This window comes from Thermoflexus sp. (assembly GCF_042408365.1).
In the GTDB taxonomy this organism is placed as follows: domain Bacteria; phylum Chloroflexota; class Anaerolineae; order Thermoflexales; family Thermoflexaceae; genus Thermoflexus.
Map to the genome: position 1 here is coordinate 1 of NZ_JBHOQJ010000316.1, position 50104 is coordinate 50104.

Here is a 50104-nt window from a genome sequence, read left to right on the forward strand (position 1 = left end):
CAGATCGAGGATATCCATTTGATCCTTCAACACACCATCACCACGGTGCTGCGGCGGACGTGGGAGAACACGTGGACCGCGGTGCCGATCCTACATGAGGAGCCTTTGCCGGATGCGCGCCGTGTTCCTGGATCGTGATGGGGTGATCTGTGAAAACCGGCCGGATCACGTGAAGTCGTGGGCCGAGTTCCGTTTCCTGCCGGGGGCGCTCTTTGCATTGCGCCGCCTGGCGGAGACCCCCTTCCCCATTGTTGTGGTCACAAACCAGGCCATCATCCATCGGGGGATCGTCCCCGCGGAGATGGTGGACGAGATCCATGTGCGAATGACCCAGAGCATCCAGCGATTGGGAGGGCGGCTGGATGCAATTTATTACTGCCCACACCGCCCGGAGGAGGGTTGCTTCTGCCGCAAGCCGAAGCCGGGGCTGCTGTTCCAGGCTGCCAAAGATCTGGGGATCTCGCTGGAGGATTCCTACCTGATCGGGGATGCCCTGACGGATGTGGAGGCGGCCCTGGCGGTTGGATGCCAGCCCCTCTTGGTTCGAACCGGGCGAGGCGCCCTCCAGAGCGATCTGGTTCCTCAACGCTATCCCGAAGTTCCGATCTTCCGGGATCTCCCGGAAGCAGTGTCCTGGATCCTGCGCCGCGAGGCCCGGATCCTCCTGACCCGACCGTTGAAGGTGACCGATGTCCCGCTGGCCGCGCCGCTGGGTTGAGGTCCTCGATCTGTACATCCACACCCAATCCACTGGGTGGGGCGCTTACCTGTTGGAGCAGCTCTTGATGGCCCTCCTCCGCGACCTCCCCGGGCTCATCGGGATCGGGTTGCGGGGGGTGGCTTATCGGTTGCTCCTGAACGCCCAAGGCTTCCCCTACCTTGCCCGAGGCGTCCGCCTGGCCCAGCCCCGACGGATCGCCCTGGGCCGAGGGGTCTACTTGGATGAAGGAGTTTACCTCCACGCCTGTCCGAACGGCATCACGATCGGCGATGGCACGGTGATCATGCACGGCTCAGTGCTCCACGTTTACAACTTCCGGGAGCTCCCCCACGCCGGCATCATCATCGGACGGCGGTGCTTCATCGGGGAATACAACGCGATCCGAGGTCAGGGCGGCGTGACAATTGGGGACTTCGTCTACACAGGCCCGTTGGTTCAGATCCTGGCGGTCAACCATGTCTTCCAGGATCCCCATCGCCCCATCGCCGAGCAAGGGATCACGGCGCGTGGGATCGTCATTGAAGACGATGTCTGGTTGGGTGGAGGAGCCGTCGTCCTTGATGGGGTGCGCATCGGGCGGGGAGCGGTGGTGGGCGCAGGGGCAGTGGTGACAGAGGACCTTCCGCCTTACGCCATCGCCGTCGGCGTTCCAGCTCGGGTGGTTGGAAGCCGGCTCGATCGCTCCCGATCGGCGGAGGGTCCGATTTTCCACGGCGGTCTTCCAACGGCGCAGGCCACGGTTCTCGCTCAGGAGGAATTCCGATGAGCACACTGTCCATTGTGATCCCCGCTTATAACGAAGAGAACGCGATCCGGTCGGTATTGGATCGACTGCGAGCGATCGGACCCGCCTTGCGCGAGGCGGGGCTGATGGGGTGGGAAATGCTTGTGGTGGATGACGGATCCCGGGATCGCACGGCGGAGATCGCCGCGGCTTACCCGGAGGTCCGTCTGATCCGCCATCCGGTCAATCGGGGCTATGGGGCGGCGCTCAAGACGGGCTTCGCCCACGCCCGGGGGGAGTGGTTGGCTTTCCTGGACGCCGACGCCACCTACCCCCCTGAGTCGCTCCCGGAGCTCTATCGGATCGCCTGCACGAGGGGCGCGGATCTGGTGGTGGGCTCCCGCATGGGCGGGACGGATTCCGAGATGCCCCTGGTGCGCCGGATCGGCAACTGGGGGTTTGCGTTCCTGCTCCGCGTGCTGGGAGGCACCACGGTCAGCGACAGCGCCAGCGGCATGCGGCTGCTGCGCCGGGAAGCCCTGGAGCGCCTGTATCCCCTGCCAGACGGCTTGAACTTCACCCCGGCGATGAGCGCACGGGCGATCTATGAGAACCTGCGCGTGGTCGAGGTCCCGATCCCCTACCGCGAGCGCCTGGGGCAATCCAAGCTGCACCCGCTGCGCGACGGCGTGCGCTTCCTTCATGCCATCGTTTGGACGGTGATGACTTACAACCCGGTGCGGGTATTTGGGATGGCCGGCTTCGGGCTAGGACTGCTAGGCCTGGCCCTGGGAGGCAGCGCGATCCTATGGCCGGGGCCAGGCGGTTGGCCCTTCCCGCGCCTCTTCGCCGCAGTGGTGCTGGCGGCCCTCGGCCTGCATTTGTTTGCCATAGGAACGCTCTTTAATCACATCGTCTCGCTGTTCTATAAACGCCCGATCCGCCAAGGCCTGTTCGGCCGTCCTCTGTTCCGTCGTCCCCTGGAACAGCGTTTCCTTCCAATGGGGGCCCTCAGCATCGCGATCGGCCTGGCCCTTTATGGATGGGCGGCCCTGGCCGGGCTGACCTCGCCGTCCTTCCCGGCCCCATGGTTCGTCCCGGCGGTCAGCGCCCTGGCTGTGGTGATGGGGGTGGACCTCCTGACCGCTGGGATCCTGGTCCGCGCGCTAACCGAGCTGAGCCAGCGGGAGCTCCGCATCCGCCGGGATCTGGAGGCAGGGCAGGCCGCCGCTCCAGTGGTGGAGCCGATCCCACAGCCGGCCTCCGTTTCCCGCTCCGCGTAGTGGTTCCGGGCGTGGATGAAGAGGAACAGACCCCTCTCACAATCTTGCGGTTCCCCGATGAACCGCTGATAAGGGTTTCCACTGTCCATGAGATGTAGGGTTCTACGAACCTTTTTTCTGAGCGGATTATTCTTTGCCCTACAGATTCTTTCGGCACAGCCCTCAGCAGGAGTGGACGCTGCTGGTGAGTTCTCCCTGCGCTTCTACGGCAACGGTGGCAAGGATATCGACCGCGTCAAGATCTTGGTGGAAGGTCGCTCCATAAACGTCGGTGGGGATTTCACGCTGGAGTGGTGGATGAAGGCGACATCAGCGGAGAACTCCAGTTCTGCTTGCTTGTCGAGCGAAGGAGATCCCTGGATTTACGGCAACATCATTTTCGATCGCGATGTCTTCGGCCCAGGCGACTACGGGGATTACGGGGTATCCCTGGCCGGCGGACGGATCGCCTTTGGGATCAACCAGCTCGGGAACGGATTCACCCTCTGCGGGGCGCGCCCGGTCGCCGATGGCCGGTGGCACCACATCGCCGTCACCCGTCGCCAGAGCGACGGACGCATGCAGATCTTTGTGGATGGCCAGTTGGATGCCAGTGGGTTCGGTCCGCTAGAAGATATTCGCTATCGGGATGGCCGTCCCATTCCACCTTCGTATCCGAATGACCCCTATCTGGTCATCGGGGCGGAGAAACATGACTTGAACCGCGCCCTTTATCCCTCCTATAGCGGATGGATCGATGAGGTGCGGCTCTCCCGTATCATACGCTACAACGGACCGTTCCCCCCGCCCACCGCTCCCTTCGCACCGGACGCCGACACGGTCGCCCTTTATCATTTCGATGAAGGGCCGGAGGGTCCCTGCACAGGTGGGGTGAGCGATTCGATGGGGACCAACGATGGCGAGTGTCGATACGGATCCGTCGACCGGTCAGCTGGGCCGGTTTACAGCCGCGATACGCCCATCGGGACCATCACGCCACCCACCATCCTCTCCGGACCCACGGTCTCCCCGATGGCCACGATGGCTGTGGTGAGCTGGACCACCGATGTGGACGCTACCAGCGAGGTCCGTTGGGGAACCTCCTGCGGCATGTGGTCTTTGTCCCGCCAGAGCGCCACCCCGACCCGCTCCCACGCGGTGGCGCTCGATGGCCTGAGCCCCAACACCTCCTATTGCCTTCAGGTCCGGTCGACCAACGGGGCAGGAAGCACCTCCTGGACCCCAGCGGGAGGTCTGAGCTTCGTCACGCTTTCCACCGAGTTTCGGATCGATCTCCCCCTGATTCTACGTTGAGCGTCGATTGGAGAGGCCGGACGGCCGGAAAACCCTGCTGGGAAAAGGGATGGGACGGAAGCGAGGAAAGTCGGCAAACGAAATCGAGGATAGGCATGGATCAATGGATCGTCTTGCGCTCCTGGCCTCTGAAAGGCCACTGCCAGCATCGACATGGGGGGCTTGTGTTGGGAATCCTGATCGCCCTGGCGCAGCTTACCCCTACACGGGCATGGACCGCCCATGCGCAGGGGAGCTGGGAGAGCTGGACGGTGGACTGGCAGGGGGAAGCCCATGAGGTGCGGGTTTACCGACCGGCGGGTTTTCCCTCTCATCGGCCTTACCCGGTGGCCTATTTGTTATCCGGATGGGCCATGGGGCTGGGGATGTGGGAGCGGCCCGAGCTCGAGCAGGCGGCAGATGCTGCCCATGTCCTGTTGGTGGCCTTGCAAGGGGAGGACGAGGGAGTTCCATCGTACTACTCCATCTATTCCGATCTCCCGTGGCCCGGGGGTTCCACCTGGCAGGTTTCGTTTTACGACTGGTTCTTCCAGGGAGTCCTGCCGTGGGTGGAAGGCCGTTATCCGGTGCGACGGGATCCCGGCGGGCGGGCGCTGGTGGGGTTCTCCATGGGGGGGAAAGGCGCCTTCTCCCTGGCGGCCCATCGGCCGGATCTGTTCGCCGCGGCGGCTTCCATCGCTGGGGTGTTGGATCTGAACGTCCATGACTCACAGGCCATCCGGGCGGTTTACGGGCCCCGCGGGGCGGATCCGCTCCGGTCCGCGGCGGACAACCCGATCGAACTGGCCCCCAACCTGAAAGGATTGTCTCTCATGCTCTTCCACGGCACTGCCGATCCGGAGGTCAGCCCTGTCCATAGCCGCCGAATGCACCAAACCCTTCAGGCCCTTGGATATCCCCACCAATGGGAGGAGATCCCTGGACTGGGCCATGAGCTTTCCCCGGCGCAGATTGCCCGGATCTTTGAGGAGCTGGAGCGGGCTTTTCGATCCCCCCGCCGTCCACCGGATCGTTGGTCTTACCGGTTCGCGATGGTTCGGGCCCCGACCGTCTACGGGATGACGGTCATGAAAGCTGATCTGAGGACCTGGACCGAGCTCCGGGAGGTAGCCCCAGAGGGCTTTGAGATCCGCAGCGGGGATCCGATCACTTTGATCACACCCCGCTGGTATCCCAGCGGGGCTCGCTTGCTCGTTCGGATTCAGGATAAGGCCAGTGGAGCGGCAGCGAGGGAGGGCGCGGTCATCGCCCGGGGAGGGCGCGTGCGGCTGGATGTGCCTGCCGGCCACTGGCGGGTGGCCATTGAGCAGCGCACCTTAGCCCCTTCGGAAGGCCTCCAGGCCCCTTCCGATGCGCCCCTTCCCACTATGCCGGATCCTGTCCGGCCGTTGCGCCGCAAGCCCCTCTGTCCGGACACGGATCTCATTTGCTATCGCTTTTGAGGGGGGCCTATGGGCAGAATCACGATCCCACCCCGTGGGATCCTTCTGGGCTCCTTCATCGCGCTCACCGCAGGTTTGCTCTGGAGCGGGCTTGCTCTGCGTATCAGCCAGGCGCAGTCTCCCACCGCGGTGCGCGTTGGGGTGATCTGGGATCCCCTTGCCCCCAACCCATTTGGGCCATATCTTCCGGAGATCCTGAAAACCGAAGGCTGGATGGCTTATGAGGTCTGGCGTCTCTCGGAGGTCTCTCCAGACATCCTCCAACGCTATCCGGTGATCCTCCTCGCCGAAGCTCCGCTGACTCTGGAGCAAGCAACGCTCTTCCGATCGTATGTGGAGAACGGGGGCGACCTCATCGCCATGCGGCCTGCCCCCAACCTGCGGGCGGTCTTTGGGCTGGGCATCGCCGGGACGCTTTCGGAGGGCTACATCCGGCTGGACCCCTCCCACCCGGCAGGCGCCGGGTTGGCCTCGGAAAGTATGCAGTTCCATGGCCAGGGGGATCTTTACGTTCCGGAAGGGCTGGAGATCATCGCCCGATTCTATGGTGATCGAAGCGTGGATACGGGTTATGCGGCGGTGGGACGCCGGCAGGTGGGAAACGGGCGCCTGATCATCTGGGGGTATGATCTCGCCCGCAGCATCGCCCTGACCCGTCAAGGGAACCCAGCATGGGTGGGACAAGACCGCGAGCCGGACGGGATCCTTCGGACCACGGACATCTTCAGCGGCTGGATCGATCTTGAGCGCATCGCTATCCCCCAGGTCGATGAGCAGATGCGGCTGCTCTCCCGTCTCATTCGGGACGGCATGGCAAAGGCCGCTCCGATGCCCCAGGTTTGGTATTTCCCCAACAGTGCGCTCAGCATGCTGATCCTCACCGCCGATGCCCACGGCAACATGCAAAGCCAGTATGATGCGGAGATCCAAAGCATCGAGTCTTTTGGGAACCGGGTCACTCTCTTCCTCACCCTGAACTTCGACAGCTGTCCGTCCGCTCCAACTCTCGAGGCGGTAACCCGTTGGCGAACCGCTGGCCACACGGTGGGTGTTCATCCGTACGTAGGTTACGATGCGGAAACAGGGAACGACTATGGCGATTTCCGGACGGCCACCAACGCCACCCGGCAACGATTCCTTCGCTGTTACGGACCTCCTGTCTCAGGGGCCATTCGAACCCACCAAATCCGGGCAGGGCCCGGCTGGGTGGGCGGGGCCCAGATCCATGCGGACCTCGGCTTCCCCCTCGATTTGGATTACTACATGCGGGGTGCTGTCCTCAGCCGGCCGGATGGGACGCAGGCGCATGGCTATCTCACTGGGAGCGGCCTCCCCATGCGCTTCATCGATGAGAACGGTGTGATTATCCCGGCCTTCCAGCAGCTCACAAACATCGTGGATGAGCAATACATGGCCCAACCGTTCTATCCGGACTGGCAGCGCGATTTCGCCGAGATCCGCGCGATGCTGGACGCGGCGATCGGAGGCTATTACACAGCCTTCGTGGCCAACTTCCATGTGGATTACTACTCGTGGGGGGAGATCTACCCATGGGCGGAGGCCATCATGGCGGCGGCCCAGGAGCGGGGGATCCCGACATGGAACGCCGACCAGTGGCTGGATTATGTCTTGAACCGTGAGGCGGCGCGGATCCAAGATGCTCAATGGAATCCGACGGATGGGGATCTGTCGTTCACATTCATCGCCTCCCCCACCCTAGCCTTCTCCCATACGCTGGTCCTCCCACAGCGATTCGACGGAAGGGATCTCGAATCCGTATGGGTGGATGGGGCTTTGGCATCTACGAGCCCTCAGATTCTGAAGGGGATCCCGGTTGCTTTTCTGAACGTGCAGCCTGCAACCCATCAAGTGAGGGCGCGCTATCTTGTGCGCAGCACACCGACCGCTTCGCCCACATCCACCCAGACGCCCTCTCCAACCCCCACCGCCACACCCACAGCGACCCCCACGCCAACAAAAACCCCCACGCCTACCTTGACCCCATCCCCTACGCCCACCCAGACGCAGACGCCTTCCCCGACTCCATCCTCCACGCCGACGGCGACCCCCACGTCCACCTTGACCCCATCCCCCACGTCCACCCAGACGCCCTCTCCAACCCCCACCGCCACACCCACGGCGACCCCCACGCCGACCTTGACCCCCTCCCCGACCCCGTTTGCGCACATCTGGGCCACCACCCAGATGAACCTGGCGACCCCCATCGCCGGTAGGCCCCTCACATTGACGATCGCCGTGACCAACACCGGGCCTTCCGGAATCCCATCCTTGGTTGTGACCGCCAGCCTCCCCTCCGAAGTAAGCGGCACTGGATGCGTGCCCTTCCCATGCGAAATCCTGGACACCTACGGACGATGGGAGATCACAAATCTCCTACCTGGACAGGCGATCACCCTTACGGCTGCCCTCCAAACGGATCCGGACGCCATAGAACCCCTGAGCTTTGAAGTCCAGATCGCTTCGCCCCAGATCGCTCTGAAAGGAGATACACGTCTCGAGACCGTGGTCCCGATCGCCACGGCGGCGGATCTCATCTGGGAGGGAGTTCTGGAGCCCAACCCAGTAGTGGCGGGAGAGCCGTTCACCCTTCATCTCAGGCTGGAGAATCAGGGGCCCAGCACCGCCCGCGCAATCCAGATCACGGTCACTACCCCGGTGACCCTCCGGGTGCTCACCTGCATACCGGCATGCCCGCCGTTGACCTATCCCGCTCTTCCTCCTGGAGAGCCGTTGCCCCTTGAGCTGGGAATGCGCGCCGATCCGGACTTCGCCGGATTTTTGGAGCTCTTGGCGCAAGCCACATCGATAACCCCTGAAATGGACCCGGTAACAAATTCCTATCGATTTACCCTCCAGGTCCTAACACGGTTCCGTTATCGTATATTTATGTCGATGGTCCTACGAAATGATCGTCCATAGAACGTTGTTAGGCATAAGAAGCCTACATCTCTTGGTGCTGGTGCAGATTCCGTGTAGAACGTCTTGATTTACAGGAGGGGAAAGTGGCTACCCAAACGCCGGTTGAGGTGATGAACCCGGAGGAGCTGCGCCGCAACCTGGGCACACGGCGGATCCCGCCCCTGCCGGTGCCGAGGTTCCCGGACGCCAGCGCGGTGGTGCAGCGGCGGCGCCCGCCTCGTTCGCCGGAGGCGGTGGATGTGCTGCTCGTGAATCCACCCTCGCCGGACGGTGCGGTCTGGATCCGCAGCCAGCACCGGGTCGGACGCCGCTCCCGGGAAAACATGATCTGGCCCCAGGTGAGCCTCGCCCAGATGGCTGCGATGCTCCACCCGGATTACAGCGTGGAGGTTGTGGATGCCATCGCCATGCGGATGGATTGGAAGGAGTTTGAGGACCTGCTGCGCCGGAAGCAGCCGAAATACTACATCACCCAGGTCACGGCCCCGACCCTGACCAACGATATGTATGGGGCGTTCCTGGCCCGAAGCCTCGGGGCCCGGACGATTGCATTTGGCACCCACGTGACCCCGATGCCGATCCCAACGATGGAGGCTTACCCAGCCCTGGACTTCATCTTACGTGGGGAGCCGGAGCTCACCTTGCGCGAGCTCATCGACACCTTCGAGGGCCGCGTTTCCGAGGGCCGCCTCCGCCGCCTGTTTGAGGACAGCGACCCGGAGTGGTTTCCGTTGAATGAGGGAGAGGCTCGAGAGTGGCCGCTGGAGGAGAAGCTCAGCCGCATCAAGGGGCTGGTCTGGCGCCACAACGAACAGATCCGAATGAATATGGATCGCCCCTTCATCCGCAACCTGGACGATATGCCCATGCCCCTGCATCACCTCCTGCCGCTTGATCACTACCGGGCGCCGATGATCCGGGGCCCTTACACTTTTATCGTCACCAGCCGGGGCTGCACCGCTGGATGCACCTACTGCATCAAGCACGTGAGCTATCAGTATTCCATCCGCCTGCGCTCCCCGGAGAACATTGTTGAAGAGATCCGCCACCTGGTGGACCTGGGGATCCGGAACATCCATATGTATGCGGATCTCTTCACCATCAGCCGGGATCAGGTGGTGGGGCTGTGCGATCGGCTGATTGAAGCGGGAATCAAAATCCGTTGGACCTGCAACAGCCGGGTGGATTATGTGGACCGGGAGATGCTGCACAAGATGGCGCAGGCCGGATGTTGGTTGATCTCCTGGGGGATTGAGTCGGCCAACGAGCAGATCCTTAAAGGTGCGCGCAAGGGCTATCGGCTGGAGCAGGCTCCCCAGGCGCTGCGCTGGGCGAAGGAGGCCGGGATCAAAAACTGGGGCTACTTCATCATCGGGTTGCCTGGGGAGACAGAGGAAACCATCCGTCAAACGATCGAGTTCGCCAAATCCCTCCCTCTGGACCTCGCCCTCTTTCACATCGCGGCCCCGTATCCCGGCACCCCTTTCTTCTTCCAGGTGGTGGAGAACAACTGGTTCCGGCCGGGCACGGCTTGGGAGGAGGTGGATATGGACCGCTCGACGGTCCTGGATTACCCCGGGCTGCCGGCCGAACGGCTCGAATACTGGCAGAAGCGGGCCTTTCGGGAATGGGCGCTGCGCCCCGGCCCGATCTTCACCTTCCTGAAAGGGGCGATGGACCCCGCGGTGCTGGGATCGGCAGCGGAGGTGGCGATCCGCCACGCACGATGGCTGTTGGGAATGGAGTAAGGCCCCTGGGGGATGTCAACCATGGTCACCAGTACGCCCCTATGGACCTCCCGCTCCCCTCGGTTGCCATGGCTGGATGCGACGCGGGGCTTGGCCATCCTGATGATCGTGTTCTATCACATCACCATTGCCATCTACGGGGTCCCCTGGTTCGCCCATCCCCGCGACGATTGGCCGGACCTGGGGGCCCGCCTCGCCCAGATTGGGCTGCTCCCTCAGGAAAGCCTCATGGCGTCCCTCCTGGCCAACGGGTTTCGTTACTTTGGATGGCTGGGCTATCAGGGGACGGGCGTGTTTCTGGCCCTCAGCGGCTTCGGGCTGACCTGGGCGCTGGCCAGCCGCTCCCGAGCGGCGGAGATCGACCGACGGGCCTTTTACCTCCGGCGGTTGCTGCGCCTTTTTCCCCTTTACTGGGTGGGACATCTCTTCTTTTGGGGGTTCAACAATCTGGTCGGCTGGCGACCGTTCTCAGCGCTGGACCCTCGCTTCGCCATGAGCCTGCTGGGGATCCGGTTCCTCCCCGAGGTGTTCTATTTCATCTCCCCAGCCTGGTGGTTCATCGTGCTGATCATGCAGCTGTATGCGGTCTTCCCGTTTTTGTGGAGAGCTCTTCAGCGCATGGGGCTTCTCCGTTTCTGGATCGGGATAGCGCTGCTGACAGCGGCCAGCCGGGGGGTTGGGTTCTTCCTCCTACCCGTTGACCGGGAGATATGGTCCAGGGGATTGCTTTTCACCTCCCGCCTGGCGGAGTTCGCCCTGGGGATGGGGATTGCCTGGTGGGCGGCGGGGGACGTTCATCGGATCGACGGCCTGCTCCGCACCCCTCGCGCCCGGGCGGGATTGTTCGCCCTCTACGCCCTCGGCCTCTCCCTCTCCTTCACGCTGCCTGGCGCGGTGGTGGCCCCTATGCTGCTCACCCCGGCGGCGGCTGGATTCCTCATGCTCTTGGCTCGGGATCTCTTGCCCCGGCTGCGCAGCCTCTACCAAGCGCTGTCCACGCTGGGGATCTACTCTTACGGGGTGATGGTGTTCCACCAGCCGATCCTGTGGGCGTTCATCATGTGGCTGTGGCCGTTCTCAATGCCCCTGACACTCAGGTTGGGCGCCATCGGCTTGGTAACCGCCATGATCTTCATCGGATCCGCCGCCCTCGAGCGGGGCACCAACCTTCTCCTGCGCAAGCGCCCATTGAGTTGGATTTTCCCCCAGCCGGGCCCTTACGCGCTCCCGCCTGATCACGTCAGATACCCTGTGGGATGAGCGACTCAAAAGGTGAAACATGAAACCCGTTCATAGGAATCAAAGCGATCGATGAAACACTGGACCCGACGGCGATTCCTGAAAGCCGCCGGCGCAGCCGGCCTGATGACGGCGGCTGGAGGCCTGACCGGAGGCTATACACTCTGGCGGGAGGTGGAAGGGTCCGAGCCGCCGGAAGGCTTGCCCTATGTGGAAAGGCCCAGTCGACTGGGGTCGGCGTCCATCGGAGAGGCTCCCATCCTGTTGATCCTTAATGAGAACGCGTTCCCCCCCACCGGCGCCTATCTGGCCGAGATCCTGTTGGCCGAAGGGCTCAACGCTTTCCAGAGGATCGCCCATACCGCCCTGCATGAGGACCTCCTGGAGCGCTTCTCCCTGATCCTCCTGGACGCCGGCCCTCTGGATACGGCGACCGCGGAGGCGCTGCGCCGGTATGTCGCCCGGGGAGGGAACTTGATCGCGATGCGGCCTTCCCCCCATCTGACGGATCTCTTCGGGGTGGAGCCGGCGCCGGGCCAGACGGTCGATGGATACTTAAAGATCCTCCCCGATCACTCCGCAGGGCAGGGGTTTCCATCCGAGGCCTTGCGATTTCATGGACCAGCGGATCATTACCGGCGGGCCGGGGCCTCAGAGATCGCCCGGCTGGCCGGCCAGGCGGGGGATCTCCCCTACCCGGCCGTGGCGGTGCATCGGTTCGGAGAGGGGAAGGCCGCGCTGTGGGCCTTTGACCTGGCCTGGAGCGTGGCGTTGACCCGCCAGGGGGATCCCAACCGGGTTCCCCAGGATCCGGAGGTCGCCCGGGATTGGCGGGCCCATCGGCTCTTTCAGGAATGGATCGATCTGGACCGCCTGGGAATCCCCCAGGCGGACGAGCAGATGCGTCTGCTGAGCCAGCTGATCGCCTGGATGCTCTCGGAGCGTCTCCCGCTTCCCCGCCTGTGGTATTTCCCGGAAGGCGCCCCAGGCGTGTTGGTCGCAACGGGGGATGCCCACAACACCCCCCCGGAGGCGGTTGAGGAGGTGCTTCGCCGGGTGGAGCAACGGGGGGGCCGATTCAGCGTTTACTACGCGCCGCTGCCCCGAACCGCCTTCCAACGGGCCTGGCACCGCCTGCTGAACTGGGCGGAGCGGGCGGCCTCCCACGTCGTGCAACCGGAGCACGTTCAGGTATGGCGGGCGCGAGGCCATGAATTTGGGATCCACCCTTATGTCGAGGAGGGATTAGAGGCCGGATGGCGGCGTTACTGGCGGCTCTTCACCGGTATGGGCTACGGCCCAGTGCCTCCCACGGTGCGCACCCATCGGGTGCTTTGGAGCGGGTGGGTCGAAACGGCGCGGGTGCAGGCCCGGTTTGGGATCCGAATGAACCTGGATTATTACCTGATCGGCCCCACCTTTCGCACGTCGAATGGGGAGTGGGTGTTCGGCTATTTCACAGGGAGCGGCCTCCCGATGCCCTTCGTGGATGAAAACGGCCGCGTTCTGAACATCTATCAACAGCCCACCATACTGGTGGACGAGCAGCTGATCGGATGGACTTGGGAGGGCGCGCCTCGGTTCCCGCCGGAGCAGGCCGTGGAGATCTCCCGCGCTCTGCTTCAGGGCGTCGCGCAGGGGGCGTGGGGTGCGGTCGCCCTTCAGGCCCATGTGGATCCTTTCGCCATCGGCGGGGAGCCAGCGGCCGCCCAGGCGGCGTGGCTGGAGGGTGTCCTGGACGCCGCCCAGGGATACGGGCTGGGGATCGAATCCGCGGAGCGCTGGCTCCAGTTCGTGGAAGCCCGCTCCCAGGCCTCCTTCGAAGGGCTCCGCTGGGATCCGGCGGCTCAACAGCTCCGTTTCCGGATCGTCCCAGGCGCCCCTCTCGCTTCCCAATGGGAAATCGGGTTGCCCTGGGAATTCCAAGGTCTCCGTCTGGAACGGATCGAGGTGGATGGCCGGACAACGCCCCATCAAGAGAGGCCCATCCGGGGGATGCCTTATGCTTGGGTCCGAATCCCGATCCGGCCGGCCTCCATCCAGGGGTTCTACCGCTAAGTCGCATCGTCCGCTTGGTCTGTCCCCTGCCCCCTCCGCATGCCGGTGAGAAAGATCACCATGAACGCGAAGGCCAGGTCCACCAGAAAGAATCCATTGTCGACGAGTCCATGTCCGACAAGATCCGCCATGCCCCCTGCAGCCCCCCAGCGCCATGGATCCTGAGAGGCCCCCCGTCGTCCAATCCGGCGCCAAAACAGGATCTGCCACGCGAGCCCGGCCATCAGCCCGATCAACCCCGTCCGCGCCCAGAAGTCCAGAAAGACATTGTGAGGGTGGGATAAATTGGGCTCCTGCCACGCATCCGGGCGGATATAACGGCTTCGATACCAGTAAAGGAAATTGTCCGGGCCCACCCCCCAAAGCGGATGCTCGCGGAGGAGATCCACGGTGCTGGCCCATAGGCGAATCCGGAAGAACACGGTGCTGCCCGGGATGGTCGCCCGTTGCGCCAGCGCATCGGCCAGGCGTGGGGCGAGGAGAAGGGCGAAGGCCAGCATCCCTCCCACAACCAAAAGCCCGAATCCCCCCCGGATCCACCCAGGCAATCCCTCCCAGCGATCCCGCAGCCAGAGCCCTCCCATCACGGCCAGCGCGGCGGGGATCCCGAGGAACGCCGCGCCTTCGGAACAGGTGCCGATCAGCGCCACCCCGACCGGGATCAGCGCCAGCCCGGCCAGGATCCGCGACCGTTCAAAACGGCGGTCGAGATGGAAAACGGCCTGTGGCCTATAGCGGTTTGCCCTCTCCGATCGATCCGCCCTCCGAGGCTTCAGAAAGAACGCTAAGAGGAAAGGGAACGTCCGCCCCAGGTAGAGGGCCAGGTTGTTCGGGGAACCGTAAGGGCCCCGGATGCATCGGGCGCCGGCCTCGCCGGTGATCAGCCCGATGCCCGTGATCCCCTGGGCCAACCCGACCCCGGCCGCCCCCAGCCCTCCCAACAGGAACGCGCCCAACACCGTCCCCCACTCCGAGCGGGTGGGCCGCATCGCCCGGGCCAGCGCGTAAAACAACAATGGTTCCAGGATCACCAGCCGCCATTCCCGCCAGGCAACCCGTTGGAACGCCGCCAGCGCCGTGCTGAGGGTGGCTGCCCCAAAGAACAAGAGCATCCAGCGATCGGCCTCCGCCCATTCCCATCCCGCCCACGGGCTCTTCCGATGGAAGGTCGCCCGGTGAACCACCCAGGCCGCCGCGGTCATCAGGATGGAGAGCTCGGCCATCGAAAACGCCTTCTCGAAGAACGGCTTTGGATACAGATAGAAAGGCGCCCAGAAGGCCGTTAGGGCGAGACCTAAGGCCGGCCGCGCGATGAGCAATCCGAACAACACCAGCACGGCCAGCGCGGTGAAGACGAACCGCGGCGCCAGATAGAAGATCCCGCTCACCGCCAGCCCCAGGCCCAGCCAGCCCACCTCTCCCCAGCGGCGACTCCCCCAGCTCTCCAACGACATCCACCACATCCCCAGATACACCAGCCCGGAAAGCCCCCAGGCGCCCCACCATCCGATGCGATCCGCCAACGCCCGCCACGCCCTTCGCCGAGCGCCCCGGGTCGCCCGCCAGGTCTGGACCAGACCGGTGGTCAGAAGCCATCCCCCCCATCCAAGCCCCAGCAGGCTGAGCGCCAGCGCCCCCCGATACCATGAGGTCGCCGGCCTGACGCCCACAACGCTCCATCCCACCAGCGCCCACTGACCCCATCCCCGCTCCGCCTCGATCCGCACGGTGTGTCGGCCATACGGCAGACCTTCTGCCACCGGGATCGTCACCACTTCCGGCGTGGCGTAATCCGGCGAGGTCAGGATCAGGTAGGCCCCCCGCCCATCCCGGGGCAGCCGGTTGGCCGGCCGATCATCCACCCACACATAAAGATGCGCGCGGTATCCTCCCCGGCGGACCCGAAGGGCCAGCCCCGTCCCCTCAAACGTGAAGCGCAGACGATCGCCCTCCTCCCGGCCGATATCCGCCCCCAGGGCGGAGAAGCGCCAGGCGCCCTCGTAGATCGCGCCGGGTGGCGGGCCATAGCTCAGGGAACCTGTTCCCTCCTGGGGGACCGCTGCGGGGTAATAGCCCGGCGTGAAGGGGATTCCTTGGGCCACGGCTCGCAACGCCTCCGCCGCCGGGCGCAGCCGACCCTGGGGATCCACCAGGGCGAAGCCCCAGCGGGGGTCATCGGGCGGGGCGTCCGGCCGCCAGGTCTCCAGGAACATGGTCCCCATCCACGGCCACTCCCGTCGAACCCGCTCCACGGCCTCCTGGATATAACGAGCTTGCGTGGCCTCATCCACCTGCCCCCAGATCGATGGGCGGCCGGCCCAACCCGGCGGCAGCGCGTTCCACCCCCAATGGCTGGCCCAGATGGGCTTCCCTTCATCCCCGTATCGGATCATGACCTCGCGCAAGAGAATGGCCCGAGAGAAATTCAGGACTTCGGGATCCACCCGGCGATCCTCCGGGCCGGTGTTGAATCCATATGGTTTGGCGGCCACGATATCGAAGGCCTTTTGCGCGCCGAGCTGGTAAAGCCGTTCGAGGAACAGCCCATCGGCGAGGTTCCACGGCCCCCGCTCCACCGTCGGGGCCAGCCCGGCCAGCACGATCACCGCATCCGGATCCGCCTGCCGGATCGCTGCGGCCGCCTGTTGCAACAGGGTCGCATAGGCCTGCGGATCGGGGATCCCTCCCCCCCATCCGATCGTCAGGTTGGGCTCGTCCCAGATCTGGTAGAAGCGCACCCATCGTCCATAACGGGCGGCGAACGACCCGGCGAACCGGGCGAAATCCGCCGGATCCAACGGGGGAGCCATCGGCCCGAGGCGCCGGGCCGCCCATGGCGGGCTGTCCCCCAGCACGACGACCGGCTCCAGGCCCGCGCTCCGGATGTCCGCCATCACCCCATCCGCCTCCGACCATCCCAGGCGCCCGCGTTCCGGTTCGATGGCCGACCACGGGAAGAAGACCCGGATCCGCGAGATGCCCAGGGCGCGGATCTGAGCCAGATCGCGGCGACGGGCTTCCGGATCCCGTCCGAACAGGGGGACATTCAAGCCAACTCGGGGTTCACCGGCCCATGGGATCGGTGGGGGAAACCCGGCGACGGTCCCCCGCCAGCGGGCGCGCAGGATCTGGCCGGTGAGGCCCAGGCCGAGGGATCCCAAGGTGATGAGCACCAGACCGAGCAGGATGCGGGTTCGCATACGGGTGTTCCGCCTCGTTCCGAGTTCGGTGCCTGGATATGGAAGGGGCCATCCGCCTCATCACCCGCCCCAGCCGGTTTCAAAAGCTACCTGCCGAGGCCCTCCAACCCCCCTTTCCTCCTCTCCCTCCTCCCGCCTCCCGGCGGGGGGAGGGGGGAGAAGGGAGGGTCAAACCGTCGCGGCGGACAGGAGATGGGGTTACGCACGGAGGAGGTTTCGCGCCACAAACCACACGTTGGCCGGTCGCTCCCCCAGGCGCCGCATGAAATACGGATACCACTCCGTCCCATAGGGGACATAAACACGCACCACGAACCCTTGGCGCGCCAGCGCAACCTGGAGATCGCGACGGATCCCATAGAGCATTTGGAACTCGAAGGCCTCGCGGGGGACCTGCCACTCCGCAACCCGACGCAACGCATGTTGAATGATCCGCTCATCGTGGGTGGCGATGGCCACATAAGCCCCCCGGGCCCGCGCCTCCGCCGACAGCAATCGCTCCATCAATCGGATGTAATTGGCGTCCACATCCCGCTTTCGGGGATAGGCGATGTGAGGCGGCTCCTGGTAAGCGCCTTTGCACAACCGAATGCGCGCGATCCCCTCCTCGATCAGGCGCTCCACATCCTCCCGGCTCCGGTAGAGATACGCCTGGATGGCGATCCAGACGTTGGGGTACGACGACGCCAGCCGCCGGTAGAGGTTTAAGGTGCGCTCCGTATAGGCGCTGCTTTCCATATCGATCTCCACCACCGTCCCGGCTTGGGCCGCCCGCTCGATCAGCCGCCGCAGGTTGCGCTCGCAGAGCTCCTCACGGATGTCCAGCCCCAGATGGGTCAGTTTGACCGCCAGATGAGGCAGCGATGAAACGGTATGGGGCTTGCCGGGACCGAACGTCTCGATGCGGTCCAGGGCGAGGAGATAATCCTCGGTGGCCCGCAAGGCATCGGCCGCCGATTCCACGTTCTCCCCCAGATGATCCAGGATCCCTCGGATCCCCAGCGCCTCCAGCTCCCTGAGAGCGCGCAGGCCGTCCTCCAGCGTCTCACCGGCGACGAAGCGCGAGGCGGCCCGCCGTACGAACCCCCAGCGCATCACGCGCTCCTTCATGATCCGGTTGCGGGAAAGGGAGATGAAGAACCCACGCCACATCGGAGCCCCCTGTGTGCTGGATTGCCATGTGGGCAGCCGCCCCGAACAGGGCAGAGGATCGGAGGGCCTTGCGAGCCCGGACAACCCGCTCCCTTCAGGGCCCCTACCCGATCCCACCGAAATCCCCCGGGAAATAGCATCCCCATGCGTTGGGGCGGCGGCCCGCGCGCCATCACCGCCGGAAATAGGCTTCCAAGATTTGCCGGGCCACCGGCGCTGCGTGCTGGGAGCCCTCCCCTCCGTTCCAGATAAAAACCAGGACGGCCACTTCGGGGGCATCGGCCGGCGCGAAGGCGACGAACCACGCATGGCTGGGCAGCCGCCGCCCGGCACACAAGCCCATGCGGAACGCCAGGTCGTCGCAGAACTCCGCCGTGCCGGTCTTCCCCGCGATACGGATCCCGGGGATCTGGGCTCGGACTGCGGTCCCTCGCTCCACCGCGGCCACCATGCCCTCCCGCACGACGGCCAGATGCTCCGGCGCCACCGGAAGCCGGCCGATGATCTCTGGCCGGAAAGATTTCACGGGGTTCCCTTGGGCGTCAGCGATCTCCCGGACCAATGTGGGCCGATAGAGGGTTCCGCCGTTGGCGATCGCGCTGACCGCGTTGAGCAGCTGCAATGGCGTCACCAGCAAATACCCTTGCCCGATCCCCAGGTTGTACGTGTCTCCGGTGGACCATGTCTCCCCAAACACCTTTCGTTTCCACTCCGGATCCGGCACCTGGCCGGCCGCCTCCCCGGGCAGCTCGATCCCGGTGGGCCGTCCCAAGCCGAAGGCGCGCATATACTGCACCATGCGCTCGATCCCTAACCCCTCGAAGATCGGCTCCCCAGGCACATCGTAGCCCCCCGCCACCTTGTAGAAGAACACGTTGCATGAGTTCGCCAAGGCGTCCACAACGTTCTGCCAGCCGTGGCCGGAGCGCAGCCAGCAGAAGAAATGTTGGGCCAACCCCGGATCGTTTGGAAAGTATCGATTGGGGATCACGATCTCCCCCGGGTCGAACAGCTGGGTCCGCGGCGTGATCACCCCTTCTTGTAGGGCGGCCGCGGCCACGATGGGTTTAAAGGAGGAACCTGGCGGGAATTGGGAGGCCACCGCGTGGTTCAGCAACGGGCCGAAGGGGTCCTCCACCAGACGGGCGTAAGCCTGAGGCAGGTCCGGGCTGACGAACCAGTTGTTGTCGTAATCCGGGAGGCTGACCATGGCCAGGACCTCCCCGGTGGTCGGCCGCATCACCACGGCCACCCCCCGCCGGGTGACTTCCCGCCCGGCGATCCGATTCAGCTCGTCCAACTTGGCTTGCAGCGCCGCCCGGGCGGCGGCTTGCAGATCCAGATCCAGGGTCAAGGTGATCCGCGCCCCGGGCTGCGGGGGGATCTCTGCCCGGACCCGCACCGGCCGCCCCAGGGCGTCTTCCTCCACATAGCGCGCCCCCTTCGTCCCCCGCAACCAGGACTCCAAGCCGTATTCCAGTCCGCTCAGGCCCACGCGGTCGATAGCCGGATCATACCCTTCCGCCTGGTAACGAGCGGCCTGCTCCGCGGGGATGCGGCCGATGAACCCCACCACATGAGCGGTCAACGCGCCGGTCGGGTAGCGCCGCTCCAAGATCGGCTCCACTCGAATCCCAGGCAGGCGCGGGGCCTCCTCCATGAGCCGGAACGCCACCTCCCGATCGACGGGCTCCTTTAGCACCAGCGGGCGGAAGGGCGCCTCCCGCGCGGCCGCTTCGATGCGCTCCCGAACGCCCGGGCCTCCTTGCCCATGGGCCGAGGCTTCGCCACCTTCCAGCGGCATCCCCAGCCACCGGCTGAGAAAACGGAAGATCGCCTCCCGCCGGGTCGGATCGTCCGGGAGGTCCCCAGGGGTCACCAGAACGCGAAAGGTCGGCTCATTTCGGACCAGCGGGCGACCCTGACGATCCAGCAGAAGCCCCCGCGGGGCCTCGAGGGGGATCACCCGGAGGCGATGGCGCTCCCCCAGGGCCCGGTATCCAGGCCCTTCCAGGATCTGGAGACGGTAGAGGCGATAACCGAATCCGATGAAGGCCAGCACGATGAACAGGCCCCACAGGGCCAGGCGAAGATAGGGGGAAGGACGGGGCGGTGGAGGGGGGCGGAACACCGCCACACTGTCCAAGGCTTCGGATTCCGGGCCTGGTAGATAAGGTTCCGGCATGGTCGGGTCTTTCTTGCCAGCGGTTGGTTTCCTCGTGGGGGGGCTTTGGGGTTGGAAGTTGAGCGCCCCCCCGAATTCCCCCAAGAAAGCTTATGAAGGGAAAGTCGGTCGTTCCGGGCGCGGGCGGAGGGCCCGGAACGCCGGGTAGAGCACCAACATCCCAGCCGTGTTCCACAACGCCTCGGGCAGCATCACCTGTCGGAACGCCAGATCCCAGTCCACTGGATATTGTAGGGCCATCAAGAGGATCCCTCGAACCCCTTCCATCAGGAAAGTGCCGACAGCCGCCATCAGACCGGGCATCACCAGCCGTCCGCGGAAGACCGGGCGGCTCATCCCATGGGCCAGGGGAACCACGGCCATGAGGGCCAGGGCGCTATGGCCCATCGGCCCGCCGGAGAACAGATCGAGCAACAGCCCTCCGGCCAAGGCCCACCCCAGTCCTTCCCCTAAGGGGGCCAGGAAAGCCGCCGTCATGGCGGCCAAGAAGACCAAGTTGGGCCGTCCGGGCTCCGGAATCCACATCGGAATCCAGGTCGCCTGAAGCAGCGCGATGATCCCTAAAGCCCCAACCGCCCGAACCCAGCGCCTCCGCATGATCAGGGTGAGGCCTCCATTCCTGGAAAGCTGGTGATCACCAGCACATACGTGAGGCGGCGGGAATCCACCGCGGGCCGGACCCGGGCCCTTCGGAAGGGTTCCCCGGATCCCAACACCTCCGTCACCTGGCCGATCACCAGCGCCCGGGGGATCTGGCCGCCCACTCCGGATGTCAACACCACATCGCCAGGAAGGATTTCCTCGTCCGGCAGCACGAAATCCAGCAGGAGGCTTCCGTCCGGCTGTCCGATGACCACCCCGCTCGCCCGGGTGGTTTGCAACAACGCCCCGACCTGGCTCCCCCCGTCCGTGAGCAGGCGCACCCGCGAACGGTTCAAGTCCGCGGCGGCGATCCGCCCGACCAAGGCCGACCCCCGAGTGATCACCGGCATGCCTTCTCGAACCCCATGGCGGGTTCCCACATCGAGGATAAGATAGCGGAGATAGGGATCCGTTTCATATCCGATCACCGTAGCGGCGACAAAGGTGACCTGTGGGTTCTCCTGGACGATCCCCAGCAACGCTTTCAGCTCCGCGTTCTCCGCCGCCAGCTCCCGCAGGCGCAGGTTCTCCGTCTGCAGATCCTCCGCCTGAGCCCGTAGGCGTTGAACCTCATCCCGGAGCTCCCGGATCTCCCGAAGGAAACCCACCGTGCCCAAGGCGCTGCGCCCCAAGCTCGCTGCGAGCCGCTGCAGGGGGGTCAGGGGGACAACCAGGATGGACTCCAGCGGTCGAAGCCATCCCAATTCGTGGAGGAACAGGATCAACACCGCCAGAACGACCAACCCCCAAGAGGTCCACGACCGTCGCTCTCCCGGGCGCATGGTGGTCCTTCCCATCGGTCACCGGGCGATCGGCTGGCCGATGCGCACGGGCGAGCGGGGTGGCCGGCCGCGATCCAGCGAGGTCAGCACCCGCGCCCAAGTGTTCAAGTCCTCCAGCACTTTGGCGGCGCCCAGGGCGACGGCGGTGACGGGCTCCGGCGGCACCCAGCATCGGATGCGGGTCTCCTCCGTTAGGCGCTGGGCCAGTCCCTTCAGCTGGGCCCCGCCGCCGACCAAGGCGATGCCGACCTCCATAATGTCGGCGATGAGCTCCGGCGGGGTCTCATCGAGGACCGACTTCACGGTGTCCACGAGGATCCCCACCGTATCGCGCAGCGCCTCCCGGATCTCGATGCTGGAGACCTCGACGGCGTCCGGGAGCCCGGTGACCAGGTTCCGCCCGCGCACCACCATCGTCCGCTCCTCTGGCAACGGATAGGCGGACCCGATCTCGATCTTCACCCGCTCGGCCATGCGCTCCCCGATCAGCAGGTTGTAGCGCTGGCGCATATAGTTCATGATCGCCTCGTCCATCTCATCGCCGGCCACCCGGACCGAGCGCCCGACCACAATCCCGCCCAGGGCGAAGACGGCCACCTCGGTGGTCCCTCCCCCGATGTCCACCACCATGCTCCCGCGGGCCTCCGCGACCGGGAGGCCGATCCCAATCGCCGCGGCCAACGGCTCCTCGATCAGGAAAGCCGCCCGGGCGCCGGCCGCCAGACAGGCATCGTGGACCGCCCGGCGCTCCACCTCGGTCACTCCGCTGGGGATCCCCACGACCACCCGGGGGCGGGGGATCGGGACGGGAACCTGCTGATGGGCCTTGCGGATGAACTCCCCGATCATCTCGCGGGTGATTTCGAACTCCGAGATCACCCCGTCCCGCAACGGGCGGATGGCCACGATGTGCGCAGGGGTGCGGCCGACCATCTCTTTGGCCGCCTCGCCGACGGCCAGCACCTGCCGGGAGCGCCGGTCGATGGCCACCCACGAAGGCTCATGGATGATGATCCCCTTCCCCTGCACGCACACCAGGGTGGTCGCCGTCCCCAAATCGATCCCGATGTCCAGGGAGAACAACCCCAACAGCGCATCCAGTGGGTTCCACAAGGTTTTCCTCTCCGCGACTGAGATAAGCCCGGCGAGCCGGATCTCCGAGGAGCAGAGAAGCCGCTGAGGGCAGGCGCCCCAGTTTTTCGGTTCCTGATCCCTTTCAGGCAGTCCCCATCCTTCAAATTCGCTCCAAAAAGCGATCCGCGCTGGATTATACGGGCAGCCCGCCGGTTCGGCAACCATCCCGCGCGCCCAGGTGAGGTCCCCGGGATCGGCCGGACGGTGAGGAGGGCCGTCCCAGCGCCCAGATCGCGGCCCACACCCTTAAACCTGGCAAGGGGCGCCGGAACGGGAGGCCAGGGCGCGTGGGATGGCATGCGCACTGTATGGGGCTCAGCCATCCGGGGGAGCCACCTCGGGAAAGCCCAGTTGGTGGAGGATCTCCCGTTGGATCCCCCACATCCGGCGCCGCGCCCGGGGGGTATCGTGGTCGTAACCCAAAAGATGCAGGACTCCATGCACGGTCAGCAAGACCAGCTCCCCCTCCAACGGATGGCCTTCCCTCAGCGCCTGGCGGGCCGCGTAGGGGAAAGCGATCACGACGTCGCCCAGATACCGCACACCGGGGGAGAGCTCCACGGGGATAGGGAAGGAAAGCACATCGGTGGGTGCGTCGATCCCCCGGTAGGTTCGGTTGAGGCGGCGGACGGTCTCCTCATCGACCAGCGCCACGCTGAGGGCGGCTTTCCCCTCCAGGCCGTGCCGTTGAAGGACGGCGCGGGCGGCTCGCCGAAGCATCGCCACGCGCCCGGGGGCCTGGTAGGCGCGCGGCGCCCGGATCTCAATTGGAATGAGCGCGCGCTGTTTTCCCTTCATGTTTTTCGTTTGGTTTTGGGGATATGCGACGAAGGGGCGGATGATCCCTCCCCTCTTCCTCCCCCTTCCCCCGCCCTTCAGGTCGCGGAGGGGGAAAGTGGTGCCTTCAACGCGATGGCGTCTCCGGATAGAGGAGGCGCGGGTGGAACATCCCCTGGAAGACCTGTAGGAACGCCTCGCGGATCCCCTGGAGGTCCTGCATCGTCAACGGCGCCTCATCCAACTGGCCCGATTGGATTCGATCTTGAAACACCCGTTCCAGGATCTGCGTCAGCTCCTGGGGATCCTTCGGCCGCGCGGCCCGGACGGCCGCCTCGCATCCATCGGCAAGCATCACGATAGCTGTTTCTTTGCTCTGCGGGCGCGGCCCTCGGTAGCAGAAAGCCGCCCGATCCACCTTCTCCGGATCCTCTGCTTCCTGAAGAGCTCGGTGATAGGGAATGGTCACGCACATGGTGCCGTGGTGCTCCTGGATGAAGGCGCGGACCCGACGGGGCAACCGGTAGCGCCGGGCCAGCGCGAGGCCATCCTCCACATGGCGCATGATCGCTTGGGCGCTGGCGTAGGGGTCCATCTGTTCATGCGGATTGTCCCCATCGATCTGGTTCTCCACAAAAAGGTATGGACGGAGCATCTTTCCGATATCGTGATACAGCGCCCCCACTCGAGCCAGGAGGGGATCGGCGCCGATCCGCAGGGCCGCTTGTTCCGCCAGGTTCGCGACCATCAGCGTATGATGATAGGTCCCCGGGGCCCGTACCATCAGCTGATGCAGGAGCGGGTGGGTCGGGCGGGCGAGTTCGAGCAGGTGGAGCGGCGTGGTGACATCGAAGAGGGTCCCCAGCACGATGAACCCAAGCAGGGTGATGGTGATCGACATCGCGCCCGCGAGCAGGCCCATCCCCCCAGTCATCAACGCCTCGATCGGTTGCAGGGATCCACCATCCGCGAGGGTGACGATGCCGATCAGCGCGGTGATCCCCCCCGCGCTCAATCCAGCCATCAGCAAAGTTTGAAAGCGTTCCAGCCGATGGAGGATCAAAACGGTGATCCAGTTCGCCAGGAGGGAAGCGCTGAGGAGGGCCGGCGTCCGATCGGCGATCAGCCCGAACCAAATCGACCAGATCGCACTGAGCAATAACGCCGGCCCAGTGCCCAACCCGGCGGTCGTGAGCATGCCGAGCGCAGCGGTGGGAAACGCCCAGATCCATTCCGGTGCGAAAACCATCATGAGGCGCGCGCCCAGCGTGAACAAAACGAAAAGCCCGGTTAAGGCGAGGAGGCGTCGGGAGCGTTCCTGAATCTCGGGGATGAGGCGCTGGAGGAGCAACACCAGCCCGATCACTCCAAGCCCGGCGATCACCCCCCGGGCAACGGGCAGCTGCCATGGGGTCGTTGGCGGGATCAGCCCATATTGCTGAAGGGCCTCCATCGCCAGCGCGTCCAGGATATCCCCCTGGCGGATAATGGCCTCCCCCGCCCGGATCCGTCGGATCTGGGGAGGGACGGCCTCCCGAGCCCGACGGCGGGCGGCTTCGGTGGCTTCCACATCCAGCACGCTATTGGGAACGATCAGCGGCGAGACCAACTTCACCACCAAATCGGCTTCATCTTCCGACAGGCGGGCGGTGACCCGGCGAGGAAGCTCCCTGAGCACCCGGGTCACCTCGTCTTCCCGGATGGGCTCGCGCAGGATCTGATCCAGCAGCCCCAGCGCCTCGCTGGTCAGCATGCTCCAGCGGGAGGAGTCCATGGTCAGCAAGCGGAGGCGCTGCTCGGAAGAGAGGCGATAGGTTTCAAGAACCCGTTCCAGCCGGCGGGCTCCCTCATCCGGGGAGGGGGCCTCCTCTCGGATCCGCGCCATCGCCTCCAGGATCTGGCGGAGCCTCCCCACCTGCTGCCGGGCGATCTGGGGATCCGGAGGGGTGTAGATCGGTGGGATCTGGGCGGCCGCCGCCTCGCGGGCTTTCTCCGTCAGGACCGCGCTGGGATAGCTGAGCTCATAGGGGGCGAAGATGGTTTGGGGGGCGGCTTCCCCGATCTGCCACACCTGAGCCGCCCGGCTTCCGATCGGCCAGGCCACCAGACCGATCACGAGGGCTGTTAAAGTCAGCGCCCAGACGATCCATCCGATCGTCTTTACGGCCTGACGCCAGTCAATCGATCGAGAATGACCTGCCCGCGCTGGTCCGTTCATATCTCGCTCAGCTCGCTGCTCCACGGGGAAGGCTCTGCAAGCGCTCGGCGGCAAACCGAGGGAGCGCTCCGAATTCGTCGCAACGGTCTTTCAGCTCGTGGAATTCCCCCCGCAAGCGATGTCTGGTTTACCCTGGGAGGGGGAGGCCGCATGAGTTGGCGTTTACATTATATCCTCCACCCAGAGGAGAACCGAGGGGGTTTGGCCCTCCCAGCGCCAGCGGGCCCCCCGAGGGAGAACGGCGAGCTCCCCAGGGGCGAGGATCCCGCTGACCGGTTCCGGCCATGCGGGCCCGGTGGCCTCCAGGGCGATCTCCCCGCGCAGGAGCAGCAGGAACGATGGCCCTCGGGCCTCCCATTCGGGGGACCGCCCGTTCCCCCGAATCCCCTGATAGCGAACGGCGTTGGCCTCCAGCAGAAGGACGGGTGTGAAGTCCGGCCGGCCCTGAAGTTGCTCGTGGATACGGACGGTCATCAGGGGGTCTGTCCCCGGTTCGCTGATCGGAAAATGGCCGTTCCGGCGCTCCGGCATGAAGTCCCTTCGAAACAACAGCACCAGCGAAGGCACCCGGGATCCGGATCGATGGGCCATCCCCTGGGGGATCCGGATCAGCTCGTCGGGCTTCAAAGTCAGCTCCTGGTGATCGGCCCAGAAGGTGACCAACCCCTCGTAGACCAGGAACACCTCATCGAACTCCGGATGTCGATGCCGGGCCACCTCGCCGTGGGAGCGATAGGCGTAGACGCGAACGCTTCCGAACCGGGCAACCGGATGAATCTGGAAAGGTAGCACCAGGCTCTCACGGATTTCAGGAATCGAGGCACGGAAGATCATCCAACTTCGCCCCTTTTCTTCCCTGCGCCATGAGGAATGGCCCAACGGCTTTCCCCTGCCCGAAGGGCGGTGGATTCCTTATGACGCTCCGATGGGCTCTACATGAACAATGATATGTTGGAGCTCCGGGAAGCGTTGGCGGAGCTGATGTTCCACCTTCTCCGCCTCCCGGTGGGCTTCCTCCAGCGGCATCCCTCCGGCCACCTGGCAGATCAGCGCCAGATCGTAGCCCCCCGGATGCGCATAGAGGCGGATCTCCCGACAGGATCCGGACCCGAAAACCCCCTCGACGGCTTCCCGGGCCGCTCGGGTCACATCTTCCGACATCCCCAACCCTGCCGGTTGCGGTCCGTGCGCCCGCGGCTCGATGTGTGTGATCATGGTTAGAATGCGCGGCAGCTGCTCCCGGGCCCGCCGCTCCAACTCGGTGACCCGAGCGTGAGCCTCCTCCACAGAAAGCGTTTCATCCACCTCCACGTGGAGCCCGATATGATAACCCTCCGGAGTTTCCACCCCATGGAGCTCATGCACGCCCAAGCCCAGCCCATCGGCCAGGCTCCGCAAGCGGATGGCAATCGCCTCCCATTCCGAGCCTGGGGGCAGACGCCCGGGCTCGATATGCACCACCGCATCCACCACCCCGGGCAGCTCAGCCTTCAACCGTTCCTCAACCTCTGTGGCGATGGCATGGGCTTGCTCCGTGCTCATGGCCGGATCCACTTTGAGGTGCAGATCCACATAAGTGGCATCCGGGGTTCCCCGGCTGCGCACCTTATGAATGGCGTGCACCCCAGGCACCGAGAGGGCCACCCGTTCGACCTCCACGGGGTCCACCGCTGCGCTGTCGGTCAACACCAGCGCGGTGGAGCGAAGGATCCGCAGACCGGCGCTGACGATGACCCCGATGACCCCTAAAGCGACCAGCGGGTCCAGCCAGGGGATCCCCAAACGGGCGGCGGCCAGGCTGGCCAGGACCGAGAGGGTGACGAAGACGTCGGAGCGGGTGTGGAGCGCATCGGCGATCAGGATGCTGCTGCGCAGGCGTTTCCCCTGCCCCGCCTCATACCGGGAGATCGCCAGGTTCATGGGAAGGGTGAGCAACATCAACAGGAACAGTGGGGCGCTGATCTCGGGCCGTCCTCCCAGCAGCAACCGTTCAATGACTCCCCGCACGACCTCCAGGGAGGCCATCAGCAGGAAGATCCCCAAGATCAGGGCCGCGATGGCCTCATATTTGCGGTGGCCATACGGATGGTTGCGATCGGGGGGGCGGGACGCCAAGGCGATGCCGATCAGCCCGATCACGTTGGCCGAGGCGTCCAGCCCGCTGTGGAAGGCATCCGCCAGGGCGCTGAGGGCACCCGTCCGCAGCCCGACAAAAAGCTTGATCGCCGCCACCGTCAGATTGGCCACCAGGACCCACCATAATACCCGTTGGACCTGACGCTGATACATAGAAGGGGCCTTCCCGGTTGAAGGTTTGGAGGCAGGCCGAGGGCCTTCGCCGTCCTACCTTTCAGATCCCCTCGTCCGCGGCCCGGACGGATGCTCACGATCCGGAACCCGCCCGATGCATGTTGCCCAAAAAGACTTGCAGCGTGTCCACCGGGACCGGGAAGATGATGGTCGAGTTCTTCTCCATCGAGATCTCCGTCAAGGTCTGCAGATAGCGCAGCTGGAGCGCAGCGGGCTCGGCGGCGATCATCCGGGCGGCCTCCACCAAGGTCTTGGCCGCCTGGTATTCGCCCTCCGCATGGATGATCTTCGCCCGTTTCTCCCGCTCCGCCTCCGCCTGTCGGGCCATCGCCCGCTGCATCCCCTGGGGGAGCTCCACATCCTTCACCTCCACCATCACCACCTTGATCCCCCAGGAATCCGTCGCCTCATCCAGGATCTGCCGCAGGTGGGCGTTGACCTTGTCGCGATGGGCCAGCAGCTCATCCAGCTCCGATTGCCCCAGGACGCTGCGCAGGGTGGTCTGGGCCAGGTTCCACGTCGCCGCCTTGAAATCCTCGACCTGGGTGATGGCCTTCGCCGGGTCGATCACCCGGTAGAAGACCACCGCGTTCACCTTCACAGTCACGTTGTCCCGGGTGATCGCCTCCTGGGGCGGCACGTCGAAGGTCATCAACCGCAGGTTCACCCGGATCACCCGATCGATGATGGGGATGACGAAGAAGAGGCCGGGGCCCTTCGTCGCGTGGTAACGACCCAGCCGCAGCACCACACCCCGTTCCCATTCCGGAAGGATGCGGATGGCTGAGGAAAGCAGGACCAGGCCGGCGACCAGGATCGGAACGCCAAAGGTGATCCATTCCATTGGAAGTCCTCCTTTCAACCCATCATGGAAGGCAAATTGGCCACCCGTCCGATGTTCCTCTCTCATTGTAGCACGGGAGGGCCTTCCTCTTTCCCAATCATCGGCTTGGAACTTTTACAGAGCATGAAGCCCTCAGGGGATATCCCGGGCTCCACCGGCTGGGCGCTGGGATATAGAGTGAATGGGGTTGCCGCTCCAGGTCGATGCAGGAAACTGATCGGTTCGGCCATTCCTGGCGATACATAAGTAAGAAAGCGGGATAGCTTATCCTGCGATCCGGCAGACGACAGCAGTCCCCACGATGATGCCCCAGAAGCCCAACGCACCAGAGCGGTCATTGGGGATCTTCACAGGAGCCTCGCGAAGGAGAGGGTTCAGATAGCACGGGGGGAGCTGCCGCTGCGGCAGCGCAGGCACTTGGGCACCAAAAGCCAACGGGCTCTATGGCCTGAAGTGCAAGCGATAGCCGACGCCCGGCTCGGTGTGGATGTAGCGGGGTCGAGCCGGATCCGGCTCGATCTTGGACCGCAGGTTGCTGATGACCACCCGCAGCAGATGGGTTTCGCTCTCGTAGCCCGGCCCCCACACCTCGCGCAACAGGTGCCGATGAGTGAGGACTTTGCCCGCGTGGCGGGCAAGCACGCTTAACAGTTTATATTCGGTAGGGGTGAGTAGGATCTCTGCCCCCTCGACCGTGACCCGCCGGTTGGCCAGGTCGATTTTCAGCTCGCCGATCTCAACCACCGGTTCCATTTGGGGCGAAACCGATCGCCGCACGGCGGCGCGGATGCGCGCCAGCAGCTCCTTCATGCCGAAGGGTTTGGTGAGATAATCATCCGCCCCGCTGTCCAATGCAGCCACTTTGTCATCCTCCCGCTCCCGTACCGAGAGCACGATGATGGGGATCTGGGTCCAATCCCGCAACCGACGGATCACTTCCACGCCGTCCATGTCTGGCAGGCCCAAGTCGAGAAGAACGAGGTCGGGGTTCTCGACCGCAACGGCCCGGATGGCCTCCTGGCCGTTGGCGGCCTCGAGGACCTTGTAGCCATGTGCGCTCAGGGCGGCGCGTAAAAATCGGCGGATGGCCAGCTCATCGTCCACCACCAATATACGCAAAGCCTCCCCGCTCATCCCGTCGGCTCCATTGGCAAAGTCATGGTGATGATGGTGCCCCCGCCCGGGCGGTTGCGCGCCCAGATCCGTCCCCCGTGGGCTTCGATGAAAGCCCGGCTGATGGTCAGCCCCAGGCCGCTTCCGCCGACGACATCGTGCCGAATCACGCGATAGAACTTATCAAAAACCCGTTCCAAATCCTCGGGCGGGATGCCGATACCCCGGTCCATCACCTCGATCACTAGATTCCCCGCATCGGCGTAGGCATAGATCTCGATCGGGGAGCCCGCCGGGGAATACTTGATCGCGTTATCCAGCACGTTGACCAGCGCCTGCTCAATCAGCGCAAAGTCCATGGGAACCAACGGCAGGTTCGGATCCACCTTCACGGTAATCGGACGTCCCTTCAATTGCTCGGCGCATTGCTCCAACGCTGCGTTCACTACATCCTGTACCTCGCAGGGTGCTTTTTTCACCTTCACCTTACCGGCCGCGATACGGCTCATATCCAGCAGATTGCCCACCAACCGGTTCAGGCGCTCCGCTTCGGAGCGGGCGGTTGTTACTAAAGTCTGTCGCGCCTCCTCGCTCAGGGCGGAGGCATCCTCCTGTAAGCTGGTCAAGGCACCAATAATCGATACCAAGGGGGTACGCAGGTTATGGGAGATCGAGTCGAGCAAGGCCGTTTGAAGCCTTTCGGCCTCCTGTAAAAGCTGGGCCTGTCGGGCCTGCTCCGCCAGTTGGACGCGCTCGATCGCCAAGGCGGCCTCGCTGGCGAACGTCTCCAGCAGCCGGCGCTGGTCGGGGGTCAGCCGGTGGCTGGGTTCCTTCGGCACGACGCCCAACACCCCCACCACCCCCTGTGGGGTCTTCAGAGGGATATAACGGGCCTTCGCCGCGGAGAGGGTGTCCGTCCCCCTCCCAGCGGGTTGACCATGCCGGAACGACCAGACCGCCACGGCCATCTCGTTTCCATCTAGAGCGAAGTCCGAGGACTTGCGGGCAAGCTTCAGGTTCCCTTGGGGATCCGGCAGGAAGATCGCCACCTCCCGCCCGAACGTCCGGCGGATGTGGTCAGCGATGGCTCGGAGGAGCTCCTCCGGCCCTTCGGCCGTGGACAGGTCCCGGGTGAACGCATACAGCGCGGCCATCTCCGCCTCCCGGCGCTGCGCTGCCCGCACCTGGGCGCGCATGCGGGCGGTCAACTGGCTGATCACCCAGCCCACCACCAACAGGCCGGCGAAGGTTAGAAGGTATTCCATATCCGAGACGGCAAACGAGTGACGGGGCGGCACGAAAAAGAAGTCAAGGGCTAAAACGCTCAGCATGGATACCAGGATGGCTGGCCCACGGCCCAGGTGGAGGGCGGCGATCACCACGGCCATTAAATAAACAATCACCAGGTTCGGGAGGGAGATCGCGCGTTGGAGCAGCGCGCCGATCCCGGTCGCAATCAGCACCAGGCAAATCGCCCACAGGTAGTCCGTCCAGGGGCGGGGTGGGCGCCCGGTCGCCTCCTGGCGCACCGGCCTCGGGCTGCTGGTGTCGCTGATGATGTAGACATCGATGTTTCCGCTCTGCCGGATGATCCGGTCAGCCACCGAGCCGGTCAGGGCCTCCTTCCAACGGGGGCGCACCGGCTTCCCCAAAATGATCTTGGTGACGTTTTGCTCCCGGGCGTAGCGCAAGAGGGTTTCGGGGACCGAGTCTCCCGTTAGGATGATGGAGCGGCCTCCAAGCTCCTCCGCCAAACGCAGGGCTTTGAGCACCCGGCCCCTCTGTTCATCCGAGAGCTCGGAATGCTCCGGCGTCTCCACATACACCGCGATCCACTCGGCGTCCAAGGCGCCGGCCAGGCGGCGCGCGGCACGTACGAGCCGCTCGGCGAGCGGGTGAGGGCTGATGCCGACCAACAGCCGTTCCCCCGCCGGCCAAGGGCCGGGGATCCCATGGATCCACATATAGTCGCGCATCTGGTCGTCGACCCGCCGGGCCGCCCAGCGCATGGCCAGCTCGCGCAGGGCCGTCAAGTTGCCCTTACGGAAGAACTTCCGCATCGCCTGGGCGGCCTGCTCCGGCACGTAAACCTTCCCCTCGCGCAGGCGGACCAACAGCTCCTCCGGCGGCAGGTCGACCAGCTCGATCTCGGCCTGCTCGAGCACGCTGTCCGGAACCGTCTCGCGGACAACGACGCCGGTGATCTGAGCGACGATGTCGTTCAGGCTTTCCAGATGTTGGATGTTCAGCGTCGTGTAGACGTCGATCCCTGCCTCCAGGATCTCTTCCACATCCTGATAACGCTTGACATGGCGCGATCCCGGCGCGTTGGTGTGCGCCAGCTCGTCCACGAGCACCAACTGCGGCCGGCGCGCCAGGACGGCGTCCACATCGAGCTCGGTCAGGAGGATCCCCCGGTAGTACACCTGCCGCCGGGGTAGCACCTCCAGCCCGGCCAGCAACGCCTCCGTCTCCGGCCGGCCGTGGGTTTCCACGTATCCCACCACCACATCCACCCCTTCCCGCTTGCGCTGGTGGGCGGCCTCCAGCATGGCGTAGGTCTTCCCCACGCCAGCGGCGTAGCCGAGAAAGACTTTCAGCTTCCCACGATTCCGCTGTTGCTCTTCGGCTTGAACGAGCTTCAGTAGGTCATCCGGGTTGGGACGGGACAAATCGCTCATAACGTCTCTCCCCTCCCCCAAAGGCTCCAGACCAACAGGGCGAGGGCCAGGCGGTACCATCCCAAGAGGGTTAATGTTCGAGATTGCAGAAAGCGAAGGAGGAATCGAACGGCTGCGAGTGCAGAAAAGAAAGCCATCATAAACCCAACGCCGAAGATTAGGAGATCGACCGGCTGAAGAAGCGACCAACTCTTGGCTAGCTCAAAAATCGCTGCCGCGAACATGACGGGCACAGCAGCCAGAAATGAATACTCAACAGCCGCTTTGCGCTCCAAGCCGATCATTAGGCCCCCGAGGATGGCCGCCGCGGACCGGGAAACCCCGGGCCACAGCGCCAGACACTGAAATAACCCCACCGCGAGCGCGTCCTGCCATTTGATTGAGTCTAAGCCTCGTCTGCGGATTGGGAAGGGTAAACGTTCCACAACGAGAATCGCAATACCGCCGATGCCCAGACCCAGGGCAACCGTGGCAGGATTGAAGAGATGGAACTTAACCCACTCCCCGAATGTGGCTCCTGCCGCCAACATCGGAAGCGTTGTTAGCCCCAGGAGCCACAAGCCCTGCCATCCGGTGAAGCCTTCAAGCCTCTCAGGACGGAAAAACCGGAAGAAGCGCTCACGATAAAGGATCGCAACAGCCGAAATCGCGCCAAGCTGGATTCAAAAAAGGGAGCCCACGTCTCCCGCAGTCCCAATAGATGCCCCGCAAGGATCAAATGGCCGGTCGAGGAGATCGGGAGGAATTCGGTCGCCCCCTCAATCCCTCCCAGTAGCACTGCCTGGATCAGCCCCATATCGCACCCCTCCATGGTTTAATTTGTCTCATCCAATGCCAGATTCAATTGGAGAACGTTCACGCGCGGCTCCCCGAGGATTCCGAACAGACGACCCTCGATGTATCCCTCAACCAGGGCCCGCACCTGCTCCTCAGGCAACCCTCGAGCCCGTGCCACCCGCGGCACCTGGTACAGGGCCGCTGCCACGGAGATGTGGGGGTCAAGCCCACTGCCGGATGCGGTCACCAAATCCACGGGGATGGGCTGGGGGTTCTCAGGGTCCACAGCCCGCAGCGCCTCGACCCGTCGCCGGACCGCCTCGATCAGCGCCGGGTTTGTCGGCCCCAGGTTTGAGCCACCGGAGGCGGCCGCGTTGTAGGGGAAGGAGGGGGTCGCCGACGGACGGCTCCAGAAGTACTTCGGATCGGTGAACGGTTGGCCGATCAGCTCCGATCCGACCGGCCGTCCGTCCCGCAGGATCAGGCTGCCGTTCGCCTGGTAGGGGAAAACCGTCTGAGCGATCCCTGTCACGACCAGCGGGTAGATCAAGCCGGTGAGCAGAGTGAGCGCGGCGAGGATGACGATTGCTGCTCGGAGTTGGATGATCATCATGGACCTCCTCATTACGAACGATGGGTTCCAGGACAAGCATAACTCCTCGGTCCTACACCAGGCCTAGGGCGACCAATAACAGGTCGATCAGCTTGATCCCAACGAACGGGGCGATCAGCCCGCCCAGGCCGTAGATCATCAGGTGATCGCGCAGCAACTGGTCGGCCGGCTTGGGGCGGTAGGGCACGCCTTTCAGCGCCAGGGGGATCAGGGCGACGATGATCAGGGCGTTGAAGATCACCGCCGAAAGGATGGCGCTTTCCGGCGTGGCCAGGCCCAGGATGTTCAGCTTCTGTAGCTCCGGGTAGGTTTGGGCGAAGGCGGCGGGGATGATGGCGAAGTACTTCGCCACATCGTTGGCGATGCTGAAGGTGGTCAGGGCGCCTCGGGTCATCAGGAGTTGTTTCCCGATCTCGACGATCTCGATCAGCTTGGTGGGGTTGCTGTCCAGGTCGATCATGTTGGCGGCCTCCCGCGCTGGCTGGGTGCCGGCGTTCATCGCCACCGCCACGTCGGCCTGGGCCAGGGCGGGGGCGTCGTTCGTCCCGTCGCCGGTCATGGCGACGAGGTGCCCCTCGGCCTGGTACTTGCGGATCAGCTTCAGCTTCTCCTCCGGCGTGGCCTGGGCCACGAAGTCGTCCACCCCAGCCTCCGCGGCGATGGCCGCGGCAGTGAGCGGGTTGTCCCCCGTGACCATCACCGTCTTGATCCCCATCCGGCGCAGCTGGGCGATGCGCTCCTTAATCCCTCCCTTGATGATATCCTTCAAGTGGATCGCCCCCAAAGCCTTCCCATCGCGAGCCACCACCAGCGGAGTGCCCCCGCTGCGGGCGATGTCCTCCACAATGCTCACCAAGTCTGGCGGGATGGCCCGGCCCTCATGTTCGATGAGCGCGAAAATCGCATCCGGCGCGCCCTTTCGGATGCGGACCACCCTCCCGTTGACCGAGAGATCCACCCCGCTCATGCGGGTCTGGGCGGTGAATGGGATGAAGCGGATTACCTCGCCGGCGCCCACGCGGCGCCCACGCAGGCCGTACTTCTCCTTGGCCAGCACGACGATGCTGCGGCCTTCGGGGGTCTCATCGGCCAACGAGGCCAGCTGCGCCGCCTGGGCTAGCTCGCGCTCTTCCGCCCCGCGGACGGGGATGAAGGCCACGGCCTGTCGGTTGCCCAGTGTGATCGTCCCGGTTTTATCCAGCAGCATCACATCGACGTCGCCGGCCGCTTCGATCGCCCGGCCGGACAGGGCGATCACGTTGTGCTGGATCAGGCGATCCATCCCAGCGATGCCGATGGCTGGGAGCAGCCCCCCGATGGTGGTGGGGATCAAGCAGACCAGCAAGGCGATGAGCACGGTGATCGGGATCGGGGCGCCCCGGCCGGCCGTCTCCACGCTGTAGATCGAGAAGGGCAACAGGGTGACCACTACGACCAGGAAGATGATGGTGAACGCTGCGAGCAGGATGTGGAGGGCGATCTCGTTGGGCGTCTTCTGCCGCCGGGCCCCCTCGATCAAGGCGATCATACGATCCAGGAAGCCCTCGCCGGGGTTGGCGGTGACGCGCACGATCAACCAATCCGAAAGCAACCGGGTTCCCCCGATGACGGCGCTGCGATCGCTCCCGGCCTCCCGGATGACCGGGGCGCTCTCACCGGTCACCGCGCTCTCGTCCACCAAGGCAACACCCTCTACGGCCTCGCCGTCCGCGGGCAGGATATCCCCTGCCTCCACCAGGTAGAAATCCCCCCGGCGCAGGGCGGTGGAGGGGACCAGCTCATACTCCGCATCCCGCCGTGGCTCGCGTAACCGCTTGGCCAGCGTCTCCCGACGGGTACGGCGCAGCGCCTCCGCCCGGGCCTTGCCGCGCCCTTCGGCCAGCGCCTCCGAGAAGTTCGCGAACAGCACAGTGAACCATAACCACAAGCTGACCGCGCCGATGAAGCCGGCCGGTGCCTCCCCATGGCCTAACAGCGCCTGAATCCACAGACCGGTGGTCAGCACGCTGCCGATCTCGACCACAAATATGACCGGGTTGTGGGCCATCCGGCGCGGGTCCAGTTTCCTGAAAGCGTTGACGACTGCCCACAGGTACAGATCACGATCCGTGACGATCGCCCTCTTTTTGGACGGAGATAAGTTCGACAGCCTTGCCATCGTGATCCTCTCCCGTTTACGAGATCATTTGGAAGTGTTCCACGATGGGCCCTAGGGCGAGGGCGGGGATGAAGTTCAAGGCGGCGACGATGACGATGAGGGCCAGCAGCCAGGCTACGAAGAGCGGGGTGTGGGTGGGCAGGGTGCCGGCGCTGGGTGGGATCCTCTTCTTCCGGGCCAACGAACCGGCCAACGCCAGGATGGGAACGGCGATGAAGAAGCGCCCCATCAGCATCGCCAGGCCGCCGGTGATGTTGTAGAAGGGGTTGTTGGCGGCGAGGCCGGCGAAGGCGCTTCCGTTGTTGTTGGCCTGGGAGGTGTACGCGTAAAGGATCTCGCTGAAGCCATGAGGGCCGGGATTGAAGACCGCCGCTTTACCCGCCTCGGTGGAGACGGCAAGGGCGGTGAAGCCCAGTGCGACCAAGGGCATGATCAGGACCGCCAGCGCGGCCATCTTCATCTCGTAGCCCTCAATCTTCTTCCCCAAGTATTCAGGGGTGCGCCCCACCATCATCCCGGCCACAAACACGGCCACGATGACGAAGGCGAGGATCCCATAAAGCCCTGAACCCACGCCGCCCGGCGCGATCTCGCCCAGCTGCATCATCAGGAGCGTGACCAGCCCGCCCAACGGGGTGAGCGAGTCATGCAGCGCGTTGACGGCGCCTGTGGAGGTGCCTGTGGTGACCGTGGCAAAAATCGCCGTCCGGGCGATTCCAAATCGCACTTCTTTGCCTTCCATATTCCCACCGGGGTTGAGGTCGCTGGCTGTTTGATCCACCTCCAGCGCCGCCAGGCGTGGGTTGCCGGCCGCCTCGGCGCCATAGGCGATGAATATGCAAACTGCTAAAAGGATCACCATGACGGCCAGGAGGGCCCAGCCCTGGCGGGTGTCCCCCACCATCTTGCCGAAGGTGTACGTGAAAGCCGCGGCGATGGCCGATTCGGCTAAGATGAGCAGCAGGTCGGTGAGGGGCGTTGGGTTCTCGAAAGGATGCGCCGCGTTGGCGTTGAAGAATCCCCCGCCGTTGGTCCCAAGATGCTTGATCGCCACCTGAGAGGCGACGGGCCCCACAGCGATCACCTGGTGGGTGACGGTCCGCCCCGCCGTATCCCGGGTCGGCTCCAAAAGCTCCACCGTCCGGTAGGGCGAGAGGGTCTGCACCGCTCCTTGGGACACCAGCCCCAGCGCCAAAACGAAGGCGATGGGCAGCAGGATATAGAGCACACCTCGTGTCATGTCCACCCAGAAGTTGCCGATTGTCTTCGCCGACTGGCGGGCGATCCCCCGGATGAGCGCCACTGCGATCGCCATCCCGGTCGCCGCGGATAGGAAATTTTGCACCGTCAGCCCCAGCATTTGCGTGAGATAACTCATCGTCGTCTCGCCGCTGTAGGCCTGCCAGTTGGTGTTGGTGACGAAGCTGGCTGCGGTGTTGAAGGCCAAGTCCGGCGCCACCGGCCCTAGACCCTGAGGGTTCAGGGGCAGAAGGTGCTGAATTCGTTGCAAGGCATACAGGGCCAGCAGGCCCAGCATGTTGAACAGCAACATCGCGATCGCGTAGGTCTTCCAGTCCATCTCCCGGGCGGGGTCGACCCCGGCCATCCGGTAGATCCGCCGCTCCACCGGCCCGAAGAGGCGTTCCAGGAAGACCCGCTCCCCGGAGTAGACCCGCGCCATGTAGGCTCCTAGGGGCTTAACGAGCAGCACCAAGATGGCCAGATAAAGGATCGCCTGCAGGATCCCGTTGACGGTCATTTGTGTCTCCCTCCTTCAGTCGAACCGTTCGGGCTTCAAGAGGGCGGCGAACAGATAAACGAGCAGCCCCAGGGCCGGCAGGCCGCTGAACAAATGGATCGCGCTCATTTCCGATTCCCTCCCATCAATCCCTCACAAAGTTTGAGCAGACCGCCGGTCAGGATGAAGAACGCGATGGTCCATCCAATACAGAACAGATCCATCGCGCTACCCTCCTGATCGCCCCTGCCTTGCCCAAAGCGTATGGGAACGAATTGAAATGGGCTATGCGTTCCATTGGGCATGGGCCCTCTTCTAGGTCTTCCTCGCCTTATTCAATAGGGCTGTGCATCAAAAGGGGGTCAAGAACGGGTTAGAAAGCATCAAGAAAATGTCAATATACCGGCCATGGGGCAGCTGTAACGGCTCTCCTCATTCCCGGCTCGGCTCAGTATCCCTTACACCACCGGGCGGGATTCCCAATGCCGGGTATACTGGCTTCCTCGGCGGGCGTGGGGGTAGGAGTGGACGGGATGGGCCTCCCCTGTGGGGATGGATGCATGGGATGATCGTGGCCGGGGAATGGAGGACAGGTAGTGATCATCGCGGATTCGAAATCACCAAAAATGAAACAGTCACGGACAAAGCGCTGGGTTGTGATCACCATCCGTCGGTCTATAATGGAGTCTTGCCTGAGGATGCCATCACCATGCAACGGACGAGGGGTGATGATGGGCGGACCGATGATTGAACTCGTCTGCAACCTCCATAGCCATACGCGTTTCTCGGATGGGGAAGGTACCCATCGGGAGATCGCGGCGGCCGCCGCGCGGGCCGGCCTGGATGTGGTGGGGGTGACCGATCATAACGTGTGGGTGGATGGGCTTCAAGGTTATTACGGCCGGGTGTTGTTGCTCGTGGGAGAGGAGGTGCATGACCCCTGTCGGCATCCTCAGGTCAACCATGCCCTGATCCTTGGGGCCGAGCGGGAATTGGCCCGGCTTGCGGCTTCGCCCCAGGACCTGATCCACGCCGCTCAGGAGCGGGGAGGCCTGGTCTTCCTCGCTCACCCAGTGGAATTCTCGCCCCCCTGGCTGCAAAGCCGCCTGGGGGAGCCAGCCCTCCCGTGGGTGGATCGGGGGATCCAGGGCTTCACCGGGCTGGAGCTGTGGAATACCATGAGCGAGTTCAAGGCCCGGTTGAGCACCCCACTCCATGCCCTCTATTACTCCTGGTTTCCCCAGCGGTTCCTTCGAGGCCCCTTCCCCGAGGCCCTGCAGTGGTGGGAGCAGCTGTGGCTGTCGGAGATCCCCGCGGTGGCCATCGGTGGGGCCGATGCCCACGGTCACGCCTATCGCCTTGGGCTGTTCCGTCGAACCCTCTTTCCGTATGAGTGGTTGTTCCGCGCTGTGAACACCCACATCCTATTGGAACGCCCCCTCTCACGTCGTCCGGATGAGGATTGGCTTTTGATCCGCAAGGCGTTGCAAGCGGGTCGCGCCTGGATCGCCAACGACTTATTGGGCTCCTCCCACGGGTTCCGTTTTGAGGCCCGCAGCGGGCATCGACGGGCCACCATCGGGGAAACCCTCCGACGTGCCGGCGCCGTTCAAGTGGAGGCGGTGGCTCCCTTGCCCGGGGAGTTCCGCCTCATCCGTTTCGGCAACGGCTGCGTGGCCCGAGGTCGGGGCCGGGCCTTCCGCCATCTCATCCTCGAGGCCGGCCTTTACCGGATCCAGGTCTACCGTCGGGGTCGCCTCTGGATCCTGACCAATCCGATCCGGGTGGTTTAGGGGATCCCCCCGGAGGGCGAAGGCTTTGGGGGAGCGGCTTTCGCGCTCATCCCGATCGCTCAGGAGGCAGGCAATGCATGTTTTGGTGACCGGCGGGGCTGGATTCATCGGCTCTCATCTCGTCGAGCGGCTGCTCGCCGATGGGCACACCGTAACTGTCTTAGATGACCTCAGCGGTGGCCGGCGGGAGAACCTCGCCCCGGTGGGTGATCACCCCCGCTTGCGGCTGATCGTTGGGGACGTTACGGATCCTGCCGCCCTCGGCGCGGCCTTCGAGGGTGTGGAGCTGGTTTTCCATCTCGCCGCGGTGGTGGGGATCCCTCGGGTGCTCGCAGATCCGCTGCGAATGATCCGCGTGAACGTGGGGGGCACTGAGCGGGTGTTGGAGGCTTGCGCAGCGCGAGGCGTTCCGGTCTGTGTCGCCTCATCCTCGGAGGTCTACGGAAAGGGGATCCGCTGGCCGGCGGCGGAGGATGATGATTTGCGCCTGGGCCCCCCAACGGTCCCGCGGTGGGCATATGCGGTGAGCAAGCTGTTGGATGAACATCTGGCCCTGGCTTGGGCCCGGCGTGGCCTGTCGGTCCGCGTGGTTCGCTACTTTAACGTCTACGGCCCCCGTGCGGATCCCCAGGGCTACGGTTATGTGATCGCCCGCTTCATGGAACAGGCCTGGCGGGGGGAGCCCCTCACCGTCTACGGGGATGGCCGTCAGACCCGCTCCTTCATCTACGTGGAGGATGCGGTGGAGGGCACGCTGCGGGCGGGGGTCCTTCCGGCGGCTGCCGGCCATGTGCTCAACATCGGGCATCCGGAGGAGATCTCGATCCTGGCCTTGGCCGAGAAGGTGCGGGCGATCACGGGACGCTCCGTGCCCATTCGTTTTCTCCCCCTCGCCGAGGTGTACGGGCCGGACTTTGAGGAGGTTCCCCGCCGGGTCCCCGATGTCTCCAAGGCTCGGGCCTTGCTGGGTTTCGAGGCCCGTGTTACCCTGGACGAGGGTCTTCAGCGAACCTGGGAGTGGTGGCAGGCATGCCAACGCGTTTAAGTCAGTGGTGTGATCGGATGCTGGAAGCGGGGTGGCTGTTGGCGGTGGTCATCGCCCCCCTCTTCTTCAATATTTATACCAGCCGGGTCTTCGAGCCGGATAAGCTCACCCTGGTGCGCTCCCTCGCCTTGATCATGGCTGCCGCCTGGCTGATCAAGCTGGTGGAGGCATGGGGCCAGCGGGTTCCTCTGGCCCAGGCCCTGGGGTTCTCTTGGCGCACCCCCATCGTGCTGCCGGCCTTGGCCACGGCGGGCGTTTATCTCCTGGCCACCGCCTTGTCCATCACCCCTTACACCAGCTTTTTCGGTTCCTACCAGCGGTTGCAGGGGACCTATAGTTGGCTGGCGTACCTGGTCGTCTTCTTCAGTATGCTGGCCGGGTTGCGAACTCGTGCTCAATTCGAGCGCTTGGCCCTCACGATGGTGATCGTCAGCCTGCCCGTGGCCATCTACGGCCTCATCCAGCGCTATCGGCTGGATCCCCTGCCCTGGGGAGGGGATGTCACCAGCCGGGTGGCCTCCCACATGGGGAACGCCATCTTCGTGGCTGCCTACTTGATCATGGCCTTCATGTTCACCCTGGGCCGTCTGGCGGAGACTTTCCACTCCATTCTGACGACCGAGCCGCCGCGGAACAGCGATGTGGTCCGGGGGGCGCTTTATGTCTTCATGGCCGCAGTGCAGCTGGCGACCATCTATTTCAGCTTCAGCCGTGGGCCGTGGCTGGGGCTGATGGGCGGGCTCTTCTTGTTCTTGCTGTTGTGGCTGGTGGTCCGTCGCCATCGGACCGGCCTTTTGGCCACGCTGGGCCTATCAGCAGCCGGGCTCGTGCTTCTGATATTCCTCAACATCCCCGGCGGGCCCTTGGAGTTCTTGCGTCAGTCTCCTTATATCGGTCGGTTAGGACATATTTTCGAGACGGAGACCGGGACGGGGAAGGTTCGGGTTCTGATCTGGCAGGGCGCGTTGCAGCTGGTGCTTCCCCACGCCCCCATTCAGTATCCCGATGGTCGCTCGGATCCCTTTAATGTGCTTCGCCCCCTCATCGGCTATGGCCCCGAGTCCATGTATGTGGCCTATAACCGTTTCTATCCGCCTGCCTTGGCCCATTACGAGGCGCGCACCGCATCACCGGATCGTTCTCACAACGAGACCTTCGATGCCCTGGTAAACACAGGTTTGTTGGGGTTCCTGGTCTATCAGTGGCTGTTCTTCGCTCTCTTCGCTTATGGATTGCGTAGTTTGAATCTGATCCATGGGCCGCGGGATCGGCGTTTCCTTCTCGGCTTGTGGGTCGGTGGGGCGCTGGGGGTGGGGTGGTTGTTCGCTTTGTGGTTTGGCCCTCATTTCCTGGGGGTGGCGGTTCCCGCCGGAACGGTGCTGGGTCTTCTGGCTTATCTGATTTTCGCCACCTTGCGGGCTTCCGGTGAGCCTTCGATTGAACATCCCCATCGCTTCCTCTTGATCGCCCTCCTCGGAGGGATTTTAGCCCATTACATTGAGATCAATTTCGGCATCGCCATCGCTTCGACCCGAACTTGGTTCTGGGCGTTTGCGGCGATGCTGGTGGTCTTAGGAGAGAAGCGGCTCTCCGAGCGGGCTCCGGTTCGCTCGGAGGTGGTCCGCGGGTCCTTGCCGGCTCGAAAAGGGAAAGGACATGCCCGGCGAGGAGGGCGGGAGGTGGTCTCGGAGGTCTCTCCTCCCGCTCATTCATGGTGGCCATGGATGGCGGCCATGGGTCTTCTAATGGCCATGATGTTGACGTTGCTTTCCTATGAATTCATCGCGAACCAGGGGCAGCGTTTGGATCTTCTCTCTTTGATTGTGAACAGTTTGACGCGGCTGCCCCTGCAGGGGAATCGTTTCTCTCCCTTCATCTTGGTGATGTTTGTTCTGACCGGTGGGCTGGGCGCCGCTCTGGTTCTGGCGGAGGGAGTGCGCCGGGAGTGGATCCCGGGGCGGGCGTGGCTTCCAGCCCTTGGGGTGTATGGGGCCGTTGCAGTAGGTGGATGGCTGGTGTACACGCTGGCTCATGCGGGTCTTCTGGCCGCGTTGGTTGCTCAGGCGCCACGGACGGTGGAGGATGTCCTTCAATTGGCTAGGGGGGTGGCAGGGCTGCTGGATTTCCTGGTCCTTTTCCTCTTTGTTTTGTTTGTGCTTCTGGTGCTCTCGATCTCCCAGGAAGAGTCCGAGGCTGCCGGGGGAGCAGGTCTCGGCTTGTTGGTGATGCCTCCTGTTTTTCTGGCGGCGGCTCTGTTGATCTGGAGCGTTCATCTGAATCCTCTCCGGGCCGACGCGATCTATAAGCAGGGGGATCCGTGGGATAAGCAGGGGCAGTGGGAGGTGGCCATCTTGCTTTATCGGCAGGCGATTGCGTATGCGCCGCGGGAGGACTTCTACCATCTTTGGTTGGGTCGGGCGCTGTTGGAGAAGGCTGCGCGGGCAGCCGATTCCAGCCCGCGACAGCTTCCGGATGGGATTTCATTTGAAGTTGCCTTCCGGAATCTAACCCCAGAGCGTTTGGTGACGCTCCCCCGCGGGGATCTGTTGGAGATCACACGAGCGGTGTTGGAGCGGGCCCGGGAACTCAATCCGTTAAATACCGATCACACGGCGAATCTGGCTCGTATGCATCGGCGTTGGGCGGATCTGTTGTTGGATCCGCGTTATTGCCGAACGCGAATTGATCTGAAAGCGATGCCTCCGGAATTTGTGCGTCATGTAGAGCTGGCGAGCCGCTATTATGGGGAGGCCACCCTTCTGAGCCCGAATAACGCGGGGTTGTGGAATGAGTGGGCAAGTGTGGATCTCTATCAGCGCAATGATTTGGACGCGGCGGAGCGCAAGCTGCAGCGTTCTCTGCAGTTGGACGATCGGTTCGATCAGACTTATCAGCTCTATGGGGATCTTCTGATGGTGCGTTCGGAGAAAGTGGAGGATGCTGCCGTGAAGCGGGCCGCCTTGGAGCAGGCGGAGGTTTTTTATCGCCGTTTGGTGGAGCTCCAGCCGGAGCATGGGATCGGTTGGGCAGCGTTGGCCTATCTCCAGGATCAGTTGGGGCGATCGGAGGAAGCCCGTGCATCTCGGCTCCGTCTTCAGACGTTAGCAGGATCCCGATCGGAGGTTTGGCAGTCGATTGGGGATTTCTTCTTAAGCCATGCGGATTGTGCGTTGGATCGGGGGCAGGCCCTGGTCTTGTATCGCGAGGCCGCTCAAGCGTATGGTCAGGCCCTGCTCGCCAACCCTGGGGCGTTGACGGCGGCGTTGCGGCGAGGTTATGCGCTGCGGAGCATGGGCGATCTGGAGGGAGCGGCGGCGACGTTCCGTCAGGCGCTGCAAATCGCTGGAGGCAGTTCGGAGATCTGGGTATTCTATCGAGAGCTGGCGGTGACGTTGGCGATGATGGGACGGAAGTCGGAGGCGGAGGAGGCTGCCCGTCAAGCGTGGCGTCAGGCGCCTGCGTCGGAGCAACCGGGGCTTGAATCGCTGTTCGCGCAGTTGGGGCTTTCTGTGCGGCCGTAGAGAATGAAGGTCCGATGTTCGTATACTCACGTCGCTTGTCTATGCGAAGCGCCGGGGCCGTTCGCACGGGGGTCAGAGACGGTTGATGAAAATCCCAACCCGTGAAGATCCCCCAACTGGAGATTTGTCTATGCGAAACAGCGATCCGGATATTCGCTCATCCTGGGCCGTTTTTCCTAGGTCAGCAACACATCTTCCACCCACCGCCTAATTTCCGCGCGATCCACCAAGCCACCCTAAGCAGAACAGATGAGAACGGGCCGGGCCAATCAATTTCCCCAACGAGCCGTACCATCCCTTTAAAGGTGAACATATCGGGCCCCACCATGTCGATACATAGCGATGTTGAGGAAACCAACGGTGTAACTCATGGGTCCGGAGTCACACCGTCCAAAATCCCCCCGATTAACGTTACAATAATATGGGTAGGAGTTACGCCGGGTGGAGGCCCGCGAGAGAGGACGGAAGGGCCCCACCCGACTCCCCATGAAGAATCCTACCGCGTAACTCCTAATCGGGATCCTGCGGACGAATGGATCCCTCGGTTGATCCTTATTCAGGAGTTGGCTATGCGGTTCGCCCAGCTGGTAGACTACTTCGAACGCCTGGAAGCCACGACTAAACGCCTGGAGATGCTCGATATCCTAAGCGAGCTGTTCCGGGCATGCGATCGGGCGGAGATCGACCGGGTGGTGTATTTCTGCCAGGAACAGCTCCTGCCGCCCTTTCGCGGGGTCGAGATCGGCATGGCCGAGAAATTGATCCTGCGCGCGATCGCCCGCGCCACTGGGACTAACGAAACAGAGGTGGCACGGTTGAACAAGGAGCGCGGCGACCCCGGCCTTGTGGTCGAAGAACTGCTCCGCCGACGGAAGACCCACCCCACCGGCCTCAGCGTCCAGGAGGTTTATGATGCCCTCCTCCGCATCGCCCAGACCGCCGGCGAGGGAAGCGTGGAGCGCAAGATCCAGATGCTCGCCGATCTCCTCCAGCGCTCTTCCCCCAAAGAAGCCCGCTATATCGCTCGCTTCGTCCTCGGCCGCTTGCGCTTGGGCGTAGGGGATCCCACCATCCTGGACGCCCTCTCGAAGACCGTGGCGGGCGATCGGAGCCTGCGGCCGGACTTGGAGCGCGCCTACAACCTGTGCTCGGACCTGGGCCTGGTGGCTCGCACCCTCTTCGAGGAGGGCATTGAAGGGATCCGGGCCTTTCACATCCGCGTTGGAAACCCAATCCGGCCGGCCCTGGCTGAGCGCCTCACCAGCGCTGAAGAGATCGTGGAGAAGTTGGGGCGGTGCGCCGTCGAGGCCAAGCTGGACGGCTTCCGCTGCCAGATCCACAAAGCCGGTGATCGCGTCGAGATCTTCTCCCGCAACCTGGAGCGCACTACCCCTATGTTCCCGGAGCTCATCGAAGCTGTCCGTCAGCAGATCGCAGCGCAGGAGGCCATCCTGGAAGGAGAGGCGGTGGCCGTCAACGAGGAGACCGGTGAGATCTACCCGTTCCAGGTCACCGTCCAGCGGAAGCGCAAGCACGGCATCGAGGAGATGATGCGAGAATACCCACTGGTCCTCTTCGCCTTCGACCTCCTCTATGCCGACGGTCAGGATTACACCCCGCAGCCCTACGCCGCCCGCTTCGAGGCGCTCTCCCGCTTGATCCGGCCGGATGGACGCATCCGCCTGGTCGACCGGATTGTCACCGCGGATCCCCGTGACATCCAGAAGTTCTTCGATGAGGCGGTTGAGCGGGGTATGGAGGGCATCGTGGCCAAACGCTTGGATGCCCCTTACCAGGCCGGAGCCCGAGGGTTCCATTGGATCAAGCTCAAGCGCTCCTATAAGGGCGAGCTGAGCGACACGATCGATGTGGTCGTGGTGGGCTACTTCCGCGGCCGGGGCATGCGGGCGAAGTTCGGCATCGGGGCGCTGCTGGGCGCGGTGTACGACCCGGACTCCGACACCTTTAAGACAGTGGCGAAGATCGGCAGCGGCCTGACCGAGGAGGAATGGGTGCGGATCCGGGAGCTGCTGGATCAGATCCGGGTGGAACACCGGCCCGCCCGGGTGGACTCGCTCCTCGAGCCGGACGTCTGGGTGGAGCCCATGGTGGTCCTGACAGTCCTGGCCGATGAGATCACCCGCTCCCCCGTCCATACCTGTGGGAAAACCGACGAGGAGCCGGGCTATGCGCTTCGCTTCCCCCGGGTGGTGGGCTGGATCCGGGAGGATAAGGGGCCGGAGGATGCAACCACCGTGAAAGAGATCCTCTCGATGTTCCAGATGCAAAAGCGGGTGCAATTGAGCGGATAAACCACGGGAAGGACAGGAATGAATTATGACCTCTTGATTCAACGGGTGATCGTCATAGATCCCAGCCCGGAGGGGATCCGTGTGCAGGCCGGCCAGGACATTCTCATCCAGGGCCCGCGGATCGCTGCGGTCCAGCCCACCGGCCAGGTGGACCCCGCCGCTGCTGCCCGGGTGATCTCGGGGGACGGTATGGTCGCCATGCCCGGCCTCATCAACACCCATGCCCATGCCGCGATGGTGCTCTTCCGGGGCTCGGCGGAGGATGTGCCCATTGAGGAGTGGTTCAACGAGTATATCTGGGCGATGGAGACCAACCTCACCCCTGAGGATATCTACTGGGGAACCATGTTAGCGGCGGTGGAGATGATTGAGAGCGGGATCACCGCCGTTGCGGATCATTATTTCGAAATGGATTTGGTGGCCGAGGCCTTTGTCGCTGCCGGATTACGGGCCCACCTCGCCTGGGCGATGTTCGGCCAGCACCCACGGGAGGAACTGGATCGAACGGCCGCCTTCGCCGCCCGCTGGCACGGCGCCGCGGAGGATCGTATCCGGGTTTGGATGGGACCGCACGCCCCCTATACCTGCCCCTTCGAATTCCTCCAAGAGGTCGCCCGCGAAGCGCGGCGGCTGGGGCTAGGTGTTCACATCCACGTCTCCGAGACCGCAGGACAGGTGCAGGCCAGCCTGGAGCGTTACGGCCTCACCCCCATCGCCTTGCTGGAACGCGCGGGCCTGATGGAAGGCCAGTTGCTCTGCGCCCATGCGGCGCATGCGACCCCAGAGGAGATCTCGTTGATGGCCGCACATCGGGTGGGCGTCGCCCATTGTCCCAAGACCTTCCTCAAGCTGGCGGCAGGCATCGCCCCGGTGATCACGATGCGACAGGCTGGGATCCCCGTGGGGCTGGGGACAGATGGGGCGGCCAGCAACAACACCTTGGATCTGCTGGAGCAGATGCGGCTCGCAGCGCTCATGCAGAAGCACGAGCACCAGGACGCGCGGGCGCTACCGCTACCTGAGGCACTCACAATGGCAACGTGGGATGGGGCGCGGGCCCTGGGAGAAGAGGAACGCCTGGGGCGCCTGGCGCCGGGCTACCTGGCGGACCTCATCCTAGTGCGACTGGATGGCGCCCATGTCCAACCGGTGCATCGGGTGGAAGCTGCCCTGGTCTATTCGGTCCGGGCCAGCGATGTGGATACGGTGATCGTGAACGGAAAGGTGCTTATGGAGGGGCGTCGCCTCCTCACGTTGAACAAAGCGGAGATCCTGCGCCAGGTCCAGGCCCGGGCCGATCGATTGGTCCAGCGCGCCCATGGACGGCGCTTGCAGATTTATCGATAGGTAGGAGGACTCCATCATCCCCCTCCCCACGAGGAAACCGACAGCGCAACTCCCAATCCGATCAAGGGCGTTCCACTCCCAAAGCGGAAAGCCAGCGACGAAGGAATTGGCGAACCCGCGTTGCCAGAATCCGGTAGATTAAAAGAGCTAACACCGATGCCCCGGCCACCTGATAAATGATCCGGACGCCAACTTTGCTTCCGTCGGTCCCGCTGAGCACCCCATGAACGGTGACCAGCACGAACACCCCAAAGCTTAAATAATGGATCCGTCGCCACATGGCATATCCAATCCGCCGCCGGACGTAGAACGTTAACCCCACCAACGTCAGTAGATAAAACCCCAGCTGTCCCAACCCCACCGAGAACGGCCGATAATTCGCGCTGGCGAAGGGAAGAAAGACCTGCAACGGCGCAAACGAGATATAACGGTCGCCTAACAAAATCAGCGCATGGAAGAAGGAGAGAGCCAAGCTGAGTAACGCCGTGTGTTGATGCAGATCGAAAGCAGTCGGTCCTCCGGGCCAAAGGCGGGCGATGCGGCTGGTGATGATCAAACCCAAGATCATGGAAAGCCAGAGAAGGACATAAGCCACGAGCCCGCTAGCCCGTGAAAGATACCAATAAGCCTTGGGCTGAGGGCCCTGTAAGGATCCCACCAGAGCCGGCAGCCAGCGGGGCAACACCAGAATCGCCAGGAAAGCTCCGGCGAGAGCCGAAAGCAGCAGGCCTATCAATGCATGGAGAGCCGCCTCGGCCGATAGCTCGTCAAGCTCTTGAGGCCCCATTCCCCTCTCCTGCTCAGAGAGTCAACGTGGTGAATAATGGCGCATGTCCAAATCCGATCCGCTCATCGCTCCACAAGGCTCCATGGCCCATTGGGAGCTGCAAAGGATTTCCCCGTCCTCCCGGACGATCAGCCCGGCCATCCCGGGGCGCCGCTCCAACCACGCCAGCCCGTCCCGGCTCCCGAGAAGGAAAACAACTTTGGCCGCGATCTCCGCTTCATAAGCGGTCGGCGCAACCACGGTGACCGTCAGGATATCCGTTTGGGCCGGCCGGCCCGTACGGGGATCAACGAGATGATGGTGTTCTTGCCCTCCTCGTCGCCATCGTCGGACATCCCGCCCGGAAGTCGCCACCCCTCCTCGAGCGATCCGAATCACTCCGATCAAAGGCAGATCACCGGGGAGTACCTGCGCGGTCCGGCGAGGGTCAGCAACGCCGATGGGCCACGGCTGTCCATCGCGCATCGGTCCGCTGACCGCGATGTCTCCCCCTGCATCCATCAGAGCAGGCCCATAAAGCTCCAGCCGTCGCACCACCCGGTCGGCCGCCCATCCCTTCGCGATCCCTCCCAGATCCAGGCCCACCCCATTCGGCAGGGTCACCGTGCGCTGTCCGGGATCCAAGCGGATCCATTGCCACGCCTGCGTCCGGGTTGTCCACGTCCCTGCCAGCTCCCAAGGGGCCTCTGCAAGCACCCGCTCAAACGGGCGATCGTACCCTGCAGCCTCGAGCGCCGAAAGAATCGTAGGGACCACCAGACCTTCGCTGATCTGGGCGGCCAGCAGGGCAGCGCGGAGGACCTCCCATAAAGTGGAGCTTACCGGTATTGCGCGGCCCGCACTGCGGTTCAGACGGCTGAGCTCGCTGTCCTCCCGAAACCGGCTTAAACGGCGCTCCCAGGCCGCAAACCAGCGGGGAACCTCTTGCAAGGCCGCGGCGGCGTGAAGAGATTCGGAATCCACCACCGCTTTCATCTGACAGCCCATCGCCCAAAAGGAGATCTCGAACATGGAAGCCCCATCCCCTTTTCCGAAAAGAAATGGGAGATCTTCCGAAGATCACCTTCCTCATCCCAACTTCCTTCACAGCTCCAATGCTTATCGGGACGATCGGGTCACGGCGGCGGGTTTTGATCCGGAGGGAGGAGGCACCCGGATCACCCGTGGTGGAGGAGGGACTTGAACCGATCGGAGGGTTGGCGCTGGCCCTGGGTTGGGCTGGCGCAGAGCCTTGGCGGCTTCCAGGCGCCCATCCGGAGTCGGCACCAGCGTGGGCAAGGGCTCCAGCTTCAAAGTCGCTGAAGAGGTCGGAAATGGGTCTAACGCCGCCTCCACCTTCTCCTCCGGCGGTCGCTCCGATCCAGCGAGCATCGCCCACAACCAGAGAATCGCCGCCAGCGCCCCGCTGGTTAGCAGCGCTTTGACCCCGCCCGTGCCTCTATCCTTCCACATGTTCTTTGGAAGTTTGCATAGACATCGCGACATGCCGTTAAAGGAATTTTCGGGGGGTGGGGCCGCTGAAGGCGG

General features: G+C 64.1%; 36 protein-coding genes. 14 read left to right on the forward strand and 22 right to left on the reverse strand.

The window, feature by feature from the left end; genetic code table 11:
- Window positions 1-112: 112 nt before the first annotated feature.
- From ACFMO5_RS14420 to ACFMO5_RS14460, 9 genes are all read left to right on the forward strand, one after another.
- Complete coding sequence (locus ACFMO5_RS14420) at window positions 113-718, forward strand: D-glycero-alpha-D-manno-heptose-1,7-bisphosphate 7-phosphatase (protein ID WP_376793447.1); 606 nt, start codon at window positions 113-115, stop codon at window positions 716-718.
- Window positions 690-1487, forward strand: a complete 798-nt coding sequence (locus ACFMO5_RS14425; protein WP_376793448.1) for an acyltransferase — start codon at window positions 690-692, stop codon at window positions 1485-1487. The genes ACFMO5_RS14420 and ACFMO5_RS14425 overlap by 29 nt, the downstream gene beginning before the upstream one ends.
- The gene (locus ACFMO5_RS14430) at window positions 1484-2728 is read left to right on the forward strand and encodes a glycosyltransferase family 2 protein (protein ID WP_376793449.1); all 1245 of its coding nucleotides are present in this window, start codon (window positions 1484-1486) and stop codon (window positions 2726-2728) included. The genes ACFMO5_RS14425 and ACFMO5_RS14430 overlap by 4 nt, the downstream gene beginning before the upstream one ends.
- 171 nt (window positions 2729-2899) lie before the next feature.
- Window positions 2900-4021, forward strand: a complete 1122-nt coding sequence (locus ACFMO5_RS14435; protein ID WP_376793450.1) for a LamG-like jellyroll fold domain-containing protein — start codon at window positions 2900-2902, stop codon at window positions 4019-4021.
- Between the two features lie 95 nt (window positions 4022-4116).
- The gene (locus tag ACFMO5_RS14440; RefSeq protein ID WP_376793451.1) at window positions 4117-5463 is read left to right on the forward strand and encodes an alpha/beta hydrolase; all 1347 of its coding nucleotides are present in this window, start codon (window positions 4117-4119) and stop codon (window positions 5461-5463) included.
- A gap of 9 nt (window positions 5464-5472) precedes the next feature.
- Entirely contained in the window at window positions 5473-8403 is a 2931-nt protein-coding gene (locus ACFMO5_RS14445) for a hypothetical protein (RefSeq protein WP_376793452.1), read from the forward strand.
- A gap of 83 nt (window positions 8404-8486) precedes the next feature.
- Window positions 8487-10151 carry a B12-binding domain-containing radical SAM protein gene (locus ACFMO5_RS14450; protein ID WP_376793453.1) on the forward strand — a complete coding sequence of 555 codons (1665 nt, stop codon included), beginning with the start codon at window positions 8487-8489 and terminating at the stop codon, window positions 10149-10151.
- A 21-nt stretch (window positions 10152-10172) separates the two neighbouring features.
- Window positions 10173-11411 carry an acyltransferase family protein gene (locus tag ACFMO5_RS14455; protein ID WP_376793454.1) on the forward strand — a complete coding sequence of 413 codons (1239 nt, stop codon included), beginning with the start codon at window positions 10173-10175 and terminating at the stop codon, window positions 11409-11411.
- A 51-nt stretch (window positions 11412-11462) separates the two neighbouring features.
- The gene (locus ACFMO5_RS14460; RefSeq protein WP_376793455.1) at window positions 11463-13448 is read left to right on the forward strand and encodes a twin-arginine translocation signal domain-containing protein; all 1986 of its coding nucleotides are present in this window, start codon (window positions 11463-11465) and stop codon (window positions 13446-13448) included.
- Here the strand turns inward: ACFMO5_RS14460 and ACFMO5_RS14465 are convergent.
- From ACFMO5_RS14465 to kdpF, 19 genes are all read right to left on the reverse strand, one after another.
- Window positions 13445-16648, reverse strand: a complete 3204-nt coding sequence (locus ACFMO5_RS14465) for an O-antigen ligase family protein (protein WP_376793456.1) — start codon at window positions 16646-16648, stop codon at window positions 13445-13447. The two genes, ACFMO5_RS14460 and ACFMO5_RS14465, sit on opposite strands and share 4 nt — an antisense overlap.
- A gap of 198 nt (window positions 16649-16846) precedes the next feature.
- Window positions 16847-17800, reverse strand: coding sequence for a proline dehydrogenase family protein (locus ACFMO5_RS14470; RefSeq protein ID WP_376793457.1), 954 nt, complete (start codon window positions 17798-17800; stop codon window positions 16847-16849).
- 172 nt (window positions 17801-17972) lie between these two features.
- Window positions 17973-19985 (reverse strand): penicillin-binding protein 2, encoded by a 2013-nt coding sequence (gene mrdA, locus ACFMO5_RS14475; RefSeq protein WP_376793458.1) that lies wholly within the window; start codon window positions 19983-19985, stop codon window positions 17973-17975.
- A 90-nt stretch (window positions 19986-20075) separates the two neighbouring features.
- A complete protein-coding gene (mreD, locus tag ACFMO5_RS14480; protein WP_376793459.1) occupies window positions 20076-20582 on the reverse strand; it encodes a rod shape-determining protein MreD in 507 nt (168 codons plus the stop codon).
- Between the two features lie 2 nt (window positions 20583-20584).
- A complete protein-coding gene (mreC, locus tag ACFMO5_RS14485; RefSeq protein WP_376793460.1) occupies window positions 20585-21409 on the reverse strand; it encodes a rod shape-determining protein MreC in 825 nt (274 codons plus the stop codon).
- Window positions 21410-21427: 18 nt separating this feature from the next.
- On the reverse strand, window positions 21428-22522 hold the full coding sequence (locus ACFMO5_RS14490) for a rod shape-determining protein (RefSeq protein WP_376793461.1): 1095 nt from the start codon (window positions 22520-22522) through the stop codon (window positions 21428-21430).
- A gap of 336 nt (window positions 22523-22858) precedes the next feature.
- Window positions 22859-23263 (reverse strand): rRNA maturation RNase YbeY, encoded by a 405-nt coding sequence (ybeY, locus tag ACFMO5_RS14495; RefSeq protein ID WP_376793462.1) that lies wholly within the window; start codon window positions 23261-23263, stop codon window positions 22859-22861.
- 184 nt (window positions 23264-23447) lie between these two features.
- Complete coding sequence (locus ACFMO5_RS14500; protein ID WP_376793463.1) at window positions 23448-25538, reverse strand: HD family phosphohydrolase; 2091 nt, start codon at window positions 25536-25538, stop codon at window positions 23448-23450.
- A gap of 162 nt (window positions 25539-25700) precedes the next feature.
- Entirely contained in the window at window positions 25701-26372 is a 672-nt protein-coding gene (locus ACFMO5_RS14505) for a cupin domain-containing protein (RefSeq protein WP_376793464.1), read from the reverse strand.
- Between the two features lie 78 nt (window positions 26373-26450).
- On the reverse strand, window positions 26451-27827 hold the full coding sequence (locus tag ACFMO5_RS14510; protein WP_376793465.1) for a cation-efflux pump: 1377 nt from the start codon (window positions 27825-27827) through the stop codon (window positions 26451-26453).
- Window positions 27828-27921: 94 nt separating this feature from the next.
- Window positions 27922-28692 carry a slipin family protein gene (locus ACFMO5_RS14515; protein ID WP_376793466.1) on the reverse strand — a complete coding sequence of 257 codons (771 nt, stop codon included), beginning with the start codon at window positions 28690-28692 and terminating at the stop codon, window positions 27922-27924.
- A gap of 441 nt (window positions 28693-29133) precedes the next feature.
- Window positions 29134-29826 (reverse strand): response regulator, encoded by a 693-nt coding sequence (locus ACFMO5_RS14520; protein WP_376793467.1) that lies wholly within the window; start codon window positions 29824-29826, stop codon window positions 29134-29136.
- Complete coding sequence (locus ACFMO5_RS14525; protein WP_376793468.1) at window positions 29823-32486, reverse strand: DUF4118 domain-containing protein; 2664 nt, start codon at window positions 32484-32486, stop codon at window positions 29823-29825. The genes ACFMO5_RS14520 and ACFMO5_RS14525 overlap by 4 nt, the downstream gene beginning before the upstream one ends.
- Window positions 32483-33133, reverse strand: coding sequence for an undecaprenyl-diphosphate phosphatase (locus ACFMO5_RS14530; RefSeq protein ID WP_376793482.1), 651 nt, complete (start codon window positions 33131-33133; stop codon window positions 32483-32485). Before ACFMO5_RS14530 ends, ACFMO5_RS14525 begins: the two co-directional genes overlap by 4 nt.
- Window positions 33028-33297, reverse strand: coding sequence for an undecaprenyl-diphosphate phosphatase (locus ACFMO5_RS14535; RefSeq protein WP_376793469.1), 270 nt, complete (start codon window positions 33295-33297; stop codon window positions 33028-33030). The genes ACFMO5_RS14530 and ACFMO5_RS14535 overlap by 106 nt, the downstream gene beginning before the upstream one ends.
- 3 nt (window positions 33298-33300) lie before the next feature.
- Complete coding sequence (kdpC, locus tag ACFMO5_RS14540; protein ID WP_376793470.1) at window positions 33301-33873, reverse strand: potassium-transporting ATPase subunit KdpC; 573 nt, start codon at window positions 33871-33873, stop codon at window positions 33301-33303.
- 55 nt (window positions 33874-33928) lie between these two features.
- Complete coding sequence (kdpB, locus tag ACFMO5_RS14545; RefSeq protein ID WP_376793471.1) at window positions 33929-36034, reverse strand: potassium-transporting ATPase subunit KdpB; 2106 nt, start codon at window positions 36032-36034, stop codon at window positions 33929-33931.
- 16 nt (window positions 36035-36050) lie between these two features.
- Window positions 36051-37793, reverse strand: a complete 1743-nt coding sequence (kdpA, locus tag ACFMO5_RS14550; protein WP_376793472.1) for a potassium-transporting ATPase subunit KdpA — start codon at window positions 37791-37793, stop codon at window positions 36051-36053.
- A gap of 15 nt (window positions 37794-37808) precedes the next feature.
- Window positions 37809-37901: a K(+)-transporting ATPase subunit F gene (kdpF, locus tag ACFMO5_RS14555; RefSeq protein ID WP_376793473.1), complete on the reverse strand. Its 93-nt coding sequence runs from the start codon at window positions 37899-37901 to the stop codon at window positions 37809-37811.
- Between the two features lie 602 nt (window positions 37902-38503).
- Here kdpF and ACFMO5_RS14560 point away from each other — a divergent pair.
- From ACFMO5_RS14560 to ACFMO5_RS14580, 5 genes are all read left to right on the forward strand, one after another.
- On the forward strand, window positions 38504-39565 hold the full coding sequence (locus ACFMO5_RS14560; RefSeq protein ID WP_376793474.1) for a PHP domain-containing protein: 1062 nt from the start codon (window positions 38504-38506) through the stop codon (window positions 39563-39565).
- A gap of 73 nt (window positions 39566-39638) precedes the next feature.
- Window positions 39639-40610 carry an NAD-dependent epimerase/dehydratase family protein gene (locus tag ACFMO5_RS14565; protein ID WP_376793475.1) on the forward strand — a complete coding sequence of 324 codons (972 nt, stop codon included), beginning with the start codon at window positions 39639-39641 and terminating at the stop codon, window positions 40608-40610.
- Complete coding sequence (locus tag ACFMO5_RS14570; protein WP_376793476.1) at window positions 40595-44131, forward strand: tetratricopeptide repeat protein; 3537 nt, start codon at window positions 40595-40597, stop codon at window positions 44129-44131. The genes ACFMO5_RS14565 and ACFMO5_RS14570 overlap by 16 nt, the downstream gene beginning before the upstream one ends.
- Window positions 44132-44700: 569 nt before the next feature.
- Window positions 44701-46443, forward strand: coding sequence for an ATP-dependent DNA ligase (locus ACFMO5_RS14575; protein ID WP_376793477.1), 1743 nt, complete (start codon window positions 44701-44703; stop codon window positions 46441-46443).
- A gap of 18 nt (window positions 46444-46461) precedes the next feature.
- On the forward strand, window positions 46462-47790 hold the full coding sequence (locus tag ACFMO5_RS14580) for an amidohydrolase (protein ID WP_376793478.1): 1329 nt from the start codon (window positions 46462-46464) through the stop codon (window positions 47788-47790).
- 61 nt (window positions 47791-47851) lie between these two features.
- Here the strand turns inward: ACFMO5_RS14580 and ACFMO5_RS14585 are convergent, their stop codons facing one another.
- The 3 genes from ACFMO5_RS14585 to ACFMO5_RS14595 form a co-directional block, all read right to left on the reverse strand.
- Window positions 47852-48577 carry a ferric reductase-like transmembrane domain-containing protein gene (locus ACFMO5_RS14585; protein ID WP_376793479.1) on the reverse strand — a complete coding sequence of 242 codons (726 nt, stop codon included), beginning with the start codon at window positions 48575-48577 and terminating at the stop codon, window positions 47852-47854.
- A gap of 21 nt (window positions 48578-48598) precedes the next feature.
- Complete coding sequence (locus ACFMO5_RS14590) at window positions 48599-49588, reverse strand: FAD:protein FMN transferase (RefSeq protein WP_376793480.1); 990 nt, start codon at window positions 49586-49588, stop codon at window positions 48599-48601.
- A gap of 87 nt (window positions 49589-49675) precedes the next feature.
- Window positions 49676-50029 (reverse strand): hypothetical protein, encoded by a 354-nt coding sequence (locus tag ACFMO5_RS14595; protein ID WP_376793481.1) that lies wholly within the window; start codon window positions 50027-50029, stop codon window positions 49676-49678.
- Between the last annotated feature and the right edge of the window lie 75 nt (window positions 50030-50104).

Excerpts from the sequence above, each read along its gene's own strand:
- ACFMO5_RS14420 (WP_376793447.1), top strand. The coding sequence starts at position 113 with ATGCGCGCCGTGTTCCTGGATCGTGATGGGGTGATCTGTGAAAACCGG.
- ACFMO5_RS14425 (WP_376793448.1), top strand. The coding sequence starts at position 690 with ATGTCCCGCTGGCCGCGCCGCTGGGTTGAGGTCCTCGATCTGTACATC.
- ACFMO5_RS14430 (WP_376793449.1), top strand. The coding sequence starts at position 1,484 with ATGAGCACACTGTCCATTGTGATCCCCGCTTATAACGAAGAGAACGCG.
- ACFMO5_RS14440 (WP_376793451.1), top strand. The coding sequence starts at position 4,117 with ATGGATCAATGGATCGTCTTGCGCTCCTGGCCTCTGAAAGGCCACTGC.
- ACFMO5_RS14445 (WP_376793452.1), top strand. The coding sequence starts at position 5,473 with ATGGGCAGAATCACGATCCCACCCCGTGGGATCCTTCTGGGCTCCTTC.
- ACFMO5_RS14455 (WP_376793454.1), top strand. The coding sequence starts at position 10,173 with ATGGTCACCAGTACGCCCCTATGGACCTCCCGCTCCCCTCGGTTGCCA.
- ACFMO5_RS14460 (WP_376793455.1), top strand. The coding sequence starts at position 11,463 with ATGAAACACTGGACCCGACGGCGATTCCTGAAAGCCGCCGGCGCAGCC.
- ACFMO5_RS14465 (WP_376793456.1), bottom strand. The coding sequence starts at position 16,648 with ATGCGAACCCGCATCCTGCTCGGTCTGGTGCTCATCACCTTGGGATCC.
- ACFMO5_RS14470 (WP_376793457.1), bottom strand. The coding sequence starts at position 17,800 with ATGTGGCGTGGGTTCTTCATCTCCCTTTCCCGCAACCGGATCATGAAG.
- mrdA (WP_376793458.1), bottom strand. The coding sequence starts at position 19,985 with ATGCCGGAACCTTATCTACCAGGCCCGGAATCCGAAGCCTTGGACAGT.
- mreD (WP_376793459.1), bottom strand. The coding sequence starts at position 20,582 with ATGCGGAGGCGCTGGGTTCGGGCGGTTGGGGCTTTAGGGATCATCGCG.
- mreC (WP_376793460.1), bottom strand. The coding sequence starts at position 21,409 with ATGCGCCCGGGAGAGCGACGGTCGTGGACCTCTTGGGGGTTGGTCGTT.
- ybeY (WP_376793462.1), bottom strand. The coding sequence starts at position 23,263 with ATGCTTCGGCGAGCCGCCCGCGCCGTCCTTCAACGGCACGGCCTGGAG.
- ACFMO5_RS14500 (WP_376793463.1), bottom strand. The coding sequence starts at position 25,538 with ATGAACGGACCAGCGCGGGCAGGTCATTCTCGATCGATTGACTGGCGT.
- ACFMO5_RS14505 (WP_376793464.1), bottom strand. The coding sequence starts at position 26,372 with ATGATCTTCCGTGCCTCGATTCCTGAAATCCGTGAGAGCCTGGTGCTA.
- ACFMO5_RS14510 (WP_376793465.1), bottom strand. The coding sequence starts at position 27,827 with ATGTATCAGCGTCAGGTCCAACGGGTATTATGGTGGGTCCTGGTGGCC.
- ACFMO5_RS14515 (WP_376793466.1), bottom strand. The coding sequence starts at position 28,692 with ATGGAATGGATCACCTTTGGCGTTCCGATCCTGGTCGCCGGCCTGGTC.
- ACFMO5_RS14520 (WP_376793467.1), bottom strand. The coding sequence starts at position 29,826 with ATGAGCGGGGAGGCTTTGCGTATATTGGTGGTGGACGATGAGCTGGCC.
- ACFMO5_RS14525 (WP_376793468.1), bottom strand. The coding sequence starts at position 32,486 with ATGAGCGATTTGTCCCGTCCCAACCCGGATGACCTACTGAAGCTCGTT.
- ACFMO5_RS14535 (WP_376793469.1), bottom strand. The coding sequence starts at position 33,297 with ATGGAGGGGTGCGATATGGGGCTGATCCAGGCAGTGCTACTGGGAGGG.
- kdpC (WP_376793470.1), bottom strand. The coding sequence starts at position 33,873 with ATGATCATCCAACTCCGAGCAGCAATCGTCATCCTCGCCGCGCTCACT.
- kdpB (WP_376793471.1), bottom strand. The coding sequence starts at position 36,034 with ATGGCAAGGCTGTCGAACTTATCTCCGTCCAAAAAGAGGGCGATCGTC.
- kdpA (WP_376793472.1), bottom strand. The coding sequence starts at position 37,793 with ATGACCGTCAACGGGATCCTGCAGGCGATCCTTTATCTGGCCATCTTG.
- kdpF (WP_376793473.1), bottom strand. The coding sequence starts at position 37,901 with ATGAGCGCGATCCATTTGTTCAGCGGCCTGCCGGCCCTGGGGCTGCTC.
- ACFMO5_RS14560 (WP_376793474.1), top strand. The coding sequence starts at position 38,504 with ATGGGCGGACCGATGATTGAACTCGTCTGCAACCTCCATAGCCATACG.
- ACFMO5_RS14565 (WP_376793475.1), top strand. The coding sequence starts at position 39,639 with ATGCATGTTTTGGTGACCGGCGGGGCTGGATTCATCGGCTCTCATCTC.
- ACFMO5_RS14570 (WP_376793476.1), top strand. The coding sequence starts at position 40,595 with ATGCCAACGCGTTTAAGTCAGTGGTGTGATCGGATGCTGGAAGCGGGG.
- ACFMO5_RS14575 (WP_376793477.1), top strand. The coding sequence starts at position 44,701 with ATGCGGTTCGCCCAGCTGGTAGACTACTTCGAACGCCTGGAAGCCACG.
- ACFMO5_RS14580 (WP_376793478.1), top strand. The coding sequence starts at position 46,462 with ATGAATTATGACCTCTTGATTCAACGGGTGATCGTCATAGATCCCAGC.
- ACFMO5_RS14585 (WP_376793479.1), bottom strand. The coding sequence starts at position 48,577 with ATGGGGCCTCAAGAGCTTGACGAGCTATCGGCCGAGGCGGCTCTCCAT.
- ACFMO5_RS14590 (WP_376793480.1), bottom strand. The coding sequence starts at position 49,588 with ATGTTCGAGATCTCCTTTTGGGCGATGGGCTGTCAGATGAAAGCGGTG.
- ACFMO5_RS14595 (WP_376793481.1), bottom strand. The coding sequence starts at position 50,029 with ATGTGGAAGGATAGAGGCACGGGCGGGGTCAAAGCGCTGCTAACCAGC.